This is a genomic window from Nocardia rhizosphaerihabitans (assembly GCF_014646295.1).
Lineage (GTDB): Bacteria > Actinomycetota > Actinomycetes > Mycobacteriales > Mycobacteriaceae > Nocardia > Nocardia rhizosphaerihabitans.
The window spans coordinates 70,697-126,753 of record NZ_BMNE01000010.1; the positions used below are offsets into that span (position 1 = coordinate 70,697).

General features: G+C 68.4%; 54 protein-coding genes and 1 pseudogene. 33 read left to right on the forward strand and 22 right to left on the reverse strand.

Annotated features, from left to right (window positions below; genetic code table 11):
• Positions 1-9: 9 nt before the first annotated feature.
• From IEY60_RS30615 to IEY60_RS30630, 5 genes and pseudogenes are all read left to right on the forward strand, one after another.
• Complete coding sequence (locus IEY60_RS30615) at positions 10-1,047, forward strand: branched-chain amino acid ABC transporter permease (RefSeq protein WP_189033994.1); 1,038 nt, start codon at positions 10-12, stop codon at positions 1,045-1,047.
• A complete protein-coding gene (locus IEY60_RS30620) occupies positions 1,044-2,459 on the forward strand; it encodes a branched-chain amino acid ABC transporter permease (RefSeq protein ID WP_189033995.1) in 1,416 nt (471 codons plus the stop codon). The genes IEY60_RS30615 and IEY60_RS30620 overlap by 4 nt, the downstream gene beginning before the upstream one ends.
• Positions 2,456-3,406 (forward strand): annotated as a pseudogene (locus IEY60_RS36080) (ABC transporter ATP-binding protein); the annotation flags it as partial. The gene IEY60_RS30620 and the pseudogene IEY60_RS36080, both read left to right, overlap by 4 nt.
• A 147-nt stretch (positions 3,407-3,553) precedes the next feature.
• Positions 3,554-4,249 carry an ABC transporter ATP-binding protein gene (locus IEY60_RS36085; protein ID WP_229740293.1) on the forward strand — a complete coding sequence of 232 codons (696 nt, stop codon included), beginning with the start codon at positions 3,554-3,556 and terminating at the stop codon, positions 4,247-4,249.
• A 147-nt stretch (positions 4,250-4,396) separates the two neighbouring features.
• Positions 4,397-6,907, forward strand: coding sequence for a tetratricopeptide repeat protein (locus IEY60_RS30630; protein WP_189033997.1), 2,511 nt, complete (start codon positions 4,397-4,399; stop codon positions 6,905-6,907).
• Here IEY60_RS30630 and IEY60_RS30635 read toward each other — a convergent pair.
• A complete protein-coding gene (locus IEY60_RS30635) occupies positions 6,892-8,112 on the reverse strand; it encodes an FxsB family cyclophane-forming radical SAM/SPASM peptide maturase (protein WP_189033998.1) in 1,221 nt (406 codons plus the stop codon). The two genes, IEY60_RS30630 and IEY60_RS30635, sit on opposite strands and share 16 nt — an antisense overlap.
• 12 nt (positions 8,113-8,124) lie before the next feature.
• Positions 8,125-8,274 (reverse strand): hypothetical protein, encoded by a 150-nt coding sequence (locus IEY60_RS30640; RefSeq protein ID WP_189033999.1) that lies wholly within the window; start codon positions 8,272-8,274, stop codon positions 8,125-8,127.
• Between the two features lie 251 nt (positions 8,275-8,525).
• Here IEY60_RS30640 and polA point away from each other — a divergent pair, with 251 nt between their 5' ends.
• Positions 8,526-11,258 carry a DNA polymerase I gene (gene polA, locus IEY60_RS30645; RefSeq protein WP_189034000.1) on the forward strand — a complete coding sequence of 911 codons (2,733 nt, stop codon included), beginning with the start codon at positions 8,526-8,528 and terminating at the stop codon, positions 11,256-11,258.
• A 74-nt stretch (positions 11,259-11,332) separates the two neighbouring features.
• Here the strand turns inward: polA and IEY60_RS30650 are convergent, their stop codons facing one another.
• The gene (locus IEY60_RS30650; RefSeq protein ID WP_189034001.1) at positions 11,333-11,671 is read right to left on the reverse strand and encodes an LGFP repeat-containing protein; all 339 of its coding nucleotides are present in this window, start codon (positions 11,669-11,671) and stop codon (positions 11,333-11,335) included.
• A gap of 195 nt (positions 11,672-11,866) precedes the next feature.
• On the opposite strand from IEY60_RS30650, the gene IEY60_RS30655 reads away from it, so the two are divergent.
• Entirely contained in the window at positions 11,867-12,295 is a 429-nt protein-coding gene (locus tag IEY60_RS30655) for an SRPBCC domain-containing protein (RefSeq protein ID WP_189034002.1), read from the forward strand.
• A 66-nt stretch (positions 12,296-12,361) separates the two neighbouring features.
• Positions 12,362-13,129 carry an acyl-[acyl-carrier-protein] thioesterase gene (locus tag IEY60_RS30660; protein WP_189034003.1) on the forward strand — a complete coding sequence of 256 codons (768 nt, stop codon included), beginning with the start codon at positions 12,362-12,364 and terminating at the stop codon, positions 13,127-13,129.
• On the opposite strand, the gene IEY60_RS30665 is transcribed toward IEY60_RS30660, so the two are convergent.
• Positions 13,126-13,437 carry a DUF6191 domain-containing protein gene (locus tag IEY60_RS30665; protein WP_189034004.1) on the reverse strand — a complete coding sequence of 104 codons (312 nt, stop codon included), beginning with the start codon at positions 13,435-13,437 and terminating at the stop codon, positions 13,126-13,128. The two genes, IEY60_RS30660 and IEY60_RS30665, sit on opposite strands and share 4 nt — an antisense overlap.
• A 345-nt stretch (positions 13,438-13,782) precedes the next feature.
• Between IEY60_RS30665 and IEY60_RS30670 the strand changes: the two genes are divergently transcribed.
• The gene (locus IEY60_RS30670) at positions 13,783-14,205 is read left to right on the forward strand and encodes a 2-isopropylmalate synthase (protein WP_189034005.1); all 423 of its coding nucleotides are present in this window, start codon (positions 13,783-13,785) and stop codon (positions 14,203-14,205) included.
• A 67-nt stretch (positions 14,206-14,272) separates the two neighbouring features.
• Here IEY60_RS30670 and trxA read toward each other — a convergent pair whose 3' ends face one another.
• The gene (gene trxA / locus IEY60_RS30675; protein WP_189034006.1) at positions 14,273-14,644 is read right to left on the reverse strand and encodes a thioredoxin; all 372 of its coding nucleotides are present in this window, start codon (positions 14,642-14,644) and stop codon (positions 14,273-14,275) included.
• A gap of 49 nt (positions 14,645-14,693) precedes the next feature.
• Entirely contained in the window at positions 14,694-15,194 is a 501-nt protein-coding gene (locus tag IEY60_RS30680) for a 2'-5' RNA ligase family protein (protein WP_308426144.1), read from the reverse strand.
• 84 nt (positions 15,195-15,278) lie between these two features.
• Here IEY60_RS30680 and IEY60_RS30685 point away from each other — a divergent pair, with 84 nt between their 5' ends.
• From IEY60_RS30685 to IEY60_RS30700, 4 genes are all read left to right on the forward strand, one after another.
• Positions 15,279-16,358, forward strand: coding sequence for an isocitrate/isopropylmalate dehydrogenase family protein (locus tag IEY60_RS30685; protein ID WP_189034008.1), 1,080 nt, complete (start codon positions 15,279-15,281; stop codon positions 16,356-16,358).
• A 126-nt stretch (positions 16,359-16,484) separates the two neighbouring features.
• The gene (locus IEY60_RS30690; protein ID WP_229740273.1) at positions 16,485-17,390 is read left to right on the forward strand and encodes an ABC transporter substrate-binding protein; all 906 of its coding nucleotides are present in this window, start codon (positions 16,485-16,487) and stop codon (positions 17,388-17,390) included.
• Position 17,391: 1 nt separating this feature from the next.
• Positions 17,392-18,330, forward strand: coding sequence for an amino acid ABC transporter permease (locus tag IEY60_RS30695; protein WP_189034009.1), 939 nt, complete (start codon positions 17,392-17,394; stop codon positions 18,328-18,330).
• A 26-nt stretch (positions 18,331-18,356) separates the two neighbouring features.
• Positions 18,357-19,109 carry an amino acid ABC transporter ATP-binding protein gene (locus IEY60_RS30700; protein WP_189034129.1) on the forward strand — a complete coding sequence of 251 codons (753 nt, stop codon included), beginning with the start codon at positions 18,357-18,359 and terminating at the stop codon, positions 19,107-19,109.
• Between the two features lie 45 nt (positions 19,110-19,154).
• Here IEY60_RS30700 and IEY60_RS30705 read toward each other — a convergent pair whose 3' ends face one another.
• Entirely contained in the window at positions 19,155-19,793 is a 639-nt protein-coding gene (locus IEY60_RS30705) for a MerR family transcriptional regulator (protein WP_189034010.1), read from the reverse strand.
• 104 nt (positions 19,794-19,897) lie between these two features.
• Between IEY60_RS30705 and IEY60_RS30710 the strand changes: the two genes are divergently transcribed.
• Complete coding sequence (locus IEY60_RS30710; protein ID WP_189034011.1) at positions 19,898-20,848, forward strand: hypothetical protein; 951 nt, start codon at positions 19,898-19,900, stop codon at positions 20,846-20,848.
• Positions 20,845-21,306 carry an ABA4-like family protein gene (locus tag IEY60_RS30715; RefSeq protein WP_189034012.1) on the forward strand — a complete coding sequence of 154 codons (462 nt, stop codon included), beginning with the start codon at positions 20,845-20,847 and terminating at the stop codon, positions 21,304-21,306. The genes IEY60_RS30710 and IEY60_RS30715 overlap by 4 nt, the downstream gene beginning before the upstream one ends.
• Here IEY60_RS30715 and IEY60_RS30720 read toward each other — a convergent pair.
• A complete protein-coding gene (locus tag IEY60_RS30720; protein WP_189034013.1) occupies positions 21,290-21,913 on the reverse strand; it encodes a DUF1579 family protein in 624 nt (207 codons plus the stop codon). The genes IEY60_RS30715 and IEY60_RS30720 overlap by 17 nt on opposite strands.
• A gap of 10 nt (positions 21,914-21,923) precedes the next feature.
• Complete coding sequence (locus IEY60_RS30725; protein ID WP_189034014.1) at positions 21,924-22,766, reverse strand: oxidoreductase; 843 nt, start codon at positions 22,764-22,766, stop codon at positions 21,924-21,926.
• A gap of 89 nt (positions 22,767-22,855) precedes the next feature.
• Here IEY60_RS30725 and IEY60_RS30730 point away from each other — a divergent pair, with 89 nt between their 5' ends.
• On the forward strand, positions 22,856-23,608 hold the full coding sequence (locus IEY60_RS30730; protein ID WP_229740274.1) for a LysR family transcriptional regulator: 753 nt from the start codon (positions 22,856-22,858) through the stop codon (positions 23,606-23,608).
• A complete protein-coding gene (locus IEY60_RS36090; RefSeq protein WP_229740275.1) occupies positions 23,575-23,757 on the forward strand; it encodes a hypothetical protein in 183 nt (60 codons plus the stop codon). Before IEY60_RS30730 ends, IEY60_RS36090 begins: the two co-directional genes overlap by 34 nt.
• A 5-nt stretch (positions 23,758-23,762) precedes the next feature.
• Here IEY60_RS36090 and IEY60_RS30735 read toward each other — a convergent pair whose 3' ends face one another.
• The gene (locus IEY60_RS30735; RefSeq protein ID WP_189034015.1) at positions 23,763-24,680 is read right to left on the reverse strand and encodes a LysR family transcriptional regulator; all 918 of its coding nucleotides are present in this window, start codon (positions 24,678-24,680) and stop codon (positions 23,763-23,765) included.
• A gap of 84 nt (positions 24,681-24,764) precedes the next feature.
• Between IEY60_RS30735 and IEY60_RS30740 the strand changes: the two genes are divergently transcribed.
• The 3 genes from IEY60_RS30740 to IEY60_RS30750 all read left to right on the forward strand — a co-directional run bounded on the left by IEY60_RS30740 (position 24,765) and on the right by IEY60_RS30750 (position 27,255).
• A complete protein-coding gene (locus IEY60_RS30740) occupies positions 24,765-26,114 on the forward strand; it encodes an FAD-binding oxidoreductase (RefSeq protein WP_189034016.1) in 1,350 nt (449 codons plus the stop codon).
• Positions 26,115-26,189: 75 nt separating this feature from the next.
• Entirely contained in the window at positions 26,190-27,077 is an 888-nt protein-coding gene (locus tag IEY60_RS30745) for an SPFH domain-containing protein (RefSeq protein WP_189034017.1), read from the forward strand.
• A 7-nt stretch (positions 27,078-27,084) separates the two neighbouring features.
• A complete protein-coding gene (locus tag IEY60_RS30750; protein ID WP_189034018.1) occupies positions 27,085-27,255 on the forward strand; it encodes a type II toxin-antitoxin system antitoxin in 171 nt (56 codons plus the stop codon).
• Positions 27,256-27,260: 5 nt separating this feature from the next.
• Here the strand turns inward: IEY60_RS30750 and IEY60_RS30755 are convergent, their stop codons facing one another.
• Entirely contained in the window at positions 27,261-28,295 is a 1,035-nt protein-coding gene (locus tag IEY60_RS30755; protein ID WP_189034019.1) for a helix-turn-helix transcriptional regulator, read from the reverse strand.
• A 181-nt stretch (positions 28,296-28,476) separates the two neighbouring features.
• On the opposite strand from IEY60_RS30755, the gene IEY60_RS30760 reads away from it, so the two are divergent.
• Positions 28,477-29,058: a hypothetical protein gene (locus IEY60_RS30760; RefSeq protein WP_229740276.1), complete on the forward strand. Its 582-nt coding sequence runs from the start codon at positions 28,477-28,479 to the stop codon at positions 29,056-29,058.
• Here the strand turns inward: IEY60_RS30760 and IEY60_RS30765 are convergent.
• Complete coding sequence (locus tag IEY60_RS30765) at positions 29,055-29,909, reverse strand: class I SAM-dependent methyltransferase (protein WP_189034020.1); 855 nt, start codon at positions 29,907-29,909, stop codon at positions 29,055-29,057. The two genes, IEY60_RS30760 and IEY60_RS30765, sit on opposite strands and share 4 nt — an antisense overlap.
• Before the next feature lie 285 nt (positions 29,910-30,194).
• Here IEY60_RS30765 and rpsA point away from each other — a divergent pair, with 285 nt between their 5' ends.
• Positions 30,195-31,667, forward strand: coding sequence for a 30S ribosomal protein S1 (gene rpsA, locus IEY60_RS30770; protein WP_189034021.1), 1,473 nt, complete (start codon positions 30,195-30,197; stop codon positions 31,665-31,667).
• Between the two features lie 125 nt (positions 31,668-31,792).
• Positions 31,793-33,334 (forward strand): phospholipase C, encoded by a 1,542-nt coding sequence (locus tag IEY60_RS30775; protein ID WP_189034022.1) that lies wholly within the window; start codon positions 31,793-31,795, stop codon positions 33,332-33,334.
• 52 nt (positions 33,335-33,386) lie between these two features.
• Here the strand turns inward: IEY60_RS30775 and IEY60_RS30780 are convergent, their stop codons facing one another.
• Positions 33,387-33,599, reverse strand: coding sequence for a hypothetical protein (locus IEY60_RS30780; RefSeq protein ID WP_189034023.1), 213 nt, complete (start codon positions 33,597-33,599; stop codon positions 33,387-33,389).
• 161 nt (positions 33,600-33,760) lie between these two features.
• On the opposite strand from IEY60_RS30780, the gene coaE reads away from it, so the two are divergent.
• Together coaE and IEY60_RS30790 are read left to right on the forward strand one after the other, a co-directional pair.
• Positions 33,761-34,966, forward strand: a complete 1,206-nt coding sequence (gene coaE / locus IEY60_RS30785) for a dephospho-CoA kinase (protein WP_189034024.1) — start codon at positions 33,761-33,763, stop codon at positions 34,964-34,966.
• 119 nt (positions 34,967-35,085) lie between these two features.
• Entirely contained in the window at positions 35,086-35,517 is a 432-nt protein-coding gene (locus tag IEY60_RS30790) for a hypothetical protein (RefSeq protein ID WP_189034025.1), read from the forward strand.
• A 53-nt stretch (positions 35,518-35,570) separates the two neighbouring features.
• On the opposite strand, the gene IEY60_RS30795 is transcribed toward IEY60_RS30790, so the two are convergent.
• A complete protein-coding gene (locus tag IEY60_RS30795; RefSeq protein ID WP_373291791.1) occupies positions 35,571-36,071 on the reverse strand; it encodes a ribonuclease FAU-1 family protein in 501 nt (166 codons plus the stop codon).
• 59 nt (positions 36,072-36,130) lie between these two features.
• Positions 36,131-36,751 (reverse strand): DUF402 domain-containing protein, encoded by a 621-nt coding sequence (locus tag IEY60_RS30800; RefSeq protein ID WP_189034027.1) that lies wholly within the window; start codon positions 36,749-36,751, stop codon positions 36,131-36,133.
• Between the two features lie 402 nt (positions 36,752-37,153).
• On the opposite strand from IEY60_RS30800, the gene uvrB reads away from it, so the two are divergent.
• Positions 37,154-39,334, forward strand: a complete 2,181-nt coding sequence (uvrB, locus tag IEY60_RS30805) for an excinuclease ABC subunit UvrB (RefSeq protein ID WP_308426145.1) — start codon at positions 37,154-37,156, stop codon at positions 39,332-39,334.
• Between the two features lie 128 nt (positions 39,335-39,462).
• Here uvrB and IEY60_RS30810 read toward each other — a convergent pair whose 3' ends face one another.
• Positions 39,463-39,930: a VOC family protein gene (locus tag IEY60_RS30810; protein ID WP_189034028.1), complete on the reverse strand. Its 468-nt coding sequence runs from the start codon at positions 39,928-39,930 to the stop codon at positions 39,463-39,465.
• Positions 39,931-39,986: 56 nt separating this feature from the next.
• Here IEY60_RS30810 and IEY60_RS30815 point away from each other — a divergent pair, with 56 nt between their 5' ends.
• The 3 genes from IEY60_RS30815 to IEY60_RS30825 all read left to right on the forward strand — a co-directional run bounded on the left by IEY60_RS30815 (position 39,987) and on the right by IEY60_RS30825 (position 42,117).
• Positions 39,987-40,835: a helix-turn-helix domain-containing protein gene (locus IEY60_RS30815; RefSeq protein ID WP_189034029.1), complete on the forward strand. Its 849-nt coding sequence runs from the start codon at positions 39,987-39,989 to the stop codon at positions 40,833-40,835.
• A gap of 128 nt (positions 40,836-40,963) precedes the next feature.
• Complete coding sequence (locus IEY60_RS30820; protein ID WP_189034030.1) at positions 40,964-41,395, forward strand: hypothetical protein; 432 nt, start codon at positions 40,964-40,966, stop codon at positions 41,393-41,395.
• Positions 41,396-41,664: 269 nt separating this feature from the next.
• The gene (locus IEY60_RS30825; RefSeq protein ID WP_189034031.1) at positions 41,665-42,117 is read left to right on the forward strand and encodes a universal stress protein; all 453 of its coding nucleotides are present in this window, start codon (positions 41,665-41,667) and stop codon (positions 42,115-42,117) included.
• 71 nt (positions 42,118-42,188) lie between these two features.
• Here the strand turns inward: IEY60_RS30825 and IEY60_RS30830 are convergent, their stop codons facing one another.
• The 3 genes from IEY60_RS30830 to IEY60_RS30840 are packed head-to-tail and all read right to left on the reverse strand — an operon-like array spanning position 42,189 to position 46,155.
• Positions 42,189-44,450, reverse strand: coding sequence for a HelD family protein (locus tag IEY60_RS30830; protein ID WP_189034032.1), 2,262 nt, complete (start codon positions 44,448-44,450; stop codon positions 42,189-42,191).
• Positions 44,451-44,492: 42 nt separating this feature from the next.
• On the reverse strand, positions 44,493-44,804 hold the full coding sequence (locus IEY60_RS30835) for an antibiotic biosynthesis monooxygenase family protein (protein WP_189034033.1): 312 nt from the start codon (positions 44,802-44,804) through the stop codon (positions 44,493-44,495).
• A gap of 13 nt (positions 44,805-44,817) precedes the next feature.
• Positions 44,818-46,155, reverse strand: coding sequence for a diguanylate cyclase domain-containing protein (locus IEY60_RS30840; RefSeq protein ID WP_189034034.1), 1,338 nt, complete (start codon positions 46,153-46,155; stop codon positions 44,818-44,820).
• 132 nt (positions 46,156-46,287) lie between these two features.
• Between IEY60_RS30840 and IEY60_RS30845 the strand changes: the two genes are divergently transcribed.
• Entirely contained in the window at positions 46,288-47,433 is a 1,146-nt protein-coding gene (locus tag IEY60_RS30845; protein WP_189034035.1) for a beta-ketoacyl synthase N-terminal-like domain-containing protein, read from the forward strand.
• A 10-nt stretch (positions 47,434-47,443) separates the two neighbouring features.
• Here the strand turns inward: IEY60_RS30845 and IEY60_RS30850 are convergent, their stop codons facing one another.
• A complete protein-coding gene (locus IEY60_RS30850; protein WP_189034036.1) occupies positions 47,444-49,270 on the reverse strand; it encodes a sensor histidine kinase in 1,827 nt (608 codons plus the stop codon).
• 141 nt (positions 49,271-49,411) lie between these two features.
• Here IEY60_RS30850 and IEY60_RS30855 point away from each other — a divergent pair, with 141 nt between their 5' ends.
• Positions 49,412-50,191 (forward strand): sigma 54 modulation/S30EA ribosomal C-terminal domain-containing protein, encoded by a 780-nt coding sequence (locus IEY60_RS30855; RefSeq protein WP_189034037.1) that lies wholly within the window; start codon positions 49,412-49,414, stop codon positions 50,189-50,191.
• Positions 50,192-50,195: 4 nt separating this feature from the next.
• Here the strand turns inward: IEY60_RS30855 and IEY60_RS30860 are convergent, their stop codons facing one another.
• Complete coding sequence (locus IEY60_RS30860) at positions 50,196-50,828, reverse strand: response regulator transcription factor (RefSeq protein ID WP_189034038.1); 633 nt, start codon at positions 50,826-50,828, stop codon at positions 50,196-50,198.
• Positions 50,829-51,157: 329 nt separating this feature from the next.
• Between IEY60_RS30860 and uvrA the strand changes: the two genes are divergently transcribed.
• Complete coding sequence (uvrA, locus tag IEY60_RS30865; RefSeq protein ID WP_189034039.1) at positions 51,158-54,133, forward strand: excinuclease ABC subunit UvrA; 2,976 nt, start codon at positions 51,158-51,160, stop codon at positions 54,131-54,133.
• Between the two features lie 511 nt (positions 54,134-54,644).
• Here the strand turns inward: uvrA and IEY60_RS30870 are convergent.
• Entirely contained in the window at positions 54,645-54,986 is a 342-nt protein-coding gene (locus IEY60_RS30870; protein ID WP_189034040.1) for a DUF1844 domain-containing protein, read from the reverse strand.
• Between the two features lie 358 nt (positions 54,987-55,344).
• On the opposite strand from IEY60_RS30870, the gene infC reads away from it, so the two are divergent.
• Positions 55,345-56,025: a translation initiation factor IF-3 gene (infC, locus tag IEY60_RS30875; protein ID WP_189034132.1), complete on the forward strand. Its 681-nt coding sequence runs from the start codon at positions 55,345-55,347 to the stop codon at positions 56,023-56,025.
• The last annotated feature ends 32 nt before the right edge of the window (positions 56,026-56,057 follow it).

Below are 56,057 nucleotides of genomic sequence, written 5' to 3' on the forward strand. Positions count from 1 at the left end.
AGAGAAATCATGACATCAGCGGCATCGCTCGGTGTGACCCTGTTGGCAGAGGGGTCCATCGATTTCAACGTCTCCGGGGTGATCGACCAGTTCTGGCGATTGACCGTCGACGGACTCACCTACGGATCGATCTACGCGCTGGTCGCCGTCGGCTACACCCTGGTCTACGGCGTGCTGCGACTGATCAACTTCGCGCATTCCGAGATCTTCATGCTCGGCATGTTCGGTACCTACGTGGGGCTGGAGCTGCTCGGCTTCGCCCCCAGCGGCAACGCGTACTCCCAGGGCGTCCTGCTGACGGTGACCTATCTCGGCTTGGCGATGCTGTTCGGCATGCTGGTCTCGGGCATCGCCGCGATCGGGCTCGAACGGGTGGCCTACCGCCCGCTGCGCAGGCGCGGAGCCAAACCGCTGGCGTTCCTGATCACCGCGATCGGCATGTCGTTCGTGATCCAGGAGTTCGTCCACTACATCCTGCCCAAGATCAAGCCGGGTCTCGGCGGCTCCAACGCCCAGACCGGTATCCGGCTGGTGGAGCCGAAGGTGCAGTTCACCTTCCTCGGCGCGCAGGTCACCAACGTGGCGCTGGTGATCTTCGCCGCGGCCATCGTGCTCGCGATCACCACCGAGATCCTCATCAACAGAACCAAATTCGGCCGCGCCATCCGCGCGGTGGCCCAGGATCCCGACACCGCCACCCTGATGGGTGTCTCGCGCGAGCGGGTGATCGTGCTGACCTTCCTCATCGGCGGCCTGCTGGCCGGTGCGGCCGCGATGCTGTACACGCTCTACATCCCCACCGGGATCATCTTCTCCGGCGGTTTCATTCTCGGTATCAAGGCTTTCAGCGCCGCGGTGCTCGGCGGTATCGGCAACCTGCGCGGCGCGCTGCTCGGCGGCATGATCCTCGGCGTCGCCGAGCAATACGGGCAGATCCTGTTCGGCAACGAATGGCGTGACGTGGTTGCGTTCGTTCTGCTGGTGACCGTGCTGATGTTCCGGCCGACCGGCATCCTCGGCGAGAGCCTGGGGAGGGCGCGCGCATGACCGACCTGACGAAAACTCCGGTGAAGGACCAGGATCGGCGCGGCCTCGGCGACGCGATCCGCGACTGGTGGGACGGTCTGTCCCGGCCGGGTCAATGGGCCGTCGGCGTGCCGGTCATCGCCGTGCTGGCGATCCTGCCGCTGTACCCGCCCCCGCTGATCGACACCCCGGGCGTGAGTTTCGGCGGCGTGATGGCGCAGTTCGCGATGTACGCGCTGATCGCCATCGGCCTGAACGTGGTCGTCGGCCAGGCCGGTCTCCTCGACCTCGGCTATGTCGGTTTCTACGCTGTCGGCGCCTACACGGTCGGCCTGCTGACCAGTCCGAACAGTCCGTGGAACCAGACCGACGGCGGCTGGCTCGATCCCAGCTGGGCGTGGCTGGCGTGCCTGCCGATCGCGGTCGCGCTGACCGCGTTCGCCGGTCTCGTGCTCGGCGCGCCGACCCTGCGGCTGCGCGGCGACTATCTGGCGATCGTGACGCTGGGCTTCGGTGAGATCGTCCGCCTGATGGCCGACAACCTCGAGGAACTGACCAACGGCAGCCTCGGGTTGTCCAAGATCGCCTACCCGGAGGTCGGCGAATCGGAAGCGCATCCCGGTGGCTACTTCTCTCCGGGCAACCTCGGTGATCCCGACAGCTCGAACCCGCTGGAGCGGGCCAACAACGGCACCTGGTGGTTCTGGCTCGGCATGGCGCTGGTTGTCGTGGTCCTGCTGGTCATCGGCAACCTCGAGCGCAGCCGGGTCGGCCGCTCCTGGGTCGCGATCCGCGAGGACGAGGACGCCGCCGAGATCATGGGCGTGCCGACCTTCAAGTTCAAGCTGTGGGCCTTCGTGATCGGCGCCTCCGTCGGCGGTCTGTCGGGCGCCATGTACGCCGGTCAGGTCACCTATGTGAACCCGAAGCAGTTCGACATCATCTTGTCGATGCTGTTCCTGTGCGCCGTCGTGCTCGGCGGCTCGGGCAACAAGCTCGGCGTGATCGTCGGCGCCTTCCTCATCGCGTACCTGCCGATGCGGTTGCAGTCGGTGCAGCTGGTGTCGAGCGAGTCGACCGGCTATCTGCTGCTCGGGCTCGATATCGCGCTGCTGGTCGGCCTGTGGTTGCTGTGGCGGTGGCGCGGTGCCGCGCTCGGCGTGTGGGCCAGGCGCGGGGTGATCACCGTGTCGATCTTCGCGGTGGTCTTCGGCCTGCTGCTGCTGGGCAGCGTGCTGCTGTTCCGTAAGGGCGGCGCGCAGACTCTCGGTGACCTGAAGTACTTCTACTTCGGCATCGCGCTGGTGGTGATGATGATTCTGCGGCCACAGGGTCTGTTCCCGGTGCGGCAGAAACTGCTCACCTACGGCAGGCAGGTGTACCAGGCGGTCGTGCGCAAGCCGGCGGCCGAACTGATCGGAGCAGGGCGATGACGGGGCCGGGCGCAGGGGACGCGCTGTACGACAACGAGGACATGTCGGCCGGGTACAAGCCAGCGCCGGAGGTCGAACCGGCAGGCGAGGTCGACGTCACCGCGGTGCTGCCCGAACTCGGCGATGCCGAGACGGTCGCCGAGGTGGTCGCGCCGCATCGCGCGATCGACACCGAGGTGGGCGAGGCGCTGCTGCGCACCGACGGCCTGACGGTGAAGTTCGGCGGTCTGACCGCACTGGACGGGGTCAGCTTCGAGATCCGCCGCGGCGAGATCCTCGGCCTGATCGGCCCGAACGGCGCGGGCAAGACCACCTGCTTCAACGCGATCACCGGTGTCTACAAGCCCGCGGCGGGCAGCGTGCACTTCGACGGGCGGCCGCTGGCCAAGACCAAACGCAACGAGATCACCCGCCTCGGCATCGCGCGCACGTTCCAGAACGTGCGGCTGTTCGGGGAGATGACGGCGCTGGAGAACGTGGTCGTCGGCACCGACGCCCGCCACACCACCTCGGTGCCCGGCGCGGTGTTCCGCACGCCGAAGCACCGGCGCGAGGAGCGCGACGCCATCGAGCGTGGCATGGCGCTGCTCGAGTTCGTCGGTATCGCGCCGCGGGCGGTGGAGAAGGCGCGCAACCTCTCCTACGGCGATCAGCGCAGGCTCGAGATCGCGCGGGCGCTGGCGACCGAGCCGAAGCTGCTGTGTCTGGACGAACCGGCCGCCGGATTCAATCCCAGCGAGAAGTCGGCGCTGATGGATCTGATCCGCAAGATCCGCGACGACGGCTACACCGTGCTGCTGATCGAGCACGACATGCGCCTGGTGATGGGCGTGACCGACCGGATCGTGGTGCTCGAGTTCGGCCGCAAGATCGCCGACGGCCTGCCCGCCCAGGTGCGGGAGGATCCGGCGGTCATCGCGGCCTATCTCGGTGTGCCCGACGCGGACACGGTCGAAGAGGTGCGCGAGGGGGCAGGCGCCGCCGCCACGGAGGAAGCGGCGCCGACGCAGGCGCCTGCCACGGTGGTGGAAGCGGCGCGCGAGGAGCCCGAGGCCGTTGTCGAGCAGCGCGTGCCGCTGCTCGAGGTCCGCGACATGGTCGTGAACTACGGCAGAATCGAAGCGCTGCACGGGATCTCGCTGTCGGTCGACCAGGGTGAGCTGATCACCCTGCTCGGCGCCAACGGCGCGGGCAAGACGACCGCCATGCGCGCGCTGTCGGGTCTGCTGCCGCTCACCTCGGGCAAGATCCTGTTCGAGGGCAAGGACATCACCTCGATGAAGGCCCACGACCGGGTGGTCCACGGCTTGATCCAGGCGCCGGAAGGCCGCGGCGTGTTCCCCGGCATGACCGTGGCGGAGAACCTCGACATGGGTTGCTACGGCAGGCCTTTCGAGCAGAAATCCGAGTACCAGCAGACGCTGGACTGGATCTTCGAACTGTTCCCCCGCCTGGCCGAACGCCGCAAACAGGTCGGCGGCACGCTCTCCGGCGGCGAACAGCAGATGCTGGCCATCGGCCGCGCCCTGATGGCCCGCCCGAAGCTGCTGCTGCTCGACGAGCCGTCGATGGGTCTGGCCCCCATGGTGATCCAGCAGATCTTCAAGATCATCAGCGAGATCAACCGCCAGGGCACCACGGTCCTGCTCGTCGAACAGAACGCCCAGCAGGCCCTGACCCGCAGCGACCGCGCCTACATCCTGGAAACCGGCGAGGTCACCAAGACCGGAGCGGGCTCAGCCCTGCTCACCGACCCCGCCGTGATGTCCGCCTACCTCGGCCACGACTGACCAGGAAATCGCCCGGAAATCGGCCCCTGTACCCGTCGCTGAGCGGTACAGGGGCCGATGTCGTCGGCACCGCCCACCCCAGCGGGCGCGGTGCGTATTCGTCGATTTTTTCCGGCGGGTCGACCGGCTGGCGGCTACCGTTGACCTGTGACAGACGTCGCGCGTCCGTGGCGAATCTTCTTGAGCCACACCGGGGATCTTCGTGTCCGGCCGACTGGTCGGTCGTGGATCGACGCGGCCGAGGATGCGGTGAAGCAGTCACAGCACGCACCGGTCGATATGCGGTACTTCACCGCGGACGAACGACCGACCGCGCAGGTGTGTGTCGAAGCGGTACGCCAAGCCGATCTCTACGTCGGAATCATCGGCGCGCGTTATGGATCGCCGGTCCGTGACGATCCGAGCCGGTCCTATACCGAACTCGAATTCGACACTGCGACAGAGTCGGGAAAACACCGGTTGATGGTATTCGTCGAGAACGACCGGGTCGAACAGCGTCAGGTCGTCTTCCGGCACAAGATCCGGGAAAGTGGGTTGACCACGGTCGACGCGGTCGACCCCGCCGACCTGCAGGCCAAACTGCTGCAGGCGATCATGCGGCTGATGTTGCGCCTGGTCGACACACGGCAGGTCGACGTTGCTCGCCCGATTCCTCGCCAATTGCCCTTCGGGGGAACAGGATTCGTCGATCGGGTCGAGAGCAGATCCGTGCTGCTGTCGCGGGTGCGCGAGGAGAACCGCCGACGAATCGTGATCGTCGGCGGACCGCCCGGCGTCGGCAAGTCGAGCCTGGCCGTGCTGACCGCACGTGCGGCGCTGGCCAGATTTCCGGACGGACAGCTCTATATCGACCTGCAGGGCTACAGCGCTGCTCCGGCGGTCTCGACCTACGCCGCACTGGACCTGTTCATCCGATCCCTGGACGACAGTTGGCACGGTGACCGGGATTCCGACGAACAACTACTCGCCCAGCGATATCGGGGGCTGCTCGACGGTCGCAAGGTGCTGGTCCTGCTCGACAATGCCGGCTCCGCCGAGCAGGTGCGTCCCCTGCTGCCACCGCAGTCCTGCGCGGCAATCATCACGACCCGCAGTCCGTTGACCGGCTTGGTGGTCCACGACGGTGCGACGAGGATGACGCTGTCCCCGCTGGCTCCCATCGATGCGACCGAGCTGCTGGCCGCTGTGACCGAATCCGCCGACGACGATGCGGCCCGGGTCATCGCCCGATTGTGCGGCGGCCTCCCGCTGGCGTTGCGCATCGCGGCCGAGTACTCGGCTCTGTCCGGAATGTCGCTGTCTGAACTCGCTACCGAGCTGGGCCGTGAGCGGCACAAACTCGACACCCTGTCCGGATTGGACGGGGATCCAGCTACGGAGGTTCGTGTGGTGTTCTCCTGGTCCTATCGCAATCTGTCCGGTGATCTTCAGCGCGCGTTCCGGCTGACAGCGCTGCACCCCGGCGGTGAGTTCGGCTCGATGGCCGCGGCCGCGCTGCTGAACACCTCGCCGGATCGAGCGCGACGCACCTTGGACGCCCTTGTCGCCTTCAACGTCCTGGAACGCCCGGGGCTGGATCGGTACCGATTCCACGACCTGTTGCGCGAGTACGCGGTCGAGCGCGCCGAGGCCGAGGACGCCGTGGAGGTCCGACGCGAGGCTCTGGCCAGGGAATTGGATTGGTACCTGCGCTCCATCGACGCCGCGGATCGGCTGTTCGCGCCGTCGCGCCGGCATGTCCCGCTGGACCCGCCGTGGCCGGAGCTGCCGCCGGTGGGGTTCGGCGACTACGACGCTGCCCTGCGGTGGTGTGATGCCGAACGGGTGAACCTGGCCGCCGGAGTCCGCAGCGCGCTCGCGTCCGGACTGCCGAGCGTGGCCTGGCGGATCGCCCTCGCCGCCGCGACCTACTACAAGATTCGACGGCATTACAGCGACTGGCTTGCGCAGAGCGAGAACGCCGTCGAAGCCGCTCGCATGCTGGGCGATCTGTTCGCCGAGCAATGGTGTCTGACCAGCCTCGGCGGGGCATTGCTCGAGTCGGCACGTCCGGCCGACGCCTGGTCGGCCTTCTCGGACTCGCTGCGGATCAACCGCGAACTCGGCGCGAGGATCGGGGAGGGCATGGCATTGAACAACCTGGGGGAGACGGCGCTGGCGCTCGGTCGCGGAGCGCAGGCGATCGAGTTCGGCGAGGCCGCGCTGCACATCTGGCGCGAGGTGGGGGATGCCCGCAGCGAGGCGATCGTCCTGCACGAGGTGCTCGCGGCCGCCCGGTTCGACCGTGGCGAGTATGTCGAGGCGAAGTCCCTGCTCGACGATGCGCTGGCGGTGTGCCGAGACCTGGATCCACACGTCGAAGGGGTAGTCCGCCACGATATCGGGCGGACACTGGTGGCCATGTCGCGTCCGGCTGCGGCCCGATCGGCATTCGAGACCGCGGCTGCGGTGCGTCGCGAGAGCGGTGACCAGCTCGGTGCGGCTGAGACCCTGCAGACACTTGCCGAGCTGGAGGCGCAGGGCGGGCACCACGAGAGCGCCGTCGCGGCGCTGCTGAGAGCGTTGGCGATCTACCTCGAAACCGGGTCGGCGCAGGCGGACTCGGTGCGTGCGCGCCTTGCCGCACTCGGCTTCGAGGAAGATCACGGGTTGTGCTGAGCCGCCTCCCGTATCCGGGCCAGCGAGGTCCCACGACGGGCCAATCCGGCCTCGACCTTCGCTTCGATGTGGCTGATCAACGCGAAGAGATCGGCGCAGTACACCGAGGGGTTGCGAAAACCGGCGCCGGGGCGGTACCGGTGGGAGTACAGACCGCCGCCGCAGACGCGATGGTGCCGACATTGCCGGCACTTCGGCGCGAGTGCCGCGGCACCGATCTGTCGGGCCTGCAGGGCAGGCAGGCGCGCAACCTCGTCCAGGGAGTGCCGGAAGACGCTCATTCCGGTGGCCGCTGCACCTTCTCCCACCGCCTTCATGCTGTCTGCTTGCTCGTAGGAGCCGTCCGTCTCGATCACGACCAAGGCGATCGGGTTGAGTCCGAATGCCTCGTAGCTGGCACTGCCGCCGAGGAGCAGGTGGATGAGATCCTCGAACATCCGGACTTCGCATGGGCTCTCCGATGCGTCGAACCACGCGTCGAAGATCGGGATGAGCCAGTCCGCATAGGGCGTTCGCCCGTCCGCGTGACCCGAGCCCGGCGGCGGGTTCTCCCAGGTGCTGTGCGGCAGCAGGAAGTTCACGGCGGGAGTGCCGAGATCGAGCAGGCTCGCCCACACCGCGAGTGGATCGGCGGCCAGCTGCACCGTGCACAAGACGCCGCCGAACGATGCGCGCAGGCCCGGCCTGCCCATGAGGGTGATCGCTGCTGACGCGGCATCGTAGCTGGACCGGCCGTCGCGGAATCGGCGATGCAGGTCGTTGGCCGATCTGTCACCGTCGATGCTGACCCCGATGCCGATCTGCGCGTCGACCAAGCGTTCGGCAGTTCGCTGGTCGAGCAGGACGCCGTTGGTCTGGACGGAGGCCAGCACGCGCAGCGGGGCGACTCCGGCGCGGATGGTTTCGGTGATCCGGATGAGCAGATCCGGTCCGGTCAGCAGGGGCTCCCCACCGTGTAGCCGGATCGCGACTTCGTCGAGGTCGTGCGCTTGGGCGTGCTCGGCGATGCGATTCGCCACCGCCTCGACCACCGCATCGCTCATCCCGCGAGGCTGCTTCTGCCACGACTGATCGGCCAGGTGATAGACGTAGCAGTAGTCGCAGTCCAGGTTGCACCGGGACTGCACTTTCAGGATGAATTCCCGGAGCGGCTGTACGGGCGCGGCGGTCGCGGCGAAACCTGGCCACGGCAACTCGATCGGCACGTGGCGTAACCGTTACGACGCGCGACGCGGACGTGGAGTCAGGAGAGCGCGGGGATTGGTGTTGTGGGCGTAGGCGGTGCAGGCGTCGGATTCCGGGCTGTGCAACCGGGCGAGGGCGATGTCGAGTGCGGCGGCGGGGGTGGTGTCGACGGACGGTTTCATGGCGACTCCTAGCTGAAAAACTTTCCCCATCATCACATTTCGCCGTGTTCGTGGACAGATCGTTTCGTCCTCGAAGGCCTTACCACGGTGTGGCGCTGGCGCGTCGCGCTGTCAGTGGGGTGGACAGCGCGCGCTGCACTCTCCCGCCCGGTCGGCGACGCCCGCTCGGGACCGCAGTCTCGGGTACCCGCCGGCCCCGACCGGCGCGGCGGGGTTCGGGGGTGTCGGTGGTGGTCCCTACACTCATCCGGGTGAGTTCACCGACGACTGCGCAGGCATCGACAACGACCACCGATTCGGGCGGTGAGCGGCCTACGCTGCTGCTCCTGGACGGGCACTCGCTGGCCTATCGCGCGTTCTTCGCGCTACCGGCGGAGAACTTCAAGACCGTCACCGGGCAGACCACCAACGCGGTGTACGGGTTCACCTCGATGCTCATCAATCTGTTGCGTGACGAGAAGCCCAGCCATGTGGCCGCGGCGTTCGACGTGTCCCGCAAGACCTTCCGCACCGAGGCATACCCGGAGTACAAGGCCAATCGCAGTGCGACGCCCGACGAGTTCCGCGGCCAGGTCGAGCTCACGAAGGATGTGCTGGGCGCGCTCGGCATTCCCGTGATGGCGATCGACGGCTACGAGGCCGACGACGTGATCGCCACCCTCACCACCCAGGCCGCCGCCCACGGATACCGGGTCTTGATCGTCACCGGTGACCGCGATGCCATCCAGCTGGTCAACGACGACGTCACCGTCCTCTACCCGCGCAAGGGCGTCTCCGATCTCACCCGGTTCACCCCGGCCGAGGTGGAGACCAAGTACGGCCTCACCCCCGCGCAGTATCCGGACTACGCGGCGTTGCGTGGCGACCCGAGCGACAACCTGCCCGGCATCCCCGGCGTCGGCGAGAAGACCGCCGCCAAGTGGATCCGCGAATACGGCGACCTGGCCACCCTCGTCGACAAGGTCGACCAGGTGAAGGGCAAGGTCGGCGACGCGCTGCGCGCCAACCTGTCCAGCGTCGTGCTCAACCGCCAGCTCACCGAGATGGTGCGCGAGGTCCCGCTGCCCTACACGCCCGACCAGCTGGCGCAGGCGCCGTGGGACCGGGAGAAGATCCATCAGCTCTTCGACGACCTGGAATTCCGGGTGCTGCGCGACCGGCTGTTCGAAACCCTCGGCTCCGCCGAGCCCGAGGCCGAATCGGGCTTCGAGATCAGCGGTGGCGCCCTCGATCAGGGCGCGGTGGCCGACTGGCTGGCCGAGCACGCGAAAGCCGGTGTGCGCCAAGGTCTGTCGGTGGTCGGCACCGGCACCCCGGTGCACGGCGACGCCCGTGCCCTCGCGATCGCCGCCGGTGACGGCGAAGGCGGCTACATCGATCTCACCGTGCTCACCCCCGAGGACGAGGCGGCGCTGGGCGCCTGGCTGGCCGACCCGGCCGTGCCCAAGGCGCTGCACGAGGCCAAGTCCGCCGGGCACGCGCTGCGCGGTCGCGGCTTCACCCTGGCCGGCCTCACCACCGATACGGCGCTGGCGGCCTACCTGGTCCGGCCCGGCCAGCGCAGCTTCAACCTCGACGATCTGTCCCTGCGCTACCTCAAGCGCGAACTGCGCGTGGAGACCGGCGACACGGGTCAGCTCTCGCTGCTCGACGACGAGGACACCGTCGCCGCCGAGACCGCGCGCCAGGAGATGCTGCGCGCCCGCGCGGTCGCCGACCTCGCCGACGCGCTCGACACCGAACTGGCCGCGATCGAGTCGACCGCCCTGCTCGACGAGATGGAGCTGCCCCTGCTCGGCGTGCTCGGCCAGCTCGAAGAGGCGGGCATCGCCGTCGACGTGGCCCAGCTCGAGTCGCTGCAGCGCCAGTTCGCCGACCGGGTCGCCGAGGCGGCGAACTCCGCGTACGAGGTGATCGGCAAGCAGATCAACCTCGGCTCGCCCAAGCAGCTGCAGGTGGTGCTGTTCGACGAGCTCGACATGCCCAAGACCAAGCGCACCAAGACCGGCTACACCACCGACGCCGACGCGCTGGAATCGCTGTTCGAGAAGACCGGCCACGCCTTCCTCGAGCACCTGCTCGCGCACCGCGACGCGACCAGGCTCAAAGTGACCGTCGACGGCCTGCTCAAGTCGGTCGCCGACGACGGCCGCGTGCACACCACCTTCAACCAGACCATCGCCGCCACCGGCAGGCTCTCCTCGACCGAGCCGAACCTGCAGAACATCCCGATCCGCACCGACACCGGCCGCCAGATCCGCGACACCTTCGTCGTCGGCCCCGGCTACGCCGAGCTGATGACGGCCGACTACAGCCAGATCGAGATGCGGATCATGGCGCACCTGTCCGGCGACGAGGGCCTGATCGAGGCGTTCAACTCCGGCGAGGACCTGCACACCTTCGTCGCGTCCAAGGCCTTCGACATCCCGCTGTCGGAGGTGAACCCGGAGATGCGCCGCCGGATCAAGGCCATGTCCTACGGTCTGGCCTACGGCCTGAGCTCCTACGGCCTCTCGGCGCAGCTGAAGATCAGCACCGCCGAGGCCAAGGAGCAGATGGACGTCTACTTCGACCGCTTCGGCGGCATCCGCGACTACCTGGCCGAGGTCGTCGAGCAGGCCCGCAAGGTCGGCTACACCCAGACCCTGTTCGGTCGCCGCCGCTACCTGCCCGACCTGGATTCCAGCAACCGTCAGCGCCGCGAGGCCGCCGAGCGGATGGCCCTCAACGCCCCCATCCAGGGCACCGCCGCCGACATCATCAAGGTCGCCATGATCAATGTGCAGAACGCGATGCGTGAGGCCGGTCTGCGCTCGCGCATGCTCCTGCAGATCCACGACGAACTGGTCTTCGAGGTCGCCGACGGCGAACGCGAAGCACTGGAAGCCCTTGCCCGCGAACAGATGTCCTCGGCCATCGAACTCTCGGTGCCGCTGACGGTCTCCGTCGGCACCGGCCGCAGCTGGGACGCCGCCGCGCACTGACGTGGCCGACTCGGCACTGTGGGCACCGACCCGTCAGGATCGGTACCCACAGTGGCTGGGGAACGGAACGCTGGTTACGCGTTGACCGTCACCGCGTCGTCGGCGATCGAGTAGCTGATCGAACCGTTCTCGAAGTGGCTGATCTTGCCGCCGTCGATGTCCTGCTCGTCGGAGGTCGGGTAGCCCAGCCGGCCACCCGCGCCGCCCTCGGCTTCCCACGCCTGCCGGATGGCGCCGTACACGGTCTTGGCTCCTGTCGGCAGCGTGAAGTAGATGACGCCGCCGGTGAACTCCTGGAACTTGCCACCGTTGGGCGCGTCCTGCTCATCCGAGGTCGGTTCCCCCAGCGGGCTCGACACGCCACCAGCCTCGTTGTAGTGGTCGCCGATAGCTCCAGTGACTTCGAATGCCATATCGATTGATCCTTTCGCGCAGGTAACAATTGGTCGAGCGCGGCGACCGTAACGCGCGCTCGCCGGTTCCCCGGCGGCGACTCGCGGAGCGACCACGAACCGTCAAACACCGCTGACAGGGCTGGCGCCTTTGTCCAAGACGCGGGGGTCGCGCGGTCGTAGGGTGGGGTTGGTCGACCGAAGGAGTTGAGCATCATGACCGGATTCGTCGCGACCGCGCAGACCGAGATCAGCGCCTCTCCGCAGCGGGTATGGGACGTGCTGACCGACCCGGAGCAGATCCGCCGATTCATGTTCGGTGCCGAGGTACGCACCGATTGGCAGCCGGGTAGCCCGATCGTCTGGCAGGGCGAGTACGAGGGCAAGTCCTACGAGGACCGTGGCGAGATTCTCGTGGTCGAGCCGGGCCGGTTGCTGAAGGTCACCCACTACAGCCCGCTGAGCGGCCAGGACGACCTGCCCGAGAACTATCACACGCTCACCTACGAACTCGTCGGGGACGACACGACCACGCGGCTGTCGCTGAGCCAGGACAACAACGCCACCGAGGCGGAGGCCTCGCACGCGCGCGGGATGTGGACCACCCACGTCGAGGGGATCAAGGCCGCCGCCGAACGCGGCTGATTCCGGTGGCGCGAAACGCCTCGGCGCCGGGCGGCGGCAGCGACGGAATGTGGCAGCATCGGACACATGTCCGCTGACGTCATCGCGACCCCGCTGCCCGACTGCCCTGATATCGAGCAGGCCTTCGCGACGTCGTGGCCCGTGCGCCTCGGGGACACCGACGGCCACGACCGGCTGCGCCTGGACGCGGTGGCGCGGTATCTGCAGGACATCGGGTTCGATCATCTCGACGCCGTCGAGGACGGCGACGCGCACCAGGCGTGGATCGTGCGGCGCACCGTCATCGACGTCTACGAACCCATCGTCTTCGGCGACCGGGTGCACCTACGTCGCTGGGCCGACGCGCTGTCGAATCGCTGGTGCGACATGCGGATTCAGCTCAAAGGGGAGCGGGGCGGGCATATCGAGGCCGCCGCGTTCCTGATCCACATCGACCCGGTGGCCGGGCGTCCGGCGCGGATGAGCGACGCGTTCATGGCGCCGATGCTGGCCAGCACCACCGAGCACCGGCTGCGCTGGCGCGCCGCGCTCACCGAGCTCAACGGCGTCGCCGCGGAGGCGGTGTCGTTCCCGCTGCGGGTGACCGATGTGGACCGGCTCGGCCACGTCAACAACGCCGTCTACTGGGAGGCGGTCGAGGAAGCCCTCGCCGCGCACCCCGAGCACCACGAACTGCCGTACCGGGCGATCGTCGAGCATGTCGGCCCGGTGATGATGGGCGACAAGGTCGTCCTGCGTACCAGCCTGCAGCCCGGCAGCCTGCGCCTGCAGGTGGACGTCGACGGTTCGGCGCGGGCACTCGGTTCGGTCGAGCGACTGGCCGGCGACCGCTAGCGGTCGCGCGCGACCAACCTGGCCGACCCGCCCGCCAGATCCACCTCATCCCGCGGCGGCGCGCCGTCCGACGGAGTCTCCCGGTGCATCAGCGTGGTCAGCCGCTGCTCGAACTCGTGCTGCTTGGACCCCTGGAACATCGCCGTGAGGTGCTCGAATCCGGTCGCCGCCACCGCGGGCCCGGTGCGTTTGCGCGTCCACGGCAGCACACGCGTGCCGGTCAGCCGGTTGACCACCACCTCGAGCAGCGCGAGCAGGATCAGCAGGATCGCCAGCCCGGGGATCGTCATCGCGAAGACCGTACCCATGCATTCACGGTACCGGCCCCGGAGCGCGCGGTCGCTGAGCTGCGGTGATGGTACTCACGGGTAGACACGTCGAGGCGCTAAGTAGGTTGCGGTTTCGCGACGACCGCCCTATTCTCGAACCCGTGCCGAATCCCGCCGACCGCTTTGCCGCGCTGCTTGTCGCTGACCGCGACCGCGCGGCCGCTGCTGCGCAGACCGCGCAGGCAGCCACACGGCAGATTCTTCTCGTAGTAACCCGCCGTAGCGGGGTCTGATTCGGACCGGCCCCCTCGCTGCGGGCTGATTTTCATTGTTCTGCTGGTCCCACTGCCAACGAAGACGATCTTCGGGAAGACCTCACCTGCAATGACACTGCTGACACTGGACCGTGCCCTGTTCGACGCCGCCCCCAAGGGCCTGCGCGCCGAGACCATCGACCTGACCCCCGCCCAGTTCCTCGACCGGTACGCCCGGATCGAAGGACCGATCGCTCTCGGCGAATTCACTTGTTCCGGAACGGATTTCACCGCGACCCTGGAATTCGCCGACCACCTGCGCACTGTCATCGCGGCCGGTAGCCCGGTCGCCGCCATGACCTCGGCGCTCTACGACGAGGGCTACCCCCTCGAGATCCTGCAGTTCCACCAGCGCCGCACCGCCGATGGCACCGCCACCTTCGTGCAGTGCGAGTTCAACGGCAGGCGCGGCTGGGCCGCGGCCATGGCCGGCGACGGCGCCGAATCGACCGTGCGCGCCATGATCGCCTGCGTCAACCTGCTCGCCGGCTGATTCCGAACAGTTCGAAGGGCCCGTTCGCCTCACCAAAGGTGAACGGGCCCTTGACGTTTCGTGGCGCCTATTCGGCGGCGGGGGCCTGCTCGGCGATCTGCTTGCGGACCTCGTCCATGTCCAGGCCCTTGACCTGGGTCACCAGATCCTCGAGCGCGGCAGGCGGCAGCGCGCCCGGCTGGGCGAACACGAGCACGCCCTCGCGGAAGGCCATGATGGTGGGGATGGACTGGATGTTCGCCGCGGCGGCGAGTCCCTGCTCGGCTTCGGTGTCGACCTTGCCGTACACCACATCGGTGTGCTTGTCGGAGGAGGCCTCGTAGGTGGGTGCGAAGCTGCGGCACGGACCGCACCAGGAAGCCCAGAAATCGACGAGGACCACGTCGTTTCCGGTGATGACTTCGTCGAAGTTCTGCTGGGTCAGCGTCTGGGTGGCCATGACGTCCCTTCCTTGTCGGTGTCCTCGGCTGTAACGCCGCGGCGTCCCTCTATCTTCCACCGATCAGAATGCGCTCCTGCCGCGCCTCCCCGTCCCAGCGGCGAATGCCCACCACAACGGCCGGAAAATCCTTGTCGGCGGCCACCGCCTCGACCGCGTCGCCGAGCCGCTCCGGCGGCACCCGGCGGGCCAGCGTCACGTGCGGTGTCCACGCGTCGGGCCGCATGGTCGCGGGGACACCGGGGCAGGGTTCGACCAGGTGATAGACGCGTCGGTGCAGGGCGAGCAGCTCCTCGGTGACCACGACCGGGCGCACCAGGATCGGCCTGCGCGCCCCGAAGACCAGCAGCCCGCCCAGCCGGATCGGCAGCGGATGGAATTCGATCCCGGCCAGCGCGCGGTCGATGCGCGGCCAGATCTCGCGCGCCACCGCCACCGTCACATGCGGCCGGTGGGTGGCGCCACGGGGGCTGGCGATGCCCGCCTGCGCCAGCACCGCCCACTGTCTGCGGACCTCGTCCGCACCGTCGTCGTCCAGGAGCAACTCCACCGACTGCACCATGCTCTGCAGAAAGTAGTCGCTGTGGCGTGTCCCCGTGGCCAGGTCGGCCCCGACAGGCGCGAGGATGGAGGCGTGAACGGTGCGAAGGCGAGCCTGCGGCTCGGTGTGATCGACGGTGACGGAATCGGCCCCGAGGTGGTCGCCGCGACCCGGGCGGTCGTCGACGAGGCGATCGGCGCGGCGGGGCTGCGGCCGGTGGAGTGGGTGCCGCTGCTGATGGGCCACGAGGCCATCGCGGCCTGCGCCGACCCGCTGCCGGAGCAGACGTTGCGCGCGCTCGAAGAGCTCGATGCCTGGATCCTCGGCCCCCACGACAACGCGTCCTATCCCGCGGACATGCGGGTCGCGCCGGGCGGGGTCATCCGCAAGCGGCTCGGTCTCTACGCCAATATCCGGCCCGCGGTGGCGTTCGCCGGGGTGCGGTCGACGGCGCCGGACATCGACCTGGTCATCGTGCGGGAGAACAGCGAAGGCTTCTACGCCGACCGCAATATGTTCGCCGGGTCGGGGGAGTTCCGGCCGACGCCCGATGTGGCGATGGCGGTGGCGGTGATCACCCGGCAGGCGTGCGAGCGGATCGCGCATCAGGCGTTGCGGCTGGCGCAGGGCAGGCGCAAGCGAGTCACCGTGGTGCACAAGGCGAATGTGCTGCCGATGACGACCGGCCTGTTCCGCGACGTCTGCTATGAGGTGGCCGCGCAGTACCCGGACGTGCGGGTCGACGACGAGCATGTCGACGCGATGGCCGCGCACCTGGTCCGCGCGCCCGGCGAGTACGACGTGATCGTCACCGAGAACCTCTTCGGTGACATCCTGTCGGACCTGGCGGGCGAGCTGGCCGGCTCGCTCGGCATGGCCGCGTCGCTGAACTGTTCGGACACCAAGGCGATGGCCCAGGCCGTGCACGGCGCCGCGCCCGGACTGGCCGGACGCAATCGCGCCAATCCGGCGGCGCTACAGCTGTCGGCGGCGATGTTGTTGCGGTGGTTGGCCGTTCGCCACGACGACCGCGGACTCGACGACGCGGCCGACCGGATCACCCGTGCCGTCGCCGCCACTCTGGCGGCCGGAATCGCGACCGCGGATCTCGGCGGTCTGGCTTCCACCAGCGAATTCACCGAGCAGGTCGCAGCGCGCGTGCACCGTAGGTGAAGGGACCCCTTTCACATTGACTGATTAATCTTCGGTTACTGTCGCACCACGCTGTGTCCGGTTCGCATACATTGCCAAACAGGCGCTGACACGTGGCCGGCGTCGACGTGAAATGTGGAGGCTCCTTTGTCTGTTCGAACTGTTCTCGGCCGCGGCGCCGTGCGGCTGCTCTGTACGGTCGCCGGTGGCGCCCTGGTGCTGAGCGGCTGCACCACCAACACCGAGGGTGATACCGCCACGGTGACGAAGGTGTCGGTGGAGAAGGTCGACGCGCTCGCCGCCGCCGTCCCTGACAAGGTCAAGCAGGCAGGCAAGATCGTCGTCGGCGTCAACGTGCCCTACCAGCCGAACGAGTACAAGGACGCCGGCGGCAAGATCGTCGGCTTCGACGTCGACCTGCTCGACGCCGTCGCGAGCACCCTCGGACTGAAGGTCGACTACGTCGAATCCTCCTTCGAGAAGATCATTCCCGCGATTCAGGCGGGCACCTACGACGTGGGTATGTCCTCGATCACCGATTCGCGCGAACGCGAACAGCAGGTCGATTTCACGACCTATTTCTCCGCGGGCATCCAGTGGGCCCAGCAAACCGGTAAAGCCATCGATCCCGACAATGCGTGCGGCAAGAAAGTCGCCGTACAGTCCACTACGGTCGAGCACACCGAAGAGATTCCCGCCAAGAGCGCCAAGTGCGTCGCCGAGGGCAAGCCCGCCATCGATATGAAGGCTTTCGACGAGCAGAGCGCGGCCACCAACGCCCTGGTGCTCGGCCAGGTCGACGCGATGTCGGCCGATTCGCCGGTCACCGCCTACGCCATCAAGCAGAGCGAGGGCAAGATCGAGGCCGCGGGCCCGCTGTTCGATTCCGCGCCCTACGGCTGGGCCGTGCAGAAGGGCTCGCCGCTGGCGGTGTCGCTGCAGAAGGCGCTGCAGCACCTGATCGACAACGGCAAGTACGGCGAGATCACCACCAACTGGGGCGTCCAGGATGGTCAGATCAAGACCTCGGTGATCAACGGCGCAGTGAGCTGACGTGACCGAGAAGGACAAGACGGTGGAGGTGCCCGGACCGGGCACCGAACCCGAACCGATCAAAGCGGTCCCGCTGCGCAGGCCGGGCCGCTGGATCGCGGCGGCAATCATCCTGATCCTGGTGGGATTGTTCGTCTACGGAGCCGCGACGAATCCCGCCTACCGGTGGGACACCTACGGCAAGTACCTGTTCGACACCCGGATCACCGCGGGCGCGATCGTCACCCTGGAACTCACCGTGCTCGCGATGGCGATCGCGGTGGGTCTTGGCACGGTGCTCGCGGTGATGCGCCTGTCCCCGAACCCGGTGCTGCGCACCACCGCGTGGGTGTACCTGTGGATCTTCCGTGGCACCCCGGTGTTCGTGCAGTTGGTGTTCTGGGGTCTGGTGCCCTCGCTGTACAAGCAGATTCACCTCGGGGTGCCGTTCGGACCGCAGTTCTTCGAGTTCGACGTGCAGAACCTGCAGGCGGCGTTCCTGTTCGCGGTGCTCGGCCTCGGCCTCAACGAGGCCGCCTACATGGCCGAGATCGTGCGCGCCGGCATCAACTCGGTCGGCGAGGGCCAGCGTGAGGCGTCGGTGGCGCTGGGCATGTCGTGGACGCAGACCATGCGCCGCACCGTGCTGCCCCAGGCCATGCGGGTGATCATCCCGCCCACCGGCAACGAACTGATCGGCATGCTCAAGACCACCTCGCTGGTCACCGCGATCCCGCTCAGCACCGACCTGTTCGGCCGCGCCCGCGACATCTACGGCGTGAACTTCCAGCCGATCCCGCTGCTGCTCGTCTGTGCCACCTGGTACCTGGCGATCACCAGCGTGCTCATGGTCGGGCAGTACTACTTGGAGCGCTACTACTCGCGCGGTGCCACCCGGCAGCTGACGGCCAAGCAGCTCGAGGAACTGGCCACGGCGCAGGCGGCGGTGAAGGCGAAATGACCGAACCACAAGTGGCCGCACCGCCGATGGTGCTGGCCGATCGGGTGTGCAAGAACTTCGGCGCGTTGCAGGTGCTCAAGGGCATCTCGCTCGAGGTGCAGCGGGGCAAGGTGCTGACCCTGGTCGGGCCGTCCGGCTCGGGCAAGTCGACGTTCCTGCGCTGCATCAACCACCTCGAGCAGGTCAACGCGGGTCGGCTCTACGTCGACGGCGAGCTCGTCGGCTACCGGGAGAAGAACGGCAAGCTCTACGAGATGCATCCGCGCGATGCCGCGATCCAGCGTCGCGACATCGGCATGGTGTTCCAGCATTTCAACCTGTTCCCGCATCGCACCGCGCTGGAGAACGTGATCGAGGCGCCCACCCAGGTGCGCGGCATCCGCAAGGCCGAGGCGGTCGCCAGGGCCGAGGAACTGCTGGAACGAGTCGGGCTCTCGGCCAAACGCAACGCCTACCCTGCGCAGCTGTCCGGCGGTCAGCAGCAGCGCGTCGCGATCGCACGCGCGCTGGCGATGGACCCCAAGCTGATGCTGTTCGACGAGCCGACCTCGGCGCTCGACCCCGAGCTGGTCGGTGAGGTGCTCACCGTCATGCGCGAGCTCGCCGATTCGGGCATGACCATGCTCGTGGTGACCCACGAGATGGGCTTCGCCCGCGAGGTCGCCGACGAACTGGTGTTCATGGACGGCGGCGTGGTCGTGGAATCGGGTCCGCCGCGCGAGCTGCTGGCGAACCCGCAGCACGAGCGCACCAAGACGTTCCTGTCCCGGCTGCTCTGAGCTGACGAACGGCGACGGCCCCGCGGAATTCCGCGGGGCCGTCGCTCATTGCTGGGGGTTCTTCAGCATTTCCAGCGAGACCTGCGCCTGGGCGATGCGCCGGATGGTGGCCAGCGCGGTGTCACCGAGCACTGTCAACACCACGACAGCGTCGATGATGTCGTCGCGTCCGCCCGCGGCCAGCGCGGTCGTGACGTCGTTCTCCGCGATGACCCGCGCGCCGTCGAAATAGCTGGGCAGGGCTGTTTCGCCCCAGTCCGCGTAGCCCAGCTGCGCGAGCCGCACGAGCACCGAGGTGAGCGTGTTGATCGCCTCGGGGCTGGGTTTCATGTCCCAGCCGCGCCGGTCCATCTCCGCGCGCACGGTCGCCGACGCGCGTTCCCACTCCGTGTCGGCCGCGGGCGGGATCGGGGCGGAGATGCTGTCCTGGACCACGCCGAGCAGGCTGAACAGCGGCAGGTCGGGGGAGTCGACGGCGGCGAGGACCTCGCCGACGGTGGCCACGGGCAGCCCACCCACCTCGATCAGCGCGCGCACCAGCCGCAACCTGCGCAGATGGTCCTCGCCGTAGCTGGCCTGGTTCGGGCTGGTGCGTTCGCCCGGGGGTAGCAGGCCCTCGCGCAGGTAGTACTTGATCGTCGCCACCGCGATTCCACTGCGCTCGCTCAACTCCGAGATCCGCACAGTTCACCTCCGTTTTCCGCGTTCCCCCTTGCTTGCTTTCGCTCTAGCGGATAGTCTAGCTATCCATAACGGATAGTACAGCTATCTATCTTGGGAGATTCACCATGACTGCCCTCACAACCCTCGATCCGCTGCCGCGGCGGCAGGCCCGTCTGCATCGCCCACTGCTCTGGTTCGCCGCGGTCAACGCCGTGCTCACCGTTGTCGCCGTCGTCGGGATGCTGGTCGACGACCGGGTCATCGCGGGGTCGACCGCGTGGTTCAAGCCGACCAAGTTCGCGGTGTCGTTCCTGCTCTACAGCGTCGCGCTGGCGTGGCTGATCTCGTTGCGGTCCAAGCCATCCCGGCTCACCTGGTGGATGGCGACGGTGATCGTCGTCGCGGGCACGATCGAACAGCTGATCGTCGTCGGCCAGGTCGTGCGCGGCACCCGCAGCCACTACAACATGACAACGAGCTTCGACGCCGCCCTGTGGATCATCATGGGCAGCACCATCATCGTGCTCTTTCTCGCCACCATGGTCGTCGCCGCGCAGCTCTCGCTGACCAGAATCGGGGACGCGGCCACCACCTGGTCGATCCGGCTCGGCCTGGCGATCACGCTGGTCGGCCTGGCGCTGGGAAATCTGATGCCGAACCGCGAATCCGGGGTGGCCGACATCGCGGGCGCGCACACCGTCGGTGCGCCCGACGGCACGCCGGGCATGCCGGTGACCGGGTGGAGCACCACCGCCGGTGACCTGCGGATCCCGCACTTCTTCGGCATGCACGCCTTGCAGGCGCTGCCGCTGTTCGCCGCGCTGCTGGTACTCCTCGCGCCACGGATCCCGCTGCTGCGGGTTCTGCGCGTGCGGGTCGGCCTGGTCGTCACCATGGCCGCCGGCTACGCGGCGGTCCTCGCCCTGGTCACCTGGCAGGCCTTGCGCGGGCAGCCGCTGATCCACCCCGACCAGGCCACCCTGACCGTGGCCGCCGCGATTCTCACCGGCGTCGTGGCCGGCGCCCTGATCTCGGTCGCGAGCGCGATCGGCACCCGAAAGGTAGTCACCGCATGAGTACGCTGTTCGACCTGTCCTTCTTCGTAACCGTCCCGTTCTGGGCGCTGATGATCCTGGCGCCCACCTGGCGCTGGACCCGCACGATCATCGGCTCACCGTGGATCACGCTGGTGCCCTTGGTGATCTGGGCGATCGTCGCCGTCCCGATCCTCGGCGCGATGTGGTCCCTGGTGACCAACCCGTCCCTGCCCGCGATCACCGACGCCGTCGCCGACCCGGCTGTCCTGACGGCACTCTGGGCCCAGATCATCGCCTGGGACCTGTTCCTCGGCCGCTGGATCTACCTCGACAGCCGCGACCGGAACATCCATCCATTGCTGATGGCACCGCTGCTGATCGGCACGATCCTGTTGTCACCCATCGCCTTTCCGATCTACCTGGTGATGCGCGAGGTGGCAGGCCGGGGTGCGGAGCGGACGACGTCGACCGCCGTTGTTTCTACGCCCGCCGGGTGAGGACGACGCGGTCGGCGAGGCGCTCCGGTTCGCCGGGTGGGGTGAAGAAGAGCTCCATGACCGTCCGGTTCGGTGATTCGAGGCGGATCAGTGTCCGCATCGGGATGGTCTTGCCGACATTGGCCGGTCCGGTGATGCCCGGGTCGGTGAACTCGCCCGGCAGCGAGAGGTCGGGGTTGCCCGCGGTGCCCTTCGCGCCGCGATAGGCCATCGTCAGCGGAGTGACGCTGTCGAAGGTCGACCATTCGTAGCGGTCGTCGACGGGGGAGTAGCCGAGCAGGCCGAGCCGGTAGTACGGGCGGTCGCCGATCACGCCGGTGACCTCCTCGCGCAGGAAGTTGCCCCCGGTCTCGCCGATCCAGCTCCACCGCGAGACGGCATCGCGGGTGATCAGGGGAGCATCAGGGGTGCCGCCCGCCACGAAGGTGGACTTCTCGGCGGTCCATTCGCCGACCAGCTGGTTCAGCCGGGCATGTCCCGCGTCCTGCGCCGCGTGCTGCGTCGTCGTCGCCGTGGCGACGACGGTGTCCTCGGCGGCACACGAGGTGACTGACAGGGTGGCGGCGAGAACGATCGGAGCGAACGTGCGAAACAGTCCGGTGCGCATGGGAACTCTCTCAGTTGTCGTCGAAATCGGTGGCACGGGCGGTGGTTTCCCACTCCAGCACCTCGACACGGACCGAATCCAGGTGTCCGAGAATGGCATCGACCGCGTCGGAGCCCAGCGGCAGTCGCAGCGGGGTCTTGTCGGCGGCCAGTGCGGTCCGGATGGCCGCGGCGGCCTTGGCGGGGTCGCCGGGCTGGCGGCCGTCGCTGGTCTCGATCATGCGGCGGGTCCCGCCGACGGTGTCGGCGTAGGCGTCGGTCTCGGCGCTGAGTGTGGCGGCGCCGGGGCTCATCAGGCCGGTGCGGAAGCCGCCGGGCTCGACGATCAGCACCTTGATGCCGAACGGCTCGACTTCGTCGGCCAGTGCCTCGGAAAGGCCCTCGAGCGCGAATTTCGTGGCGCTGTAGGCGGAGAAGCCGGCGAAGGACAGCTGGCCGCCGAAGCTGCTCATCATCACGATCGCGCCGCTGCGCTGCGCGCGCATGTGCGGCAGCACCGCGCGGGTGAGGGCGGCCGGACCGAAGACATGCAGGTCGAACAGTTCGCGCAACTCGGCGTCGGTGGTCTCCTCGACGGCGCCGACCTGGGTGCGACCCGCATTGTTGACCAGGACATCGATGCGCCCGTGCCGGGCAACCACATCGGCGACGACCTCGTCGATGCGCGCGGTGTCGGTGACATCGAGGGCGATGGTCTCGAGCTGATCGGGGTGCGCGGCGACCAGATCATCCAGGGCCGTGGTGCGGCGGGCGACGGCGACGACGGTGTCGCCCGCCGCGATCGCCGCCTCGGCGATGGCACGGCCGAAGCCGCTGCTCGCGCCGGTGACCAGCCAGATCTGCGGGATGCTCATCAGATTCTCCTCTGCCCGTTGATGTTTCGCCGTAGATACTTCCGCCGTGCCGAGTGGGCGTCCAATATCCGTTGTGATAACCAAGGGTTATGGACGTGCACGGGCGCGACCTGCGCTACTTCGTCGCGGTCGCCGATCGGTTGAACTTCACCGCAGCCGCCGAGGCGCTGTACGTCTCGCAGCCCGCGCTCAGCAAACAGATTCGCAAGCTGGAAAGTCAGCTGGGCGCGGCGCTGTTCGTGCGTGACACCCGCTCGGTCGCGCTGACCTCGGTCGGCGAGGCGCTGCTACCGCAGGCTCGCCGGGTTCTCGTCGCGTGGGAAACGGCGGAGTCCGCGGTCGAATCCGCGAAGGCCGCCCAGCAGGCGGGGTTGTCGATCGGGATAAGTACCAGCCCCGGTCGCGGCATCCTGCCTGCGGTGCGCTCCCGATTCGCCACCGCGTTCCCCGACGCGAAACCTGTTCTGCGCCAGGTGAGCTGGGACGATCCGACAGCAGGCCTGGCCGACGGGTCCACCGATGTCGCCTTCGTCTGGCTTCCGCTGGCCGATGGCGACCGCTACCGCTGGCTGGTCGTGGCCACCGAACCGCGGCTGGTCGCACTCCCGGAAACCCACCCCCTCGCGGCGCGCGACAGCATCGCGTTCACCGAGCTCCTCGACGAGCCGTTCCTGGCGCTACCGACCTCGGCGGGCGTCCTGCGCGACTACTGGCTCGCGCTCGACGAACGCGCCGGACACCCGCCGGTCGTCGGCGCCGAGTATCGAGCGCGGAGGAGACCTACGAGGCGCTGGTCAACGGTGACGGAGTGGTCCTGGTCGCCACGGGCAACGCGCCGCTGATCGCCCACGTCGGTGTGGTGACCCGGCCGGTGACCGGCCTGAGCCCGGCCGAACTCGCCCTGGCCTGGCGGCACGACGACCATCGCCGGCTGGTGCGCGGGTACGTCGAAGCGTGCGCGTCGGCCACCGGGCATCGCCGCCGGTCGTAGGCGATTCACCCGATGGGCCGCTGCCCGAGCGCGATCCGCAGCTGGCCGAGCAGCACCTTCGCCGCTGGGCCGCCGGGACGGTCGGTGCGCCAGGCGATGGCGAGGCGGCCGTGGATTCGCGGTTCGACGATGGTGAGCGCGCGCACGCCGAACGCGGTCGCCTCGGCGGGCGTGAGCGCGGGGACGATCGCGGTGCCGAGACCACGGGCGGCCAGCCGGAGCAGCAAGGGGGGAGCGGCCGCCTCGAAGGCGATATGTGGCGTGAAACCAGCTGCGGTGCAAGAGCGTTCGAAGACACCGCGCAGTCCGGTTCCGGCGGGCAGGCAGATGAGCCGCCGATCGGTCAACGCCGCCAGGGTGATCGTGCCCGCCGACTCGGCGGGATCGGCCGGTGCGTCGAGCGCGACAGCGGCGACGAGTGGCGTCTCCAGAATCACCTCGAGGCCCATCCCGGGATCCGGTGCGGCGCCGGTCAATCCGACCAGGGCGATGTCTAGCTCGCCGCGTTCGAGTGCGGCCAGCATCCGCTCGGCGGTGTCCTCGGTAAGGCTGATGCCGACCCGCGGGTGGTCGTGGTGGAAATCGGCGAGCACGCCGGCGACATCGAATTCCTCGGTGGCCGCGCCGGAGATCACCCCGAGCCGCACGTGCCCGCGCAACAGCCCGGTGAATTCCTGGACCGTCTCGTCGATGCGGTCTGCCGCCGCCAGCGCGGCTCGCGCGTGTTCGAGCACGGCGGCGCCGACCTCGGTCGGTGTGACGGTGCGGGCGCCGCGGTCGAGCAGGCGCTGGCCGAGTTCGCGCTCCAGCTGCCTGATCTGCGCGCTGAGACCCGGCTGCGTCAGGTGCAGGCGTTCGGCCGCCCTGGTGAAGCCGCCCTCGTCGACGACCGTCACGAGATAGCGCAGCTGCCGCAGTTCCATGGTGCGATCGTATAAAGACTAGTTATGGAAGTCAGAAGAACTATCTGTTGTATTTCTTGTCGAGACGGCGGCACAGTCGAAGACATGACCGCGAACGCAACGCAGACCCACTTCACCGGCCCGGTGTTCACCCCGGGGGACGCCGGTTACGCCGAGGAGATCGCCGGCTTCCAGACCGCCTACACCCACCGCCCCGCCCTCGTCGTCGGCGCCGTGCACGCCGAGGATGTCCGCGCCGCCGTGGAATACGCCGCCCGGCAAGGACTTCCGGTGGCCGTGCAGGCGACGGGCCACGGCCTCTCGGTGGCCGCGGACCGTGGCGTGCTGATCACCACCGGCCGAATGGACGCCATCACGGTCGACCCGCAGGCGCGCACCGCCCGCATCGGCGCGGGGGTGCGGGCGGGTGCGCTGGTCGAGGCGGCGGCCAGGCACGGGCTGGCACCGCTCAACGGTTCCTCGCCCTCGGTCGGCGTCGTCGGGTATGTGCTCGGCGGTGGCCTCGGACTACTGGCTCGTGAATTCGGTTATGCCGCGGACCATGTGCGCTCGATCGACCTGGTGACCGCCGACGGCCGCATGCGCACACTCACCCCGGCCGACGAACTGTTCGGCGCGGTGCTCGGCTCCGGTGGCAATTTCGGCGTGGTGACCGGCTTGGAACTCGACCTCGTCCCCGTCGCCGAGGTCTACGGCGGCCAGCTGATCTTCGACACCCCGCTGGTCGACGCCGCGCTGGAGGCGTGGCGGGCATGGACCGCGACGCTGCCGGACACCCTCACCTCCACCGTCGCCGCGGTCACCTTCCCCGATATCCCGCCCGTGCCGGAACCGCTGCGCGGCAGGCACGTCGCCTCGATCCGCATCGCCTTCCACGGCCCGGCCGAGGAGGGGGAACGGCTGGTCGCGCCGCTGCGGGCGATCGGTGAGCGCCTGCGCGACTCCGTGCGCGCCATGCCCTACACCGAATCCCACACCATCCACAGCGACCCGGAATTCCCACACGCCTACGCCGCCACCAATGCGCTGCTCACCGAGCTCACCCCCGAGGGGCTGGCGGCGCTGCGCGGCCTGACCGCTCCCGGTGGGCCGGTCGATGCGGTCGTCGACATTCGTCACCTCGGCGGTGCGTTGCGCCGGGGCACGGGCGTGGCGGTGGATCACCGTGAGGCCGAGTACGTCGTGCGGGTGATCACCGACGCCGGAGTGGGTGACGCCGCACCCGCCGGACTGGCTGCGGTACGAGAAGCCTTGGCGCCGTGGACTATCGGGCACAGCCTGAACTTCCTCTACGGCGCGGGCGCGGCGGCGGACGCGGCGCAGACCGCGGCGGGATACGCGCCCGATACCTACGCCGGGCTGGTCGCGGCGAAGGCGAAGTACGACCCGCACAACATGTTCCGGTTCAACCGCAACATCGCGCCCACCGCCTAGCGGCTCGTCCGGACTTGTGGACCGCGGCCTCCATCTACTATCTTGGTGATATCACTCAGATATCGGGAGGATGTCATGGAGCTGCGGTCCGCATTCCGCATGAACGGGTTCGTCGTCTTGCTGGGATGGCTCGTGTTCACCCTGTTGTTCGGTGCCGCCGCTGTGCTGGCGTTCATCTCCGCGACGCAGCACGGCGGAGGCGCCCTGGCCTGGGCGGGCGCGGTCGCCGCGGTGCTCGCCGTGCTGGTGGTCGCGCTGCTCGCCACCGGGTTGATCATCGTCAACCCCAACGAGGCCAAGGTCGTCACCTTCTTCGGCCGCTACATCGGCTCGGTCTCCGATCCCGGCTTCTTCTCGGTGGTCCCGCTGACCGAGCGCAGGTCGATCTCGTTGCGGGTGCGCAACTTCGAGACCCAGAAGCTGAAGGTCAACGACGCCGACGGTAACCCGGTCGAGATCGCGGCCGTCGTCGTCTACAAGGTGATCGACAGCTTCAAGGCCGCCTTCGCCGTCGACGACTACGAGGAGTACGTCGAGACCCAGTCCGAGGCGGCGGTGCGGCACCTGGCCACCACCCACCCCTACGACGCGCACGACGACGCCCGCACCAGCCTGCGCGACGGCGCCGAGGTGGCCGAGGAACTCACCGTGGAACTGCGTGAACGCACGCTGACCGCGGGCATCGAGGTCATCGAGGCCAGGATCACCCACCTCGCCTACGCCCCCGAGATCGCCCAGGCGATGCTGGTCCGCCAGCAGGCCGCCCAGGTGGTCGCCGCGCGGACCCAGATCGTGGAGGGCGCGGTCGGCATGGTCGGCCTTGCCCTGGACCGCCTCACCGAAGCGGGCACCGTGCAACTGGACGAGGAACGCAAGGCCGCCATGGTCTCGAACCTGCTCGTCGTCCTCTGTGGCGACCGCGCCACCCAGCCGGTCGTGAACACCGGATCCCTCTACGCCTGACGGTGCCATGACCGCGCCGAAGAGGGAACCCAAGAAGATCCTGCTGCGGCTCGACCCGGCCGTCCACGAGGCAATCGCCAAGTGGGCGGCCGACGACCTGCGCAGCGTCAACTCCCAGATCGAATACGCCCTGCGCCTCGCTCTCGACCAGGCAGGCCGAAAACCCAAGCGCGACTAGCGTCCTCACGCCACGCCGAGCACGCGGGACAGGAGGCGCCTGCGGGTGCGGGTGGCGGACTTGGCGAGGATGGCTTTGACGTGGTCGTTGACCGTCTGTTCGGAGAGGACGAGTTCGGCGGCCAGTGCGCGGGAGTCCAGGCCGGTGGCGAGGAGGAAGAGGACCTGGGATTCGCGGGCGGACAGGCCGTTGGCTCTGGCGAACAGGTCGAGGCGTTCGGTGGCGGTGCTCGGTTCCAGGGCTACGGCGATGTCGTGGTCGCCGATGCGGTCGGCTTTCACCGTGATCCAGCGGTTTCCGCCCAGGTGGATGCGGGCGGTGGCCGCGCCGATCGGGGTGCCTGCTTCGGCGGCGAGGAGCGCGGCGCCCGCGTTGCAGACCGAAACGGGGACCGGGGGGATCGGCTCGTCGGGTGGGAGCAGGCGGAGCAGGGATTCGGCGGCGGCCGCGGGGTGGGGGCGCACGCGTAGGGTGTCGTCGAGCAGGACCACCGCGGGACCCGGCGGCGGGAGCTGGGCGTCGGATTCGACGAAGGTGGCGCCGATGGTGCGGCGCAGGGCGGTGGTGACGATGGCGGTCAGCGCGGTGAGGCCGGTGAGTTCGCGTCTGGTGAACGGGGATTCGTCGATCCGGAACAGTTCCAGGAAGCCCCAGCAACCGTAGCGATCGGCGAAGGTGATCGTGGCCGAGTCGGTGATGCCGAGCTTGCGCTGGACGGTGCGCCACAGCAGTGAACGGTCCGGTTCGCCCTCGGTGGCGTCGAGCAGGGAGTGGGCGCCGGTGCCGCGCAGGGTGTCCCAGCGATTGAGCGGGGTGAGGTAGCGGGCCCGGATCAGCTCCGGCAGCCGGGACATGTCGAGCCCGGGGATATCGGCGAGCGGCGCCGTCGCGACCGCGGTGACGGGGTCGGTGAGCGCGAAGACATGACCGGCGAAGGGCATCGACTGCCGTATCTCGGCCAAGACGAGCTCACGCAGTCGTGTGGCGGAATGATCGGCGCGGGCCAGACGGCTCACCCGGTCGGCCAGGGCGCTCGGCACTCGCCCAGTCTACGGCGAAATCCCCTTGATCAGGGATGTCGGCGACGCATCGGCCCGGCCGGTGATGATCCGTCACAAATCGTGGCCGGCCGACTTGGTCGAAGAGCGCGTTTGCGCCTGAACGGCGCGCCCTACCCCGTACGGGGACAACCGAACTGGTCCGCGCCGGTAAGTTGGATCGGTGCCCATCTCGTTCGACATTCCTGGAATGCAGCAGTTGGACAACACGACCTGGGGGAATCCGGCCACTCGTGATGTCGTCGCGTTGACCTATGTCAACGGCACGCCCGACCTGCCTGCCCGGCTGCACGATCTGCCGCGGCTGCGCAAGCGGCTGGCCGAGCATCATGCCCGCACCGGCTGTCTGATCGAGGCGTTCGTGGTGTGGGTCGACCAGCTGCCCGCGCTGCTGCGGGTGGAGAAGACGCGTATGCCCGGCTCGCCGGTCGGGCTCGTCTTCGCCGCGTCCATCGTGGTGCCCAAGGATCGGTGCAGCGCGGTATTCCAGATCATCTGTCCCGAGACGGGCGCACCCGGGGTGCGCGAGGCGGTGATCGGCAGCCGGGTCAGTCCGGCCGAGATGTACCCGGCGCATCCCTACGCGCCGGGGCTGCGCGGCAGGCTGCCCTATTCCCTGTCCGACGACATCCGCTTCGACGAGGTGTTCCCCGAACACCCGCTGACCAGAGCCCGCCGCTGGATCGCCGACACCGTGCCCAAGGTGCGCGTCGACCCGGCCTTCGCGGCCCTGCCCGAGTTCTAGGCGCCCGGCTTCTCGGTGACGAAGATGGCGGTACCGGGGAAGATCTCCCCGCGCAGCGGCGACCACTGTCCCCATTCCCGGTCCAGCCACTCCGGCCAGTCGGGTTCGACGATGTCGAGCAGGGTCAGGCCGGCGCCGACGATCTCGCGGACGCGGTCACCGACGGTGCGGTGGTGCTCGACATAGGTGGGCACGCCGTCGCCGTCGACCTCTACATAGGGCGTGCGGTCGAAATAGGGGATCCGCGCGACGAGGCCGTCGGCGCCGGGATCGTCCGGGAAGATCCAGCGCATCGGGTGGTTCACCGAGAACACCCAGCGCCCGCCCGGTCGCAGCACCCGCGCGACCTCACGCATGACCAGCGCCGAATCGGCGACGAACGGGACGCCGCCGAAGGCCGAACAGGCCAGGTCGAAGGACTCGTCGGCGAACGGCAGCGCCTCGGCGCCCGCCTGGACCAGCGGCACCCGCGGACCGTCCTGCTCCATCGCGGCCACGCCACGCTCGAGCATGCCCATCGACACGTCGAGGCCGACCGGATGCGCGCCCTGGCCGGCCAGCCAGCGCGAACACGGCGCGGAACCGCAGCCGATCTCCAGCACGGACTTGCCGGTCACGTCGCCGAGGAAGCGCATATCGCCCTCGTGCAGGCCCTCGGGACACCACACGAACTCGCCGCCGGGGGAGTCGACACCGAGGAAGTCGGCGTGGGTCTGGTGGTACTGGTCGGCATCGGCGTCCCACCAGCGCCTGCTCGCGCGCTCGCTGGCCGCGGAACCGATCTTGGTTCGGGTGGTCGCTGTGGTTCCCAGCAGCGCGTTGGCCTGCGCGTGGCGTTCGTCATCGGACACGGCGACCAGGGTATCGGCGTGGCGCAGGGGGTGGTTTGCCCGGCTGGACTCGGGTCGCGTACGCTGAGGCACGCGAGTGTCTTTCGAGGAACGCTGTGCGCCGGGGTTGAATGCGTACAGTATCCGATGACGGAGTCGCCCGTGCTGAGTTTGATCAGCAGCAAGTGCGGCGGTCCGTGCGATACTTTCTCAGTATCCTTCGTCGCCTCGTCGCGGTGATCTCGCAGCGTACCGAAAGTTCCAATGTCCGCAACCGACCACAATCCGTCCGGAGCAAATCCACATATGCCCACCACCGTCACCTCGCCGCAGGTAGCCGTCAACGACATCGGCTCCGCCGAGGACTTCCTCGCCGCCATCGACGCCACGATCAAGTACTTCAACGATGGCGACATCGTCGAGGGAACCATTGTCAAGGTCGATCGTGACGAGGTCCTGCTCGACATCGGTTACAAGACCGAAGGCGTCATCCCCTCCCGCGAACTCTCCATCAAGCACGATGTCGACCCCAACGAGGTCGTTTCCGTGGGCGATGCGGTCGAGGCCCTGGTTCTCACCAAGGAGGACAAGGAAGGCCGCCTGATCCTGTCGAAGAAGCGGGCGCAGTACGAGCGCGCGTGGGGCACGATCGAGGAGCTCAAGGAGAAGGACGAGGCCGTCAAGGGCACCGTCATCGAGGTCGTCAAGGGCGGCCTGATCCTCGACATCGGCCTCCGTGGCTTCCTGCCCGCCTCGCTCGTCGAGATGCGTCGTGTCCGCGACCTCCAGCCGTACGTCGGCAAGGAGATCGAGGCCAAGATCATCGAGCTCGACAAGAACCGCAACAACGTGGTCCTGTCGCGTCGCGCCTGGCTCGAGCAGACCCAGTCCGAGGTTCGCTCCGAGTTCCTGCACCAGCTGCAGAAGGGCCAGGTCCGCAAGGGTGTGGTCTCCTCGATCGTCAACTTCGGTGCCTTCGTGGACCTGGGCGGCGTCGACGGCCTGGTGCACGTCTCCGAGCTGTCCTGGAAGCACATCGACCACCCGTCCGAGGTCGTCGAGGTCGGCAACGAGGTCACCGTCGAGGTTCTCGACGTCGATCTGGACCGCGAGCGCGTCTCCCTGTCGCTCAAGGCCACCCAGGAAGACCCGTGGCGTCAGTTCGCCCGGACCCACGCGATCGGTCAGATCGTGCCGGGCAAGGTCACCAAGCTGGTTCCGTTCGGTGCGTTCGTGCGCGTCGAAGAGGGCATCGAGGGCCTGGTGCACATCTCCGAGCTGGCCGAGCGCCACGTCGAGGTCCCGGACCAGGTCGTTGCCGTCGGCGACGACGCGATGGTCAAGGTCATCGACATCGACCTGGAGCGTCGCCGGATCTCGCTGTCGCTGAAGCAGGCGAACGAGGACTACCACGCCGAGTTCGACCCGTCGAAGTACGGCATGGCCGACAGCTACGACGATGCGGGCAACTACATCTTCCCCGAGGGCTTCGATCCCGAGACCAACGAATGGCTCGAGGGCTTCGACAAGCAGCGTGAAGAGTGGGAAGGCCGCTACGCCGAGGCCGAGCGTCGCCACAAGATGCACACCGCTCAGATGGAGAAGATGGCAGCCGACGCTGCCGCCGAGGCCGCCAACGGCGGTCCCGCCTCGGGCAACTACTCCTCCGAGAGTGGCAGCTCGCAGGCCTCCTCCGGCCCGGCCGAGTCCGCCGGCGGTTCGCTCGCCAGCGACGCCCAGCTCGCGGCTCTGCGGGAGAAGCTCTCCGGCAACGCCTGATTCGGGTAGAGCAGTACCGAAGGCCCTGGTCCACACGGACCGGGGCCTTCGGCCTTTTCCCAGGTCGGTGGGGTAGTCTCGGCGCGATTGCTCCATCCCCTGCTCGGGAAAGGTGCTCCATCGACATGAGTTCTGGTCCCTTCGCCGGCCTCAACCGGCGGCAGTTCCTCGCCAAGGCGATGGCCGCCGGCGCCGTGGGAACGCTTGCCTCCTGGGCGAATCCGATCATCGACCGGGCCTTCGCCGCCGACCCGGCCGGGATGGGCGGACTCGGTGACATCGAGCATTTCGTTCTGCTCATGCAGGAAAACCGGTCCTTCGACCACTATTTCGGCACGCTGTCGGGGGTGCGTGGTTTCGGAGAGGCGTCCGCGTCGTGGCGCCAGTACGGCTGGTCGCCCGGAATCGGGCCCACCGCAGACGGTTTCGTCGAACCGTTCCGGCTCGACACCACCCGGGGCGCCACGCTCGACGGCGAGTGCATCAACGACCCCGACCACACCTGGCCGGGCATGCACAAGGCCTTCAACGACGGACGCAACGACGGCTGGATGCCGATGTCGGTGGCCTCGGTCGGTCCGGCCAACGCCCCCGCGGCGATGGGTTACTACCTGCCCGAAGACGTTCCGATCCACACCGAGCTGGCCCAGGCGTTCACCCTCTGCGACAACTACCACTGTTCGGTGCTCGGTCCGACCGACCCCAACCGGCTGTACTGGGTCAGCGCCACCATCGACCCCGACGGTCTGGCCGGTGGCCCGCTGGTGGAGACGCCGTTGCTCATCCCGAAGAACGTCTACAGCTGGCGCACCTACCCCGAGAACCTGTCCGAGGCGGGCGTGAGCTGGAAGATCTACAGCAATCGCGATGCCGGACCGGCGTCGTCGATGATCCTCGACGGCATGATCGGCTGCTTCACTCAGGCCGCCGACCCGAATTCCGAACTGGCCCGCCGCGGCATCGCGCCGGTGTACCCCAACGACTTCCAGGCCGACGTCGCGAACAACACGTTGCCCGCGGTGTCGTGGGTGGTGCCGTCGGTGCTGCACTGCGAGCATCCGGCCCTGCCCGCGGCGTTCGGCGCGGTCGGGATCGTGCAGCTGCTCGACATCCTGACCTCGAATCCGGCGGTGTGGGAGAAGACCGCGCTGATCATCAGCTACGACGAGAACGGCGGCTTCTTCGATCACGTCGTCCCGCCGACGCCGCCGCCTGGCACGGCAGGGGAGTTCCTGACCGTGCCGCTGGACCGGGTCCCCGCGGCGGGCGGCATCGCCGGGCCGATCGGCCTCGGCTACCGGGTGCCGTGTCTGGTGGTCTCGCCCTACAGTCGCGGCGGGCTGGTCGCCTCGCAGACCTTCGACCACACCTCGCAGCTGCGGTTGCTGGAAGCCCGGTTCGGGGTCGACGTGCCGAACCTGACCGCGTGGCGGCGCGGCGTCACCGGCGACATGACCTCGACCTTCGATTTCGCGGCGGCACCGAACGCGGCGCGGCCGGTGCTGCCCGATCCGCGGCCCAAAGCGGACGCGGCGGCGGTGCAGTGCGGTCCGAACATCGCGGCGGGCACCCTCGGACACGGCGTGCCCTATCCGGTGCCGCCGAACGCGATGCCGTCACAGCAGCCGGGGAGCAGGCGCGCGCCGAGCGGGCTGGTCGGGGTGTGAACGCCGAGCGGGCCCGGCGATGATCGCCGGGCCCGCGCTGTCCGAGAAGGGATCAGCTCGCGGCGGCGGGCACCCAGTAGCCGGCGGACATACTGGGGCGTTTGCGCATCGCGGCGAAACTGTGCCTGGCGGGGGAGACCAGGGCGGTGAACCAGGAGCGTCGGTATTCGGCGAGAGTCGCTGCGACGGCGGGGTATTCGACGCAATGCACACCGCCGGGCATGCCCAGGCGGTGGCGAGCCGTCCGGTGGTCTCTGGTGCCCATGATCATCCTTCGGTAGCTGGAGCTTGGCCTTCTCGCCTCGGCGAACATTAATCCACCCGGCGCGCCCGGCCCCGGATTTTGCGCCGGTCGGCGCGTGGGCGTGTCGGAAAGAATCCGACGGACCGGACCGTGGCGTGACGCCGTCTGCGAGACTGGGCGCCATGTTGCGGATCGGCCTCACCGGAGGCATGGGAGCGGGTAAATCCACAGTGGCGCGGACCCTGGTCGAGTGCGGGGCGGTGCTGATCGACTCCGACGCGATCGCCCGCGAGGTCGTCGCGCCAGGCACGCCGGGTCTGGCCGCGCTGGTCGAGGCGTTCGGCGCGGGCATTCTCGCCGACGACGGCAGCCTGGACCGGCCCGCGCTGGCCGCGGTGGCCTTCGCCGACGACGAGTCACGGGGCACGCTCAACGCCATCACCCATCCGCTGGTCGGTGCCCGCACCGCCGAGCTGATCGGTGCCGCGCCCGCGGACGCCATTGTCGTGCAGGACATTCCGCTGCTGGTGGAGAACGGGCTCGCGCCGCTGATGCAGCTGGTCCTGGTGGTCGGCGCGGAGGTCGAGACCCGGCTGCGCAGGCTGGTGGAACATCGCGGGGTCGCCGAGGCCGACGCGCGGACCAGGATCGCCGCGCAGGCCACCGACGAGCAGCGGCACGCGGTCGCCGATGTCTGGCTGGACAACAACGGCGCCCCCGAGGTCGTCGAGGCGCAGGTGCGGGCGCTGTGGGCCGAGCGGCTGGTGCCGTTCGAACGCAATCAGCGCGAAGGGGTGCGTGCCAGGGCCGACTACCAGCTGGTGGCGGCCGACCCGGAGTGGGGAGCTCAGGCACGGCGGATCATCGCCCGGCTGCACCTGGTGTGCGGCGCGTCGGCGGTGCGGATCGACCATGTCGGGTCCACCGCGGTGCACGGCCTGCCCGCCAAGGACATCATCGACATCCAGGTGACGGTGGCCGATATGACCACGGCCGAGTCGCTGGCCGACGCGCTCGCCGGCGCCGGGTTCCCGCTCGCACCCGGGGTCACCCACGACAACCCGAAGCCGACACCCGGTGACGCCGACGGCACGGACCTTGCTCGCTGGGGAAAGCGCCTGCACGGCAACGCCGATCCCGCGCGCCCGGCGAACATCCATCTGCGCGTGCAGGATTCGCCCGGGCAGCGGTTCGCGCTCGAACTGCGCGACTGGCTGCGCGCCGACGCGGACGCCAGGAATGCGTACCTGGCGGTCAAGCGCGAGGCCGAGCAGGCGGCCGCGGGCAAGTCCGATGACGCGGCGGGCGAGGCGTACTACGCGGTGAAGGAACCGTGGTTCGACGCCGTCTATCCGGTGGTCACCGAGTGGGCTCGCGCGCGCGTCTGACCCGAGACCAATTTGTTAAACACCAATGTTTCAAAAAGCGGCCGAGCGGCGTCGCGCGCTGTGTACATTGTGCCGAGTCACCAGGCGGTGACTCGGTTCACAGGGAAGTTGTAGCGCGTATGACAACACATCATCGTCGGTTCGGCCGTGCGGGCTTCGGTATCACCGCATTCGGCGCCGTCGCCGCCAGCATCGTGCTGGCCGCCCCGCAGGCCTCGGCCTGGGTCGGCAACCTCAATGTGGCGGGCAGCGACCACAAGGTCGGCTGCAGCTACAAGCTGACCGCCAGCGTCGAGGTCGACCGGCTGACCTCGGTGAAGTTCACCGACAACGGTGTCGACATTCCGGGCAGCCCGGTGTCGCCGTCGCTGCTCTCGGGCACGGTGAGCATCACCTGGAAGCCGACCACGGCGGGTCAGCACAAGCTCGAGGCCCGTCAGCTGCTGATCAGCGACTCGATCACCGTCACCGTGGGTGAGGCCGCCGTGACCGGCAGCGCGGGCTGCGGCGGCGGACTGGCGGATCTGTTCCCGAGCCTGTCGGCCGGCTGATCCGATCGGCGACCGCCCGGACCTTCTACCGAGGGTCCGGGCGGTTTGTCGTTTCAGCGCCAGGTCAGGGTCATGCCGCGGGTGGCGAGCCAGCCCTCGAGCGAGTGGCCGTGCGCGGCCATCCCGTCGATCGCCGCGGTCGCGTGCTCGATCGCGGCCTGGCATTGCGCCGCGTCGAGCAGGCCGTCGGCGTGGGCGGCCAGCAATTCGTCGATATCGACCAGTTCGACCTCGCGACCCGTGCGCACCAGCAGATCCAGGTAGTGGTCGACCGATTTCCACAGCGTGGCCGATTCCCTGGTGAACGCGCCGACGTCGACGTAGACGTCCTGCCACTGTTCGATACCCGGGTTGTAGTGGAATTTCGTCGCGCGCAGCGACAGCTCCGGCAGCACCCACGACTGCAGGTAGTGGAAGTTCGGATGATCGGAGTGGCGGCCCATGTACAGGCCCCACGGCTCCTCCCGGTAGACCTCGACCGGCCGGACGAACCCCTTCGGATCGGTGTTCGTCCGCGCCGCGATGTCGAAGTACTCGACCTTGGGTGGATGCACGTGCACGGTGGATGCCTGCGTCATGACCGGAAAACTTACCGGTGACCGGGCCACCCCGCTCACATCCAGGTCAGGGTGATCTCCCGCGAGCGCAGCCACTGCTCGACATCGTGGTCGTTGGCGGCGAGGCCGTCGAGGGCGGCCGCGGCCCGCTCGAAAGCGCGATCGGCCGTGGCGGTGTCGACGTGACCCGCGGCGTGGGCGGCCAGCAGCTCGGCCGCGCCCCGCAGGGTCGCCGACCGGCCGCGGCGGACGGCGATGTCGAGGAAGTAGTCGGTGGCCTTCCAGCGCTTGGGGCCGACCTGGACGAACTCGACGATGTCGAGGACATAGTCGTGGCTGCGGTGGTCACCGGGGCGATCGTGCTTGATGGTGGCGCGGACGGCGGGGCCGGGCAGCAGCCAAGACTCCTCGTAGCGGCCACGCGGCCGGTCGACGGTGCGGGCGAGGTACACGCCCCACGGCTGCACCTCGTACCGCTCGACGGGCCGGATGTAGCCCTTGGCATCGGTGCTGGTGAGCTCCGCCACGTCGAAGTACTCGATCCGGGGGCGACCGGGCGGCGGCGTGGTGGGAGTCGCCGCGGGCCGCGGCTGCTGGCCGCGGATCTCCCGCGCGAAGTATCCGGCGAATCCGGTGACCGCCGGAGCCGCGACGAGCAGAGGAAGTAGTGCGCTCATGGCCTTGTCCTTCACCACGTGCCGATGATCAGCTCAGGGTACGCCCGGATGTACGTCGCGCACCGTGTCCGCGGGGCGGCATCGCTGTGAATAGCCTTGGGACATGGGACTTTTCGGGCATCGGCCCGGAATGCTCCGAAGTAGCCAGCTCGCGGCTGGGTGATCGCCGGTACGGGCCGGACCAGGCGATGCGGTCGCGAGCGCGTGGTCGCCACGATGCTGCGGGCCACGAGTGGCGCGGCGTTCGCGCAGGTGAGCGGATTTCCCGATGAGCAGAAGTTCACCGGAAAGACACCGTGGCGGCGGGCGGTGACTCGGCGTGGCGCAGGTGTGTCGCCGGGTCGGGGCCGGAGAGCAGGCTGTTCGCGCGACTTGTCGGTGGTCCGGCCTAATCTGGAGTGCATGGCATTCGCAACCGAGATTCCGACGGAAGGGTATGAGGAGCGGGGGCACCCGCTGGCTCATTCCGAGCACCGTCCCGTCGGCACCATCGAGCGTGCGGGCGGACAGTTCGAGGTGGTCAGCGAGCACAAGCCCGCAGGCGACCAGCCTGCCGCCATCGCCGAGCTGGAGCGGCGGATCACCGCGGGGGAGAAGGACGTCGTCCTGCTGGGCGCCACCGGTACCGGTAAGTCGGCGACCACCGCCTGGCTGATCGAGAAGCTGCAACGGCCCACGCTGGTGATGGCGCCGAACAAGACCCTCGCTGCGCAGCTGGCCAACGAGCTGCGGGAGATGTTGCCGCACAACGCGGTCGAGTACTTCGTCTCGTACTACGACTACTACCAGCCCGAGGCCTACATCGCCCAGACCGATACCTACATCGAGAAGGACAGCTCGATCAACGACGACGTCGAGCGGCTGCGGCACTCGGCGACCTCGAGTCTGCTCTCGCGTCGCGACGTCGTCGTGGTCGCCTCGGTGTCGTGCATCTACGGCCTCGGCACGCCGCAGTCCTACCTGGACCGCTCGGTGCAGCTCGAGGTCGGCGGCGAGATCGACCGCGACGCGCTGCTGCGCCTGCTGGTCGACGTGCAGTACACCCGCAACGACATGGCGTTCACCCGCGGCTCGTTCCGGGTGCGCGGCGACACCGTCGAGATCATCCCCTCCTACGAGGAGCTCGCGGTGCGCATCGAGTTCTTCGGCGACGAGATCGAGGCGCTCTACTACCTGCACCCGCTGACCGGCGACGTCGTGCGCCAGGTCGACTCGCTGCGCATCTTCCCGGCCACCCACTACGTGGCGGGCCCGGAGCGGATGGAGCGCGCGGTCGCCGACATCGAGGCCGAACTGGCCGAGCGGCTGGCCGAGCTGGAGAAACAGGGCAAGCTGCTCGAGGCGCAGCGGTTGCGCATGCGCACCGAGTACGACCTCGAGATGATCCGCCAGGTCGGGTTCTGTTCCGGCATCGAGAACTACTCGCGCCACATCGACGGCCGTCCCGCCGGGTCGGCGCCTGCCACTCTGCTCGACTACTTCCCCGACGATTTCCTGCTCGTCATCGACGAATCGCACGTCACGGTGCCGCAGATCGGCGGCATGTTCGAAGGTGACATGTCGCGTAAGCGCAACCTGGTCGAGTTCGGTTTCCGGTTGCCGTCGGCGGTGGACAACCGCCCGCTGACCTGGGAGGAGTTCGCCGACCGGATCGGCCAGGCGGTGTACCTGTCCGCGACGCCGGGTCCGTACGAGCTCGGCCAGGTGGGCGGTGAGGTCGTCGAGCAGGTGATCCGCCCGACCGGCCTGGTGGACCCGCAGGTCGTGGTGAAGCCGACCAAGGGCCAGATCGACGATCTGGTGCACGAGATCCGCCAGCGCACCGAGCGCGACGAACGCGTGCTGGTCACCACCCTCACCAAGAAGATGGCCGAGGACCTCACCGACTATCTGCTCGGCCTCGGCGTGCGGGTGCGCTACCTGCACTCCGAGATCGACACCCTGCGCCGCGTGGAGCTGCTGCGCCAGCTGCGCCTGGGCGAGTACGACGTGCTGGTCGGCATCAACCTGCTGCGTGAGGGCCTCGACCTGCCCGAGGTGTCGCTGGTGGCGATCCTCGACGCCGACAAGGAAGGCTTCCTGCGGTCGAGCACCAGCCTCATCCAGACCATCGGCCGCGCGGCGCGCAACGTCTCCGGCGAAGTGCACATGTACGCGGACAAGATCACCGACTCGATGCGGCACGCGATCGACGAGACCGACCGCCGTCGCGCCAAGCAGGTCGCCTACAACGAGGCCAACGGCATCGACCCGCAGCCGCTGCGCAAGAAGATCGCCGACATCTTGGACCAGGTGTACCTGGAGGCCGACGACGAAGTGGCCGTCGGTGGTTCGGGCCGCAATGTCAGCCGCGGCAGGCGCGCCCAGGGCGAGCCGGGTCGTGCGGTGAGCGCGGGCATCTACGCCGAACGTGATGTGAAGTCCATGCCGCGCGCGGAACTTGCCGACCTGGTCGCCTCGCTCACCGATCAGATGATGAACGCGGCGCGAGAGCTCCAGTTCGAGCTGGCCGGCCGCCTGCGCGACGAGATCGCCGACCTGAAGAAGGAACTACGCGGCATGGACGCCGCCGGTCTGAGCTGAACATGTTCACCGGACCACCACGGGTTTTCGGCCGCCTCGCGTCCGAGGAGCGAGACGGAACGCCGCAGGCGCAGTATCGCTCCTCGGACGCGAGGCACAAGGGGCCGAAAACCCCGCGGCGCCAGCCGCTAATTCGACTCCGCCATCCATTCGGCGATCCGGCGGTCGGCTTCCTTGCGGGAGATGTCCTCGATCCGGGTGATCACGGCCCACCGATGGCCGAACGGGTCGATGACCACACCGAACCGCTCGCCGTTGACGAACGTCTGCGGCTCCTCGGCGACGCGGGCGCCCTGGGCGATCGCGCGGGCGATCACGGCGTCGACATCGGGGCAGTAGTGCACGATCGAGGTGTGCACCCAGTCCTCGGGGGCCCGAACGTTGTTGTCGGGGATGGGCATTCCGAGCTGGATGGTCGAATCGCCGATCAGCAGTTCGGCGTGCGCGGGCTGGCCGTCGGGCAGGTCCGCCCGGCTGCGCACCTTCGCGCCGAACACCTCGGTGTAGAAGTCGATGGCCGCGTTGCCGTCCGGCACGGCCAGGAAACAGGTGATGGAGTGGTAGCCCTCCGGGATGGGCGCAACGGGATTGGTCATGTCTTCGATCCTGGTCGATCTGCCGTGCCCGATCTTGTAAGAAAGCGACAGATCGGATGACCGGTCTGCGCGCGGTGCCGGATCCCGGTGATATGAAAGGCATTCTGCACCCGGGCGAGCAGGCCAGGCATCGATCGCTGGACCGGCTGGCGGTCGGGCCCGCACTGGCCGAATTCGCGGACCGATATTGGGTCGTGCGCTGGGATCTGCGCGGTAAGCCCGCTTATCGCGCCGAAGTGCTGTCTTTTCCGTGTGTGAATCTCACCTTCGAACGCAGCAGCACCCGCACGGGTGGGTTCGTCAACGGCGTGTGCACCACGAAGTACGTCCGCGAACTGGACGGTGCAGGGGAGACATTCGGTATCCGGTTCCGGCCCGGCGGGTTCGGCGCGTTCACCGGCATGGATGTCGGTGCGCTGCGCGATGATTCGGCGCCCTTGGCCGACGTCCTGCCTGCCGCCGCGGGCCTGGCGGATCGGGTGCTGGCCGAGCCGTCCGATGTGGCGCGGGTGGAGATCGTCGAGGATTTCTTCGCCGGGCGTGGCCGCGCCGACGATCCGCACTACGCGCTGGTCTCGCGCATCGTCACCGCGATGGCCGCCGATCCCGCGCTCACCCGGGTCGACCAGGTGACCGACCGCTTCGCGATCCCGATCCGCACCCTGCAACGGCTGTTCCGCCGCTATGTCGGCGCAGGCCCGAAATGGGTGCTGTGCCGATTCCGGTTGCAGGACGCCGCCGATCTGCTCGCCCGCGGTGACAAGCCGGATCTGGCGACGCTGGCCGCCGATCTCGGCTATTTCGATCAGGCCCATTTCAGTAGGGAATTCACCGCCGAGATCGGGATGTCGCCATGGGAATACGCCCGCAAAGCGCAGGCGAGCGCGGTACCGACGCCGGGTTGACGGGGGTGTCGAGACCCCAGAAATCGGGTATCTGAAATATTGTCGTTTCGGCGGAGGGCGGTGGTGTCCGCCGATAGTCTCACCGCATTCGCAGCGGTCGCTGCTGCGCGAGAGTGAGGACATCAACGGTGACAACATCTTTCCGCCGGAACACGCGGCTGGGGCTGGCCGGCTCCGGCATCGCCACGGTCCTGGCCACGGCCGCGCTTGTCGCGCCGCTCGCACACGCCGACGCGACCCAGCGCGTCGCGGTCGAGGGCTCCGATCATCAAGCCGGCTGCTCGTACACGATCACCGCGGTCAACGTGGTCGGCTACAGCAGCAGTGACTCCGGCGCCGACGTGACCTTCTACGACAACGGCACGGCGATCGGCACCGTCGAGGTCCCCGCCATCGGCACCACCACGACGACTTGGCGGCCCGGTGCCGCCGGTCAGCACGAATTGACCGCGAAAGTCGTCGGCATCGGCACCCGATGGATCGTGCCCACCACGGTGACCGTCTCGCCCTCGACGGGTACCGGCAGCGCCGCCTGCGGCCTGCCCAGTTTTTCCGGTTGATGTGAGCAAAGTCCCAGTCGCGCAGTCGCGTTGATTGTGTTGTGATCGACCACAATTTCCAAGACTCACGGTCAGATCGTCGCAGGTGAATCTTCACGACTGTCGCGAAGACCACCGGTATGGCGAAGACCGGCGCCAACACTCCCGATGTGATCTGTTGCGATTTGTCGATAAATCGGCCTGTTTTGGCGTTAGGGTCGACCCAATTGCCGCGCTGACGCTCGATTCCCGGGTCGCTCGACGCTGGCACCGACCAAGTTGGAGGAGAGATGACCGCCTACCGGACCATTGTCGTCGGTACTGATGGCTCGGATTCGTCGTACGTCGCCGTGGAGAAGGCCGCAGCGCTCGCCGGCGACGCGGACGCGACTCTCGTGCTGGCCTGTGCCTACTTCCCGACCGATGACCGCGACGTCGCCGCCGCGGCCGACGTGCTCAAGGACGAGGCCTACCAGGTGCGTGGCTCGGCGCCGACCAACGAGATCCTGCACGTCGCCAGGGAGAAGGCTGTAGCCGCCGGTGCGAAGAACATCGTCGAGCGCGCGATCATCGGCGAGCCGGTGGATTCGCTGCTCGACCTGATCAAGGAGACCAAGGCCGACCTGCTAGTCGTCGGTAACCGGGGCCTGAACACGCTCACCGGCCGCCTGCTCGGCTCGGTCCCCTCGGATGTGGCCCGCAAGTCGCGCTCGGACGTGCTGATCGTGCACACCGTGCGCTAGATCAGTTCCAGTACGCCCTCGAGGGCGCCGCAATCGCGGCGCCCTCGAGGTGTTTTCCGGGGAAGCAGCGCTTATGCCAGCGAGGAGAGCACCTCGGGTAGGTCCTCGGTATGCACGACCGCCAGCCGCTGGGTCGCACGGGTCAGTGCGACATAGAGATCGTTGAGCCCGCGCGGTGATTCGTCCAGGATCGCCTGTGGTTCGGCCAGGTACACCCGGTCGAACTCGAGTCCCTTCGCGTCGTGCACGGTCAGCACCTGCACCGATTCACCGGCCAGCGCGGACAACTCGGGCACGAGCGCGGCGGGCGCGAGCACCGCGCTGGTGCCGGGCCCGTGGTCGGCGTCGAGCAGCCGCGCCAGTTCCGCTGCCACCTGGTCGGGCCGAACCCGGTGTGCGCGCGGGGGATTGCCGGAGTCGCGAACCGAGCGCGGCACCTGCACACCCGGATCGATCGCGGCAAGGACATCGGCGGCGACGGCCATGATCTCGGCCGGAGTGCGGTAGTTGACGGTCAGCTCGGTGAGCTTCCAGCGTTGCGCCACATACGGTTCCAGCACCCGCTGCCACGACGACGCGCCCGCCGGATCACCGGTCTGGGCGACATCGCCGACCACCGTGATCCACCGGTTCGGGATGCGCCGCATCACCATGCGCCACGCCATCTGCGACAGTTCCTGCGCCTCGTCGACGATCACGTGCCCGTAGGTCCAGGTGCGATCGCCCGCGGCGCGCTCGGCGGTGGTCTGCCGGTTGCCGAATTCCTGGCGCTGGGCCAGCTGGGAGGCGTCGATGAGGTCGTAGGCCATGAGGATCTCGGGGTCGAGCTCGTCCTCGATGTCCTGCGGCGCGGAACCGGTGAGGATGTCGAGGGCGTCCTGTGCCTCGGCCAGCTGGGCGCGCCAGCGGCGGCGGGCGCGTTCGCGTTCCTCGGTGTCGTCCACGCCGAGCAGTTCGGCCAGCTCGTCGAGCAGCGGTGCGTCGGCGGCGCCGAACGTGCCGTCGTCGTTGCGCACCAGCTCGGCCCGGTCCTCGGGGCTCAGCGTCTTGGCGGCGCGGTCGAGGCGGGCGGGGTCGGCGAGCAGGTCGGCCAGCACTTCCTGCGGCGACAGGATCGGCCACAGCGCGGTGATCGCGGCCTGGACCTGCGGGTCGGCGCGCATCTCGTCACCGATCTCGCTGAGGTCGGCCGAGCTGAGCAGGCTCGTCCCGCCGGACAGGTCGGCGCCCATGGTCGCGGCCAGCTGATCGGTGAGCGCGTCGATCACCGAGGACGCGAAGATCGGCCTGGCCAGATTGTGCGGACGGCGCGAGGACCTGGCCCGGCCGCGGGCCTTGGTCGCGATCTTGCGGTCCAGCGTCACCGGGTAGCCGTCGAAGGTGAGCCGGACCGGCTCCGACGGCACTTCCTGGCGATCACGCACCGCCTGCTTGAGCACCTCGAGCATGTCGAGCGAGCCCTTGATCTCGCCCGCGCGCAGCGAATCCTCCCTGACCGCCTTCACCCCAGGATACAGGTCGCCGATGGTGGACAGCAGCACGCCGGTCTCACCGAGCGAGGGCAGCACCTGGCCGATGTAGTCGAGGAAGGTGGCGTTCGGGCCGATGATCAGCACGCCGCTCTTGGCCAGCTGCTGGCGGTAGGTGTAGAGCAGGTAGGCGGCGCGATGCAGCGCGACCGCGGTCTTGCCGGTGCCGGGCCCGCCCTGCACGACGAGCACGCTCTTGTGCTCGGAGCGGATGATCGCGTCCTGCTCGCTCTGGATCGTCTCGACGATGTCGTTCATGTGCCCGGTGCGGGCGGCGTTGAGCGCCGACAGCAGTGCGCTCTCGCCGCCGACGCCGTCGTCTTCGCCGACCACGCCGTCGCGCTCGGCGGCGCGCAGATCCAGGTACTCGTCGTTGATCGCGGTGACCGCGCGGTTGCGGGAACGGATGTGCCTGCGGCGGACCACGTCCTCGGGGTTGGCGGTGGTCGCCAGGTAGAACGGGCGAGCCAGGGGAGCGCGCCAGTCCAGCAGCAGCGGCTCGTAGTCGTTGTCCTCGTCGAGGATGCCGAGCCTGCCGATATAGCGCGACTCGGGCTCGCTGCCGTCCAGGTCGATCCGGCCGAAGCACAGGCCGTGCTCGGCGGCGTCGTATTTGGCCAGGTCCTCGCTGTAGAGCTGGGTGAACGACTCGCGTTCACTGCGTGCCTGCGGGGTGCCGCCGGACTCCAGCAGCACGGTCTTCAGCCGGTTCTGCGCGTAGTCGCGCATGCCGTCGAGCCGGTCGTAGAGCACCGAGAGGTACTGCTGTTCCGCGGCGCGTTCATCGGCGAGGCGGTCGGGCAAAACAGGACTCCTTTGTCACCGGCGAGAACAGAGTTGTCGAGTCTACTCGGCGAACAGATCGTCACCGACGATCGGCGTGAAGTGCTCGACCACGGGAAACGGATCGTAGAAGTGATGCAACAGCGCGCGCCAGCGCTGATATTCCGGCGATCCGCGGAAACCCTCCGTGTGGTCGGTCAGCTGCGCCCAGCGCACCAGCAGCAGATAACTGTCCGGACGTTCGACGCACTTGGACAGCGACAGCCCGCCGAAACCGGGCATCGACGCGATGATCGGATACGCCTGCTCGAACGCGGCCTCGAAGGCGTCGGCGAGTCCGGGGCGTACGGGCAGCACGGCGTGTTCGACGATCACGCCGACCAGTCTGTCAGGAGGCGTGGGTGTTGTTCGAGCGTCGATTCTGACCGAGACCGAGGTCACGATGACCCGAGGGCTTGTCCCGGTACATCGCCAGGTCGGCGTCGTGCAGGACGGCCTCGGGGGTGCGGTGTTCGTGCGGGCCGAGTTCGGTGACGCCGATCGAGGCGCTCACTTCCAGCCGGTGCCCGCGGGCGATGATCGGCTCGGCCATCGTGGTGCGCAGCCGCTCGATCAGTCCGGGCAGGTCGGCGCGCTGCGGATGACCGGCCAGCAGCACCAGGAACTCGTCGCCGCCGAGCCTGCCGACCAGGTCCTCGGCGCGCAGCGCGCGCTGCAACCGCTGGGCGACGATCTGCAGCACCGTGTCGCCGATCGCGTGCCCGAGGGTGTCGTTGATCGCCTTGAAGCCGTCGAGATCGATGAACAGCACCGTGGTGACCAGGCTGCCGTCCTCGTCGGCCAGCGCCGCCGAGAGCTGCGACAGGATCAGCGAGCGGTTGGCCAGCCCGGTCAGCGCGTCGTGGGTGGCCTGGTATTCGAGCTGGCGCCTGCTGGCCCTGAACTCGGTGATGTCGGCGAAGGAGGACACGCCGGAGGAATCCGGGCTGTCCGGGTTGAGCAACCGGCAGTTGCACGACAACCACACCTGCGTGCCGTCGGCGTGCTCGACGCCGAAGATGTACTGGGTGACGGCCTCGCCGGTCGCGAGGGTGTGCGCCATCGGATGCCGGTCGGTCGGCAGCGGTTGACCGTTGCGGTCGATCAAGGTCACGGGCAGTTCGTCGACGCGGCGGCCGATCACCGGCGTCGCGTCGTCGATGCCGAGTATCCGTTTGCCCGCCGGATTGATCGACTCGAGCCGTCCGCGCGGATCGATGACGAGCACGCCCTCCTCCAGTTGCGACACCACCGTGGTGAAGTGCGCTTCGGCCCGTCGTGCCGAGGCTTCGGCGGCCCGCTGGGCGGTCAGATCGTGCACGACCACCTGGTAGGCGAGTTTGTCCTGCCACGCGGTGAGCACCGACACGGTCTGGACGGGCACCGTGCGGCCATCGATGCGGACCAGGTCCATCTCGGTGGGCGGCGAGGCCGCACCCTCGGCGGTCAGCTGGTCGATCCGCTCCAGCATCGCGGGGATCGAATCGGGATCGACGAACCGGACGATCGGCATTCCGAGCAGGTCGTCGGCCGAGCGCGCGCCGAGCAGGCGCACCATCGCGGGATTGACGAAGACGACCGTCCCCGCCTCGTGCACACAGATCGCATCGGGCGTGTGTTCGACCAGCGAGCGGTACCGCTGCGCGAGCTGCTCGGCGCTCGCCGCGTCGGTATTGGCTTCTCCCACTGCGATACCCCCGATCTCGACCTGGTCTGGCGATGGCGAACAGGACTATTGTGGGGACCCTTGATGAGATCCGCGAGGAGCGATGTGAAACCGGACGTGCTTCCCGGCGGCATGGTCCACCGTCTCGATTCTATGTCGATCGCAGGCATAGGTGTTGTCTCCGGCTACGGCTGGGGCCGCGAGCAGTTGTGGCAGGGGGTGATGGGCGGGAAACCGGCCGCCCGTTTGTACCCCGGTTACGGCCCCGAACGCGATCAGCACGCCTGGGTGGGCCGGGTGCCCGACGGCGGTGATCCTGCTCATGGTTCAGGTCTGTTCGGGCGCGCCGTGTACGCGGCGGCCGCCGAGGCGGTGGCCGATGCGCAGGCCCGCGGCTGGCGCGGGCAAGGCCGGACGGTCGGCCTGGTGCACGCGTTCACCCTGGGCGATGTCGCCGACTGGCGCGACTTCTATCTGGTCGATCACGGCCACCGGCGTTCCCGTGACTACCTGCGATTGCTGCCGTCGACCCCCATCTCGGTGGTGATGCAGGAGTTCGGATTCCACGGTCCCGCGATGAACGTGTCCGCCGCGTGCAGTTCGGGTACCGCCGGGCTGCTCACCGCGAAGATGTGGCGCGACGCCGGTCTGGTCGACGACGTGCTGTGCATCGCCACCGACATCTCGGCGACCCCCGACATGCTCGAACACTTCGTTCGATTGGGCGCCGCGGTCGCCGACGCCGACCCGTTCACCGCGTGCAGGCCGTTCCAGGAGGACACCCTGGGCTTCACCATCGCGGAGGCCTCGGTGGCCTTCCTGCTCTCCGACGCCGTCGACACGCCCTATGCCCGGGTACTCGGCGGCGCGATGACCAACGACGCCTTCCACGTCGTCTCGGTCGAGCCCACCCACACCCAGCTCATCGCCTGCGCCCAGCGCGCGCTGACCGTGGCCGGGATCGACGCCGCCGACGTGCATTACGTCAACGCCCACGCCACCGGCACCAGGCAATGCGACGCCGCCGAACGTGCCGTGCTGACCGCCGTTTTCGGCGACCGTCCCGTGATCACCGCGCTCAAGCCGCTCACCGGACACTGCCAGGGAGCATCCGCGGCCGTGGAGGTCGCGGTGATCGCGCTGTCCTACGAGCGCGGCATCGCCGTGTCGGCGCCGGTCATGTCGCCCGCGCATCCGCGGCTGCTCGACGGCCCGGCCCCGATGACCGGCGGTCCCACGGTGAAACTGTCGATGGGCATGGGCGGCAACAACGCCGCCGTCGTCCTCGGGTCGGCTTGAACCGCTTGGCTCAGTCGCCCTCGCCCGCCTCCGGCCCACCGGCCAGCGCGTATCCGCCGGTGGTCGGCGAGTCCTGGGGCAGCGGCACCGCCCAGCGCAGCTGGGTTCCCGGCATCTCCGGGTGATTGCCATCGGCGTCGGGGCGCTGCGCGGGCCCGATGTCGAAGTGCCCGCCCGCCTCCTGGGCGCGCTGTTCGAGATTGCGCAGCCCGCTGCGGATCACGTGATTGGGGATGCCCCAGCCGTTGTCGCTGACGGTGATCGTCAGGTCGTCGGCCACGTCGATGACGATGGCGACCGTATCGGCCCCGGAATGGCGCACCGCGTTGCTGACCGCCTCGCGGACCACGGCCTCGGCGTGGTCGGCCAGTTGCGGATCGAGCACCGACAGGGGGCCCGACACCTGGATCGTCGCCCGCATCGCGATGTCGGCGGTCTGGCGCCGGATCGCCAGCTCGAGCCGCTGCTGCAGGCCCGCGCTGTGGTCGGGGCCGCTGGCGTGCAGGTCGAAGATGGAGGTCCTGATCTCCTGCACCACTTCTTGCAGGTCCATGATGACCGTCGAAAGGCGTTGCCGCACTTCGGGAACCACTGCCTTGGGCATGGTCGCCTGCACCGTCAGGCCGATCGCGAACAGGCGCTGGATCACGTGGTCGTGCAGGTCGCGGGCGATGCGATCGCGATCGGCGACGATATCGAGCTCGCGCATCCGCCGCTGGGCGTCGGCCAGCCGGACCGCGAGTGCGGCCTGATCGCAGAACGCCGCCGTCAGTTCCATCATCTCGTCGGAATACGGGGCGAAGCCGGGTGGCCGGATCGTCACCAGCACACCGAGCGTCGCGTCGGGCGTGCACAGCGGCAACACGAGAGCCGGTCCGGCACCGGGAGATTCGGCGTTGGCGAACTCCACCCCGAGCGTCGCCGTCGAGATGTCGTCGAAGCGCAGCGGCGTGCGCCTGCTGAACGCGTCACCAAGGGCGGTGCCTACTATCGGGACCGTCTGCCAGTCCTGTCCCGCATCGGGCCCGGTCCACTGGGTGATCACCAATTCCGAGATCTCGCCGGGCAATTCGTCCGGCACCGGCACCGAGGCCAGAAAAGCCTGATGTGATCCGGTCAGGCCGCGGGCGTGATCGACCACATGCGCCAGCACCCGATCCGATTCGGTGCCTGCCAGGAATTCCGTCGCGATATCTCGGGTCGCCTCGATCCATGCCTGCCGGGTGCGCGCCTGTTCGTAGAGGCGCGCGTTGTCGACCGCGATCCCCGCCGCGGCGGCCAGCGCCAGGACGAGGACCTCGTCCTCCTCTGTGAACGGCTGACCGTCGAATTTCTCGGTCAGATAGAGGCTGCCGAATACCTCGTCCCGAATGCGTACGGGCACACCGAGAAACGTGTGCATCGGCGGATGGCCCGCCGGGAAACCCACCGACGAGGCGTGCTCGGTGAGATCGTCCAGCCGCAGCGGGGCCTTCTCGGCGAACACCGCCCCCAGCACGCCGTGGCCCGCGGGTAATCGCTCGATCCGGTTCCTGATCTGGTCGGGCATGCCCTCGTCGATGAACTGCGAGACCTGCCGATCGTGGCCGCGCACGGCGAGCGCGCCGTAGCGGGCGTCGACCAGGTTCATCGCCGTGCGCACGATCGTGCGCAGCGTCTCGTCCAGATCGAGGCCTGCGGTGACCGTCAGCATGGCCTCGACCAGGCCGTCCATCCGATCGCGCGAGCCGATCATCACCTCGACCCGGTCGGCCACCTCGCCGAGCAACGCGCGCAATCGCTGCTGCGACACGGTCCGGCCCACCGAATAGCGGCCACTCCGACCGTCATTCGTCATCGCCGTATCCCGTCGCCGCACCACCCCAACCGTCGAACGCAAAGTCTAGTCCGCAATGTGGGGACTTTCGGCCCTTCACTCGCAAGGAGGGGAATGGTGGCATAGGGCACCGGGAAAAGGGATCGAGAAGTGGGGCAAGAGATGAATTCGTTGTCGACGACCCAGCACTGGACGACCGCCGCGGACCCGGAGCTCGCGGTGACCACCCGCGGCGAGGTACCACCGCAAGACGTCACCCGCGCTGTCCGCGCCATCACCCGCGTGATGCGCAGGCACCACCTCGACAGTCCGGCCCGCGTGCGCGTCACCGCGCCGCGGGGCTCCGACGAGCCGACCCTGGTGCAGGCCAATATCCGGACCAACGACACGCTGACCCGCGTGCAGGTCACCGGACCGGGCGGCTTCGCCGTCACCTTCGCCGCCGAGCGGCTCGATCGTCAGCTGGCCCGTCGCGCGGGCAAGGAAGCGCGCGGCGCGTGGCCGGACCCGGCGCGGCGCCCGCTGGCCCAGATCACCGAGACCAGGCCGATCATCCGGCGCAAGGACTGCGCGCTGATGACCGGCACCCCGCTGGAAGCCAGCACCGTGCTCGACGCGATGGACTACGACGCCTACCTGTTCACCGACGCCCAGACCGGTGAGGACGCGATCGTCACCTGGGCCGATCCGCACGGCGTCAGTCTGGCCAGGCAGCGGCACACCGCCGCGGCGGGGGCCTCGGCCGAGCTACCGCTCACCGCCAGCGCGATGCCGGTCCGCGTCGTGCAGGACGCCGCGCCGGTCTACGCCGAGGACGAGGCCTCCGACGTGCTGTGCACCGGCGGCCTGCCGTATCTGTTCTTCACCGACAGCCACACCGGCCGCGGCAACCTGCTCTACCGCCGCTACGACGGCGACCTCACCATCGTCGTCCCCTCCTGAGCGCCTACGGTTCGCGCAGCTTGGTCGCCAGGACCGCGGCCTGGGTGCGGCGTTCGACGCCGAGCTTGGCCAGCAGGCGGGAGACGTAGTTCTTCACCGTCTTCTCGGCCAGGAACATCCGCGCGGCGATCTGCCGGTTGGTGAGTCCCTCGCCGAGCAGCTCGAGTAATCGGCGTTCCTGCTCGGTGAGCCCGGCCAGCGCGCCGGAGGGTTCGGTGCTGCGGCGCAGCCGGGCGCGCAGTGCGTCGGCCGCGCGGGTGTCGAGCAGGGAGTGACCGGCGCCGACCTGCTTGATCGCGTCGGCCAGCTTCATCCCGTCGATGTTCTTCACCACATAGCCGCTGGCGCCGGCCAGGATGGCGTCGAGCATGGCGTGCTCGTCGGAGAACGAGGTGAGGATCAGGCAGTGCAGGTCGTCGAACTCGGCCAGCAGATTGCGGCACAGTTCGATGCCGTTGCCGTCGGGCAGGCGCACATCAAGGACCGCGACGTCGGGCCTGGCCTCGCGAATGCGCACCATCGCCTCGGCGACACCACCCGCCTGACCGATCACGGTGAGTTCTGGATCACCCTCGAGCAGGTCGATCAACCCGCGCCGCACGATCTCGTGGTCGTCGACCAGGAACACCTCGAGCACGCCGGCTCCTTCATCATGTCGATCGCCCCACCCCTGCCGTCAAACATAATCCGTATGCCGAAATCGTGGGCGCAGACCGGGAACTCGACTACCACGACCCGACCTCGAGGAGGGTCCGCCGCGCAGCGGCGGTTCGCGGCCGTCCCGTCGGTCAGGTGCCGTTGCGTAGGCGACGACGGAGCAAGCAACGGTGCCTGACCGGCGGGACACCAGGGGCCGCGAACTCGAGCGCGCCAGCGCTCCAACATTTCTGTCGGTGGGGCCGCCTAGCATGGCTGGCGGGGGTTCATGTCCGGTCGGCGGATGACGATGGAGAAGGGATTCACCAGGTGGCGGAACGCCTCACTGTGCGCGGAGCTCGGGAACACAATCTCAAAGGTGTCGATCTCGATCTGCCTCGTGACAGCCTGATCGTGTTCACCGGTCTGTCCGGTTCGGGTAAGTCGAGCCTGGCGTTCGACACGATTTTCGCCGAGGGGCAGCGCCGCTACGTCGAGTCGCTGTCGGCCTACGCGCGTCAGTTCCTCGGGCAGATGGACAAGCCCGATGTCGACTTCATCGAGGGTCTCTCGCCCGCGGTGTCGATCGACCAGAAGTCGACCAACCGCAACCCGCGGTCGACGGTCGGCACCATCACCGAGGTCTACGACTACCTGCGCCTGCTCTACGCCCGCGCAGGCACACCGCACTGCCCGGTCTGCGGCGAGCTGATCGCCAAGCAGACGCCGCAGCAGATCGTCGACCAGGTGCTGGCGATGGAGGAGGGGATCAAGTTCCAGGTCCTCGCGCCGGTCGTGCGCACTCGCAAGGGCGAGTTCGTCGACCTGTTCGACCAGCTCAAGACCCAGGGCTACTCGCGCGTGCGGGTCGACGGCGTGGTGTATCCGCTCACCGATCCGCCGAAGCTGAAGAAGCAGGAGAAGCACGACGTCGAGGTCGTCGTCGACCGGCTTGCGGTGAAGTCCGCGTCCAAGCAGCGGCTCACCGACTCCATCGAGACGGCGCTGCGGCTGGCCGACGGCATCGTGGTGCTGGACTTCGTCGACCGCGACGAACACGCCCACGACCGGGAGCGCCGCTTCTCCGAGCGCCTGGCCTGCCCGAACGGCCACGCACTCGACATCGAGGACCTCGAGCCGCGCTCGTTCTCGTTCAACTCGCCCTACGGCGCCTGCCCCGACTGCACCGGCCTCGGCATCCGCAAGGAGGTCGACCCGGAACTGGTGGTGCCCGATCCCGAGCTGAGCCTGGCCGACGGCGCCATCGCGCCGTGGTCGCGCGGGCAGACCGCCGAGTACTTCAACCGGCTGCTGTCCGGCCTGGCCGAGTCGATCGGCTTCTCCATGGACACCCCGTGGCAGGACCTGCCCGCGAAGGCGCGCAAGGCGGTGCTCGAGGGCAGCTCCGACCAGGTGCACGTGTCCTACGTCAATCGCTACGGCCGCAAGCGCTCCTACTACGCCGATTTCGAAGGCGTGATGCCGTTCCTGCACCGGCGCATGGACAACACCGAGTCCGAGCAGATGAAAGAGCACTACGACGGCTACATGCGGGATGTGCCGTGCCCGGTCTGCCACGGCGCCCGGCTGCGCCCGGAGATCCTGGCCGTCACCCTGGCCGCCGACGGCACCGACAAGTCGATCGCCGATGTCAGTGATCTGTCCATCGGTGACTGCGCGCACTTCCTGAACTCGCTGACGCTGGGGGAGCGCGAGGCCGCGATCGCCGGTCAGGTGCTCAAGGAGATCCAGGCGCGGCTCGGCTTCCTGCTCGACGTCGGCCTGGAATACTTGACGCTCTCGCGGGCGGCGGCGACGCTGTCCGGCGGCGAGGCGCAGCGCATCCGGCTCGCCACCCAGATCGGGTCCGGTCTGGTCGGCGTCCTCTATGTGCTCGACGAGCCGTCGATCGGCCTGCACCAGCGCGACAACCGCAGGCTCATCGAGACGCTGTTGCGGCTGAAGAAGCTGGGCAACACCCTGATCGTCGTCGAGCACGACGAGGACACCATCCGCGCCTCGGACTGGGTGGTCGACATCGGCCCGCTGGCCGGCGAGCACGGTGGCCGCGTCGTGCACAGCGGCCCCTACACCGAGTTGCTCACCGAACCCGAATCACTCACCGGCGCTTACCTTTCCGGCCGGGAGCAGATCGAGGTGCCGATGGTGCGCCGTCCGATCGACAAGAAGCGCAGGCTCACCGTCGTCGGCGCCACCGAACACAATCTGGCCGGGATCGATGTGTCCTTCCCGCTCGGCGTACTCACCTCGGTCACCGGCGTCTCCGGCTCGGGCAAGTCGACCCTGGTCAACGACATCCTGGCCACGGTGCTGGCGAACAAGCTCAACGGCGCCCGCCAGGTGCCGGGCAGGCACACCAGGATCAACGGCCTCGATCACCTGGACAAGCTGGTCCAGGTCGACCAGTCGCCGATCGGCCGCACCCCGCGCTCGAACCCGGCCACCTACACCGGCGTCTTCGACAAGATCCGCACCCTGTTCGCCTCGACCACCGAGGCCAAGGTCCGCGGCTACCAGCCGGGCCGGTTCTCGTTCAACGTCAAGGGCGGCCGCTGCGAGGCGTGCTCGGGCGACGGCACGCTCAAGATCGAGATGAACTTCCTGCCGGACGTCTACGTCCCGTGCGAGGTGTGCCACGGCGCCCGCTACAACCGCGAAACCCTCGAGGTGCACTACAAGGGCAAGACCATCGCCGAGGTGCTGGACATGCCGATCGACGAGGCCGCCGAGTTCTTCGAACCGGTCACCTCTATCCACCGGTATCTCAAGACCCTCGTCGAGGTCGGCCTCGGCTACGTGCGCCTCGGCCAGAGCGCGCCGACCCTGTCCGGCGGTGAGGCCCAGCGCGTGAAGCTGGCCGCCGAGCTGCAGAAGCGCTCCACCGGGCGGACCGTCTACATCCTCGACGAGCCGACCACCGGCCTGCACTTCGAGGACATCCGCAAGCTGCTCAAGGTGATCAACGGGCTGGTCGACAAGGGCAACACGGTGATCGTCATCGAGCACAACCTCGATGTCATCAAGACCTCGGACTGGGTCGTCGACATGGGCCCCGAGGGCGGTTCCGGCGGCGGCACCGTGGTCGCGACCGGCACGCCGGAGGACGTGGCCCAGGTGTCGGACAGCTACACCGGGCAGTTCCTCAAAGAGGTGCTCGCGGCCCCGGCTCCGGTGAAAGCCGCGGCGAAGAAGGCAGCCAAGAAGGCGACGGCCGGCGCGAAGAAGGCGCCTGCCGAGACGGCAACGGCCAAGCGGCTGGCGCGAAAGGCGGCCGCGCTGCGCTGAGGCCGGATAGCCTCCCTGACGGGAGTTCCCGAAAACGCGACAAAGTGAAACACGGGTGGGTAGCATTCGCCTCACCGTTGCCGGAGTACCGGACAGTAACGGTTAGTCGAACCGGCATCCCGTGGTGTCTCGCGCCCGTGGGCGGCGCGATCGCGGATGTCGTGCAGTTTGAAAGGAACGTCCCCATGGATGAAGCCACCACGGCGCTCATCGGCCAGATTCTGTCTTTCCTCAGTGGCGGGTCCTCGGTGGCCTACGAGCCCACCACGCCGACTGCCTGACCCGGCGGAATCGAAAGGAACACCTGAGTAATGGATACCGGAAGCGCGGCGCTGTTCACCGCCATCGCCAACATGATCTCCTCCGGCTCGGCCGTGTCGGTCACACCGGGCAACCCGCCGACCCCCACGGTCTGAGCTCGACGCAGTAGCGGCCGCCCTGGTCCGTAGACGCGAAGATCCGCCGACGTGCGCGTCGGCGGATCTTTTCGTTTTTCCGGTGGCGGGTCCGGTCAGTGCACCGGGCCGGTGTACTTCTCGCCGGGGCCCATGCCGGGCGCGTCGGGCACCGAGGAGGCCTCGCGGAAGGCGCGCTGCAGCGCCTGCAGGCCGTCGCGGATCGGTCCCGCGTGCGGACCGAGGTACTCCACCGACGCGGTGACCAGGCCGGCCAGCGCGGTGATCACCCGGCGCGCCTCGTCGAGGTCGACGTGCGCCCCGGAGTCCGGGTCCTCCGAGGCCAGCCCCAGCTTCTCCGCGGCCGAACTCATCAGCATCACGGCGGCGCGGCTGATCACCTCGACGGCGGGGATGTCGGCCAGGTCGCGCACGGGGGGATCGAGCTCGTCAGTCATGGCGACAAGGCTATATCGATGCCGTTCGGGCCCGTCCGCGCCAGGCCGATTCGGCGATAGCCGAATGCGATGCTAGACTTTCCGCTGACGACCGCCCCTGGTTGTGTCATGCAATCCGGGGGCAGATAAGTGGAGCCCGACTCCCACCGTTACCGGCGAGCAATCGTACTGGACTAACGGTCCCGGTCACCCGCTCGAAGTGGCGGGTTTCCTGTGTGCCTGGCACGCAGGGGTCGACACCGAGCTCGTGAGGGCATCGGCTGTGGGCGATCGGTCGACATCGGGCCCCGTGGCGGAGAAATACCGCAACGGGGCTTTCGTGTTGAAACAGGGGTTGCAGTTATTGCGCGCGGTCGTTATGACGACACCGCTTGACCTAGGAGGCCCCATCAGCACTGAGACCCGCATCAACGATCGCATCCGTGTTCCCGAGGTCCGTCTCATCGGACCCGGCGGCGAACAGGTTGGGATCGTGCGTGTTGAAGATGCACTTCGCGTCGCGCTCGAAGCCGACCTCGACCTCGTCGAGGTGGCACCCGATGCCCGTCCGCCGGTCTGCAAGATCATGGACTACGGCAAGTTCAAGTACGAGACGGCGCAGAAGGCGCGCGAGTCCCGGAAGAACCAGGTCCAGACCGTGATCAAGGAGCAGAAGCTCCGCCCGAAGATCGACGACCACGACTACGAGACCAAGAAGCGCAACGTGGTGCGCTTCCTCGAAGCCGGGTCCAAGGTCAAGGTCACGATCATGTTCCGTGGTCGTGAGCAGTCGCGGCCCGAGCTCGGTTTCCGGTTGCTCCAGCGCCTGGCCTCCGACGTCGCCGAACTCGGTTTCGTCGAGACCTCGGCCAAGCAGGACGGCCGCAACATGACCATGGTCCTCGCTCCCCACAAGGGCGCGAAGACGCGGGTGAAGGCACAGCAGGAATCGGCGCCGGCGGCACGTCCGCTGCCGACCGGTCCCGCGAGCGCCGACCCGGCTGCGCTGGTCGAAACCCCGGCGCCCGCCGAGCAGGCTGCGCCGGCCGACCCGCAGTAACACCGATTTCACCGACACAGATAGAGGAATCC

Excerpts from the sequence above, each read along its gene's own strand:
- IEY60_RS30720 (WP_189034013.1), bottom strand. The coding sequence starts at position 21,913 with ATGCGCACCGGACTGTTTCGCACGTTCGCTCCGATCGTTCTCGCCGCC.
- IEY60_RS30700 (WP_189034129.1), top strand. The coding sequence starts at position 18,357 with ATGGTGCTGGCCGATCGGGTGTGCAAGAACTTCGGCGCGTTGCAGGTG.
- IEY60_RS30615 (WP_189033994.1), top strand. The coding sequence starts at position 10 with ATGACATCAGCGGCATCGCTCGGTGTGACCCTGTTGGCAGAGGGGTCC.
- trxA (WP_189034006.1), bottom strand. The coding sequence starts at position 14,644 with ATGGCCACCCAGACGCTGACCCAGCAGAACTTCGACGAAGTCATCACC.
- IEY60_RS30710 (WP_189034011.1), top strand. The coding sequence starts at position 19,898 with ATGACTGCCCTCACAACCCTCGATCCGCTGCCGCGGCGGCAGGCCCGT.
- uvrB (WP_308426145.1), top strand. The coding sequence starts at position 37,154 with ATGGCATTCGCAACCGAGATTCCGACGGAAGGGTATGAGGAGCGGGGG.
- IEY60_RS30800 (WP_189034027.1), bottom strand. The coding sequence starts at position 36,751 with ATGAGCGCACTACTTCCTCTGCTCGTCGCGGCTCCGGCGGTCACCGGA.
- IEY60_RS30725 (WP_189034014.1), bottom strand. The coding sequence starts at position 22,766 with ATGAGCATCCCGCAGATCTGGCTGGTCACCGGCGCGAGCAGCGGCTTC.
- IEY60_RS30715 (WP_189034012.1), top strand. The coding sequence starts at position 20,845 with ATGAGTACGCTGTTCGACCTGTCCTTCTTCGTAACCGTCCCGTTCTGG.
- IEY60_RS30655 (WP_189034002.1), top strand. The coding sequence starts at position 11,867 with ATGACCGGATTCGTCGCGACCGCGCAGACCGAGATCAGCGCCTCTCCG.
- IEY60_RS30845 (WP_189034035.1), top strand. The coding sequence starts at position 46,288 with ATGTCGATCGCAGGCATAGGTGTTGTCTCCGGCTACGGCTGGGGCCGC.
- IEY60_RS30745 (WP_189034017.1), top strand. The coding sequence starts at position 26,190 with ATGGAGCTGCGGTCCGCATTCCGCATGAACGGGTTCGTCGTCTTGCTG.
- IEY60_RS30620 (WP_189033995.1), top strand. The coding sequence starts at position 1,044 with ATGACCGACCTGACGAAAACTCCGGTGAAGGACCAGGATCGGCGCGGC.
- IEY60_RS30790 (WP_189034025.1), top strand. The coding sequence starts at position 35,086 with ATGACAACACATCATCGTCGGTTCGGCCGTGCGGGCTTCGGTATCACC.
- IEY60_RS30810 (WP_189034028.1), bottom strand. The coding sequence starts at position 39,930 with ATGACCAATCCCGTTGCGCCCATCCCGGAGGGCTACCACTCCATCACC.
- IEY60_RS30730 (WP_229740274.1), top strand. The coding sequence starts at position 22,856 with ATGGACGTGCACGGGCGCGACCTGCGCTACTTCGTCGCGGTCGCCGAT.
- IEY60_RS36085 (WP_229740293.1), top strand. The coding sequence starts at position 3,554 with ATGGTCGTGAACTACGGCAGAATCGAAGCGCTGCACGGGATCTCGCTG.
- IEY60_RS30650 (WP_189034001.1), bottom strand. The coding sequence starts at position 11,671 with ATGGCATTCGAAGTCACTGGAGCTATCGGCGACCACTACAACGAGGCT.
- IEY60_RS30775 (WP_189034022.1), top strand. The coding sequence starts at position 31,793 with ATGAGTTCTGGTCCCTTCGCCGGCCTCAACCGGCGGCAGTTCCTCGCC.
- infC (WP_189034132.1), top strand. The coding sequence starts at position 55,345 with ATGACGACACCGCTTGACCTAGGAGGCCCCATCAGCACTGAGACCCGC.
- IEY60_RS30640 (WP_189033999.1), bottom strand. The coding sequence starts at position 8,274 with ATGAAACCGTCCGTCGACACCACCCCCGCCGCCGCACTCGACATCGCC.
- IEY60_RS30670 (WP_189034005.1), top strand. The coding sequence starts at position 13,783 with ATGACACTGCTGACACTGGACCGTGCCCTGTTCGACGCCGCCCCCAAG.
- rpsA (WP_189034021.1), top strand. The coding sequence starts at position 30,195 with ATGCCCACCACCGTCACCTCGCCGCAGGTAGCCGTCAACGACATCGGC.
- IEY60_RS30815 (WP_189034029.1), top strand. The coding sequence starts at position 39,987 with ATGACCGGTCTGCGCGCGGTGCCGGATCCCGGTGATATGAAAGGCATT.
- IEY60_RS30850 (WP_189034036.1), bottom strand. The coding sequence starts at position 49,270 with ATGACGAATGACGGTCGGAGTGGCCGCTATTCGGTGGGCCGGACCGTG.
- IEY60_RS30740 (WP_189034016.1), top strand. The coding sequence starts at position 24,765 with ATGACCGCGAACGCAACGCAGACCCACTTCACCGGCCCGGTGTTCACC.
- IEY60_RS30855 (WP_189034037.1), top strand. The coding sequence starts at position 49,412 with ATGAATTCGTTGTCGACGACCCAGCACTGGACGACCGCCGCGGACCCG.
- IEY60_RS30735 (WP_189034015.1), bottom strand. The coding sequence starts at position 24,680 with ATGGAACTGCGGCAGCTGCGCTATCTCGTGACGGTCGTCGACGAGGGC.
- IEY60_RS30665 (WP_189034004.1), bottom strand. The coding sequence starts at position 13,437 with ATGGGTACGGTCTTCGCGATGACGATCCCCGGGCTGGCGATCCTGCTG.
- IEY60_RS30750 (WP_189034018.1), top strand. The coding sequence starts at position 27,085 with ATGACCGCGCCGAAGAGGGAACCCAAGAAGATCCTGCTGCGGCTCGAC.
- coaE (WP_189034024.1), top strand. The coding sequence starts at position 33,761 with ATGTTGCGGATCGGCCTCACCGGAGGCATGGGAGCGGGTAAATCCACA.
- IEY60_RS30660 (WP_189034003.1), top strand. The coding sequence starts at position 12,362 with ATGTCCGCTGACGTCATCGCGACCCCGCTGCCCGACTGCCCTGATATC.
- IEY60_RS30870 (WP_189034040.1), bottom strand. The coding sequence starts at position 54,986 with ATGACTGACGAGCTCGATCCCCCCGTGCGCGACCTGGCCGACATCCCC.
- IEY60_RS30780 (WP_189034023.1), bottom strand. The coding sequence starts at position 33,599 with ATGGGCACCAGAGACCACCGGACGGCTCGCCACCGCCTGGGCATGCCC.
- IEY60_RS30825 (WP_189034031.1), top strand. The coding sequence starts at position 41,665 with ATGACCGCCTACCGGACCATTGTCGTCGGTACTGATGGCTCGGATTCG.